48 protein-coding genes, 1 tRNA gene and 1 pseudogene (2 of these 50 running past the window's edge) are annotated in these 57,671 nt (G+C 51.2%); 27 read left to right on the forward strand and 23 right to left on the reverse strand.

What is annotated here, in order from left to right:
• A protein-coding gene (gene rcsC / locus AAIG26_RS08575; protein ID WP_343180462.1) for a two-component system sensor histidine kinase RcsC crosses the window boundary here: on the forward strand, window positions 1-1,702 show its 3' portion. The gene continues 1,145 nt to the left of window position 1, outside the view; only the last 1,702 of its 2,847 coding nucleotides appear in the window; the start codon falls outside the window, past its left edge; it ends in the stop codon at window positions 1,700-1,702.
• A gap of 33 nt (window positions 1,703-1,735) precedes the next feature.
• On the opposite strand, the gene rcsB is transcribed toward rcsC, so the two are convergent.
• Entirely contained in the window at window positions 1,736-2,386 is a 651-nt protein-coding gene (gene rcsB / locus AAIG26_RS08580) for a response regulator transcription factor RcsB (RefSeq protein ID WP_017458563.1), read from the reverse strand.
• A 16-nt stretch (window positions 2,387-2,402) separates the two neighbouring features.
• Window positions 2,403-5,072, reverse strand: a complete 2,670-nt coding sequence (gene rcsD / locus AAIG26_RS08585) for a phosphotransferase RcsD (protein ID WP_313626362.1) — start codon at window positions 5,070-5,072, stop codon at window positions 2,403-2,405.
• Between the two features lie 838 nt (window positions 5,073-5,910).
• On the opposite strand from rcsD, the gene AAIG26_RS08590 reads away from it, so the two are divergent.
• The 6 genes from AAIG26_RS08590 (at window position 5,911) to mgtE (ending at window position 13,288) form a co-directional block, all read left to right on the forward strand.
• Entirely contained in the window at window positions 5,911-7,053 is a 1,143-nt protein-coding gene (locus AAIG26_RS08590; RefSeq protein ID WP_160269392.1) for a porin OmpC, read from the forward strand.
• A 109-nt stretch (window positions 7,054-7,162) separates the two neighbouring features.
• Complete coding sequence (gene apbE, locus AAIG26_RS08595) at window positions 7,163-8,200, forward strand: FAD:protein FMN transferase ApbE (protein ID WP_343180638.1); 1,038 nt, start codon at window positions 7,163-7,165, stop codon at window positions 8,198-8,200.
• A 72-nt stretch (window positions 8,201-8,272) separates the two neighbouring features.
• Window positions 8,273-9,334 (forward strand): bifunctional DNA-binding transcriptional regulator/O6-methylguanine-DNA methyltransferase Ada, encoded by a 1,062-nt coding sequence (ada, locus tag AAIG26_RS08600; RefSeq protein WP_343180464.1) that lies wholly within the window; start codon window positions 8,273-8,275, stop codon window positions 9,332-9,334.
• On the forward strand, window positions 9,334-9,984 hold the full coding sequence (gene alkB / locus AAIG26_RS08605; protein WP_020454493.1) for a DNA oxidative demethylase AlkB: 651 nt from the start codon (window positions 9,334-9,336) through the stop codon (window positions 9,982-9,984). The genes ada and alkB overlap by 1 nt, the downstream gene beginning before the upstream one ends.
• 73 nt (window positions 9,985-10,057) lie before the next feature.
• Window positions 10,058-11,701: a multidrug ABC transporter permease/ATP-binding protein gene (locus AAIG26_RS08610; protein WP_343180466.1), complete on the forward strand. Its 1,644-nt coding sequence runs from the start codon at window positions 10,058-10,060 to the stop codon at window positions 11,699-11,701.
• A gap of 150 nt (window positions 11,702-11,851) precedes the next feature.
• Window positions 11,852-13,288 (forward strand): magnesium transporter, encoded by a 1,437-nt coding sequence (gene mgtE, locus AAIG26_RS08615; RefSeq protein WP_045514168.1) that lies wholly within the window; start codon window positions 11,852-11,854, stop codon window positions 13,286-13,288.
• Here the strand turns inward: mgtE and AAIG26_RS08620 are convergent.
• Window positions 13,251-14,486, reverse strand: a complete 1,236-nt coding sequence (locus AAIG26_RS08620) for a SulP family inorganic anion transporter (protein WP_343180467.1) — start codon at window positions 14,484-14,486, stop codon at window positions 13,251-13,253. The two genes, mgtE and AAIG26_RS08620, sit on opposite strands and share 38 nt — an antisense overlap.
• Before the next feature lie 274 nt (window positions 14,487-14,760).
• On the opposite strand from AAIG26_RS08620, the gene mqo reads away from it, so the two are divergent.
• Window positions 14,761-16,416 carry a malate dehydrogenase (quinone) gene (gene mqo, locus AAIG26_RS08625; protein WP_343180469.1) on the forward strand — a complete coding sequence of 552 codons (1,656 nt, stop codon included), beginning with the start codon at window positions 14,761-14,763 and terminating at the stop codon, window positions 16,414-16,416.
• A gap of 323 nt (window positions 16,417-16,739) precedes the next feature.
• On the opposite strand, the pseudogene AAIG26_RS08630 reads toward mqo, so the two are convergent.
• Window positions 16,740-16,982: pseudogene (locus AAIG26_RS08630) on the reverse strand (IS3 family transposase); the annotation flags it as partial.
• Between the two features lie 89 nt (window positions 16,983-17,071).
• Window positions 17,072-17,317 (reverse strand): hypothetical protein, encoded by a 246-nt coding sequence (locus AAIG26_RS08635; RefSeq protein WP_343180470.1) that lies wholly within the window; start codon window positions 17,315-17,317, stop codon window positions 17,072-17,074.
• A gap of 189 nt (window positions 17,318-17,506) precedes the next feature.
• On the opposite strand from AAIG26_RS08635, the gene AAIG26_RS08640 reads away from it, so the two are divergent.
• From AAIG26_RS08640 to AAIG26_RS08685, 10 genes are read left to right on the forward strand one after another with little or no spacing between them, the layout of a single operon-like run.
• Window positions 17,507-17,677: a hypothetical protein gene (locus tag AAIG26_RS08640; RefSeq protein WP_020454487.1), complete on the forward strand. Its 171-nt coding sequence runs from the start codon at window positions 17,507-17,509 to the stop codon at window positions 17,675-17,677.
• A gap of 58 nt (window positions 17,678-17,735) precedes the next feature.
• Window positions 17,736-18,893, forward strand: a complete 1,158-nt coding sequence (locus AAIG26_RS08645; protein WP_343180471.1) for an efflux RND transporter periplasmic adaptor subunit — start codon at window positions 17,736-17,738, stop codon at window positions 18,891-18,893.
• Window positions 18,894-20,834, forward strand: a complete 1,941-nt coding sequence (locus tag AAIG26_RS08650; protein WP_343180472.1) for an ATP-binding cassette domain-containing protein — start codon at window positions 18,894-18,896, stop codon at window positions 20,832-20,834.
• Complete coding sequence (locus AAIG26_RS08655; protein WP_343180473.1) at window positions 20,831-22,219, forward strand: efflux transporter outer membrane subunit; 1,389 nt, start codon at window positions 20,831-20,833, stop codon at window positions 22,217-22,219. The genes AAIG26_RS08650 and AAIG26_RS08655 overlap by 4 nt, the downstream gene beginning before the upstream one ends.
• 1 nt (window position 22,220) lies before the next feature.
• Window positions 22,221-23,462 (forward strand): beta-ketoacyl-[acyl-carrier-protein] synthase family protein, encoded by a 1,242-nt coding sequence (locus AAIG26_RS08660; protein ID WP_045514500.1) that lies wholly within the window; start codon window positions 22,221-22,223, stop codon window positions 23,460-23,462.
• Window positions 23,459-24,256 carry a MaoC/PaaZ C-terminal domain-containing protein gene (locus AAIG26_RS08665; RefSeq protein WP_343180474.1) on the forward strand — a complete coding sequence of 266 codons (798 nt, stop codon included), beginning with the start codon at window positions 23,459-23,461 and terminating at the stop codon, window positions 24,254-24,256. Before AAIG26_RS08660 ends, AAIG26_RS08665 begins: the two co-directional genes overlap by 4 nt.
• Window positions 24,257-24,258: 2 nt before the next feature.
• Window positions 24,259-24,495 (forward strand): acyl carrier protein, encoded by a 237-nt coding sequence (locus AAIG26_RS08670; RefSeq protein WP_343180475.1) that lies wholly within the window; start codon window positions 24,259-24,261, stop codon window positions 24,493-24,495.
• A gap of 18 nt (window positions 24,496-24,513) precedes the next feature.
• On the forward strand, window positions 24,514-25,239 hold the full coding sequence (locus AAIG26_RS08675) for an SDR family oxidoreductase (protein ID WP_343180476.1): 726 nt from the start codon (window positions 24,514-24,516) through the stop codon (window positions 25,237-25,239).
• A gap of 42 nt (window positions 25,240-25,281) precedes the next feature.
• A complete protein-coding gene (locus tag AAIG26_RS08680) occupies window positions 25,282-26,223 on the forward strand; it encodes a hypothetical protein (protein ID WP_343180477.1) in 942 nt (313 codons plus the stop codon).
• 15 nt (window positions 26,224-26,238) lie between these two features.
• Complete coding sequence (locus tag AAIG26_RS08685; RefSeq protein ID WP_343180478.1) at window positions 26,239-28,284, forward strand: ATP-binding cassette domain-containing protein; 2,046 nt, start codon at window positions 26,239-26,241, stop codon at window positions 28,282-28,284.
• Window positions 28,285-28,762: 478 nt separating this feature from the next.
• Here the strand turns inward: AAIG26_RS08685 and AAIG26_RS08690 are convergent.
• From AAIG26_RS08690 to AAIG26_RS08700, 3 genes are all read right to left on the reverse strand, one after another.
• A tRNA-Pro gene (locus AAIG26_RS08690) sits at window positions 28,763-28,839 on the reverse strand.
• A 76-nt stretch (window positions 28,840-28,915) separates the two neighbouring features.
• The gene (gene yejM, locus AAIG26_RS08695) at window positions 28,916-30,676 is read right to left on the reverse strand and encodes an LPS biosynthesis-modulating metalloenzyme YejM (protein WP_343180481.1); all 1,761 of its coding nucleotides are present in this window, start codon (window positions 30,674-30,676) and stop codon (window positions 28,916-28,918) included.
• Window positions 30,677-30,694: 18 nt separating this feature from the next.
• The gene (locus tag AAIG26_RS08700) at window positions 30,695-30,922 is read right to left on the reverse strand and encodes a YejL family protein (RefSeq protein ID WP_017458551.1); all 228 of its coding nucleotides are present in this window, start codon (window positions 30,920-30,922) and stop codon (window positions 30,695-30,697) included.
• Window positions 30,923-31,055: 133 nt separating this feature from the next.
• On the opposite strand from AAIG26_RS08700, the gene yejK reads away from it, so the two are divergent.
• On the forward strand, window positions 31,056-32,063 hold the full coding sequence (gene yejK / locus AAIG26_RS08705; protein WP_065370492.1) for a nucleoid-associated protein YejK: 1,008 nt from the start codon (window positions 31,056-31,058) through the stop codon (window positions 32,061-32,063).
• A 226-nt stretch (window positions 32,064-32,289) separates the two neighbouring features.
• Here yejK and rplY read toward each other — a convergent pair whose 3' ends face one another.
• Together rplY and AAIG26_RS08715 are read right to left on the reverse strand one after the other, a co-directional pair.
• Window positions 32,290-32,574 (reverse strand): 50S ribosomal protein L25, encoded by a 285-nt coding sequence (gene rplY / locus AAIG26_RS08710; RefSeq protein ID WP_017458549.1) that lies wholly within the window; start codon window positions 32,572-32,574, stop codon window positions 32,290-32,292.
• A 123-nt stretch (window positions 32,575-32,697) separates the two neighbouring features.
• Window positions 32,698-34,458: a DEAD/DEAH box helicase gene (locus AAIG26_RS08715; protein WP_343180482.1), complete on the reverse strand. Its 1,761-nt coding sequence runs from the start codon at window positions 34,456-34,458 to the stop codon at window positions 32,698-32,700.
• A 149-nt stretch (window positions 34,459-34,607) separates the two neighbouring features.
• On the opposite strand from AAIG26_RS08715, the gene rsuA reads away from it, so the two are divergent.
• The 3 genes from rsuA (at window position 34,608) to AAIG26_RS08730 (ending at window position 37,203) form a co-directional block, all read left to right on the forward strand.
• Complete coding sequence (gene rsuA, locus AAIG26_RS08720) at window positions 34,608-35,315, forward strand: 16S rRNA pseudouridine(516) synthase RsuA (protein WP_343180483.1); 708 nt, start codon at window positions 34,608-34,610, stop codon at window positions 35,313-35,315.
• Window positions 35,316-35,329: 14 nt separating this feature from the next.
• Window positions 35,330-36,523, forward strand: a complete 1,194-nt coding sequence (locus AAIG26_RS08725; protein ID WP_020454414.1) for a Bcr/CflA family multidrug efflux MFS transporter — start codon at window positions 35,330-35,332, stop codon at window positions 36,521-36,523.
• A gap of 335 nt (window positions 36,524-36,858) precedes the next feature.
• Window positions 36,859-37,203 (forward strand): YejG family protein, encoded by a 345-nt coding sequence (locus AAIG26_RS08730; RefSeq protein ID WP_020454413.1) that lies wholly within the window; start codon window positions 36,859-36,861, stop codon window positions 37,201-37,203.
• Window position 37,204: 1 nt separating this feature from the next.
• Here the strand turns inward: AAIG26_RS08730 and yejF are convergent, their stop codons facing one another.
• The 9 genes from yejF to AAIG26_RS08775 form a co-directional block, all read right to left on the reverse strand.
• Entirely contained in the window at window positions 37,205-38,794 is a 1,590-nt protein-coding gene (gene yejF / locus AAIG26_RS08735; RefSeq protein ID WP_343180484.1) for a microcin C ABC transporter ATP-binding protein YejF, read from the reverse strand.
• Window position 38,795: 1 nt separating this feature from the next.
• Window positions 38,796-39,821 carry a microcin C ABC transporter permease gene (locus AAIG26_RS08740; protein ID WP_343180485.1) on the reverse strand — a complete coding sequence of 342 codons (1,026 nt, stop codon included), beginning with the start codon at window positions 39,819-39,821 and terminating at the stop codon, window positions 38,796-38,798.
• On the reverse strand, window positions 39,821-40,921 hold the full coding sequence (locus AAIG26_RS08745; RefSeq protein WP_017458542.1) for a microcin C ABC transporter permease YejB: 1,101 nt from the start codon (window positions 40,919-40,921) through the stop codon (window positions 39,821-39,823). The genes AAIG26_RS08740 and AAIG26_RS08745 overlap by 1 nt, the downstream gene beginning before the upstream one ends.
• 9 nt (window positions 40,922-40,930) lie before the next feature.
• Window positions 40,931-42,739 (reverse strand): extracellular solute-binding protein, encoded by a 1,809-nt coding sequence (locus AAIG26_RS08750; RefSeq protein WP_343180487.1) that lies wholly within the window; start codon window positions 42,737-42,739, stop codon window positions 40,931-40,933.
• A 94-nt stretch (window positions 42,740-42,833) separates the two neighbouring features.
• On the reverse strand, window positions 42,834-44,390 hold the full coding sequence (locus AAIG26_RS08755; protein ID WP_097407143.1) for a cyclic di-GMP phosphodiesterase: 1,557 nt from the start codon (window positions 44,388-44,390) through the stop codon (window positions 42,834-42,836).
• Window positions 44,391-44,548: 158 nt separating this feature from the next.
• Entirely contained in the window at window positions 44,549-45,112 is a 564-nt protein-coding gene (mepS, locus tag AAIG26_RS08760; RefSeq protein WP_017458539.1) for a bifunctional murein DD-endopeptidase/murein LD-carboxypeptidase, read from the reverse strand.
• Window positions 45,113-45,535: 423 nt separating this feature from the next.
• On the reverse strand, window positions 45,536-46,237 hold the full coding sequence (locus AAIG26_RS08765; RefSeq protein WP_343180489.1) for a phosphatase PAP2 family protein: 702 nt from the start codon (window positions 46,235-46,237) through the stop codon (window positions 45,536-45,538).
• Window positions 46,238-46,277: 40 nt separating this feature from the next.
• The gene (locus tag AAIG26_RS08770) at window positions 46,278-47,258 is read right to left on the reverse strand and encodes a GTP-binding protein (protein ID WP_020454405.1); all 981 of its coding nucleotides are present in this window, start codon (window positions 47,256-47,258) and stop codon (window positions 46,278-46,280) included.
• 120 nt (window positions 47,259-47,378) lie between these two features.
• Window positions 47,379-48,845 (reverse strand): fructuronate reductase, encoded by a 1,467-nt coding sequence (locus AAIG26_RS08775; protein ID WP_343180492.1) that lies wholly within the window; start codon window positions 48,843-48,845, stop codon window positions 47,379-47,381.
• A gap of 206 nt (window positions 48,846-49,051) precedes the next feature.
• Between AAIG26_RS08775 and uxuA the strand changes: the two genes are divergently transcribed.
• Window positions 49,052-50,242: a mannonate dehydratase gene (uxuA, locus tag AAIG26_RS08780; RefSeq protein ID WP_020454403.1), complete on the forward strand. Its 1,191-nt coding sequence runs from the start codon at window positions 49,052-49,054 to the stop codon at window positions 50,240-50,242.
• A 66-nt stretch (window positions 50,243-50,308) separates the two neighbouring features.
• On the opposite strand, the gene yeiP is transcribed toward uxuA, so the two are convergent.
• Window positions 50,309-50,881 (reverse strand): elongation factor P-like protein YeiP, encoded by a 573-nt coding sequence (yeiP, locus tag AAIG26_RS08785; protein ID WP_017458534.1) that lies wholly within the window; start codon window positions 50,879-50,881, stop codon window positions 50,309-50,311.
• Window positions 50,882-51,044: 163 nt separating this feature from the next.
• Here yeiP and AAIG26_RS08790 point away from each other — a divergent pair, with 163 nt between their 5' ends.
• The gene (locus AAIG26_RS08790) at window positions 51,045-51,299 is read left to right on the forward strand and encodes a YkgJ family cysteine cluster protein (protein ID WP_017458533.1); all 255 of its coding nucleotides are present in this window, start codon (window positions 51,045-51,047) and stop codon (window positions 51,297-51,299) included.
• Here AAIG26_RS08790 and setB read toward each other — a convergent pair.
• Window positions 51,296-52,477, reverse strand: coding sequence for a sugar efflux transporter SetB (gene setB / locus AAIG26_RS08795; protein WP_343180494.1), 1,182 nt, complete (start codon window positions 52,475-52,477; stop codon window positions 51,296-51,298). The two genes, AAIG26_RS08790 and setB, sit on opposite strands and share 4 nt — an antisense overlap.
• Window positions 52,478-52,841: 364 nt before the next feature.
• Between setB and fruB the strand changes: the two genes are divergently transcribed.
• The 3 genes from fruB to fruA are packed head-to-tail and all read left to right on the forward strand — an operon-like array spanning window position 52,842 to window position 56,619.
• Window positions 52,842-53,972 (forward strand): fused PTS fructose transporter subunit IIA/HPr protein, encoded by a 1,131-nt coding sequence (gene fruB, locus AAIG26_RS08800; protein ID WP_045514121.1) that lies wholly within the window; start codon window positions 52,842-52,844, stop codon window positions 53,970-53,972.
• Entirely contained in the window at window positions 53,973-54,911 is a 939-nt protein-coding gene (gene fruK / locus AAIG26_RS08805) for a 1-phosphofructokinase (protein ID WP_045514123.1), read from the forward strand.
• A 16-nt stretch (window positions 54,912-54,927) separates the two neighbouring features.
• On the forward strand, window positions 54,928-56,619 hold the full coding sequence (gene fruA, locus AAIG26_RS08810; RefSeq protein ID WP_343180496.1) for a PTS fructose transporter subunit IIBC: 1,692 nt from the start codon (window positions 54,928-54,930) through the stop codon (window positions 56,617-56,619).
• A gap of 50 nt (window positions 56,620-56,669) precedes the next feature.
• Here fruA and nfo read toward each other — a convergent pair whose 3' ends face one another.
• Both nfo and AAIG26_RS08820 read right to left on the reverse strand, forming a co-directional pair.
• Window positions 56,670-57,527: a deoxyribonuclease IV gene (gene nfo, locus AAIG26_RS08815; RefSeq protein WP_160269452.1), complete on the reverse strand. Its 858-nt coding sequence runs from the start codon at window positions 57,525-57,527 to the stop codon at window positions 56,670-56,672.
• A gap of 71 nt (window positions 57,528-57,598) precedes the next feature.
• Window positions 57,599-57,671, reverse strand: the 3' portion of a protein-coding gene (locus AAIG26_RS08820; RefSeq protein ID WP_020454396.1) for a YeiH family putative sulfate export transporter. 977 nt of this gene lie beyond the right edge of the window; the window shows 73 of its 1,050 coding nt (coding positions 978-1,050); its start codon lies beyond the right edge, outside the window — the gene reads right to left on this strand; the stop codon is at window positions 57,599-57,601.

Raw genomic sequence — 57,671 nt, forward strand, 5'->3', positions numbered from 1 at the left:
GAGTAACGAGCTGGCGCACAACTATCTGAACATGCTGACGCATGAAGACAGGCAGCGGCTTACGCAAATTATCTGTGGTCAGCAGGTCAATTTCGTTGATGTGCTGACCAGCAATAATACCAATCTGCAAATTAGCTTTGTTCATTCACGTTATCGCAATGAAAACGTGGCGATTTGCGTGCTGGTGGATGTTTCCGCCCGCGTGAAAATGGAAGAGTCGTTGCAGGAGATGGCGCAAGCGGCGGAGCAGGCGAGCCAGTCGAAATCGATGTTCCTTGCGACAGTCAGCCATGAGTTGCGCACGCCGCTGTACGGTATTATCGGTAACCTCGATCTGCTGCAAACGAAAGAGCTGCCGAAAGGGGTCGACAGGCTGGTCACCGCGATGAACAACTCATCGAGTCTGTTGCTGAAAATTATCAGCGATATTCTCGATTTCTCGAAAATTGAATCGGAACAGTTGAAAATCGAGCCGCGCGAGTTTTCCCCGCGCGAAGTGATGAGCCATATCACCGCCAACTATTTACCGCTGGTAGTGCGCAAACAGCTGGGGCTGTACTGCTTTATTGAACCGGATGTGCCGATGGTGCTGAATGGCGATCCGATGCGTTTACAGCAGGTGATTTCCAACCTGCTCAGCAACGCGATTAAGTTTACTGATATCGGTTGTATCGTGTTGCATGTGCATCGCGATGCGGATTATCTCAGCATTCGCGTACGTGATACCGGCGTGGGAATTCCGGGTAAAGAAGTGGTGCGTCTGTTCGATCCCTTCTTCCAGGTGGGAACCGGCGTACAGCGTAACTTCCAGGGCACCGGGCTGGGGCTGGCGATTTGTGAAAAATTGATCAGCATGATGGATGGCGATATTTCCGTTGATACCGAGCCAGGCATGGGGAGTCAGTTCACCATCCGTATCCCGCTTTACAGTGCGGTGGCACCGGTTCGCGCCGATGTCGATGGCCTGGCGGATACGTGCTGCTGGCTGGCGGTGCGTAATGCCTGGCTGTCGGGTTATCTGCAGACATTACTGCAATGGAACGGTATTCAGGTTAAGCAGTACGACGGACGCGCGCTGGGCAACCAGGATACGTTAATCACCGATGATGAACTCTCCTCGTCGTGGACCGGACGCGCGGCCATTATTTTCTGCCGTCGCCATATCGGTATTCCCGTTGAGCGAGCCCCGGGCGAATGGTTGCACAGCGTGGCGTCGCCACACGACCTGCTGACGCTGCTTGGGCGCATTTACCGCGTTCAGGTTATCGAGCCGCAGGCGAGCAACGCGCTTCCTGCCGAGACCCGGGAAGCGGTGCGTAACGATGACATGATGATCCTGGTAGTAGATGATCATCCGATTAACCGACGCCTGCTGGCCGATCAGCTGGGATCGCTGGGATATCAGTGTAAAACGGCCAATGATGGCGTGGATGCGCTGAATGTTCTGAGCAAAAACCCTATCGATATTGTGCTCAGCGACGTCAACATGCCGAATATGGACGGTTACCGCCTGACACAGCGTATTCGTCAGTTAGGGCTGACGCTGCCGGTGATTGGTGTGACGGCTAACGCGCTGGCAGAAGAGAAGCAACGCTGTCTGGAATCGGGTATGGACAGCTGTCTGTCGAAGCCGGTAACGCTGGATATTCTCAAGCAAACGCTGGCGGCGTATGCCGCGCGGGTACGCAACAGCCGGGTATAAAAAAGAACCCCGGCGGGTGCCGGGGTTGCAGGATTACTCTTTTTCTGTCTGCGTCAGGGTGACGGAGGAGAGATAGTTCAGCAGTGCGATATCGTTATCGACACCCAGTTTCATCATTGCTGATTTTTTCTGGCTACTGATGGTTTTGATACTGCGGTTCAGCTTCTTGGCGATTTCCGTTACCAGGAAACCTTCGGCAAACAGGCGCAGCACTTCGCTCTCTTTCGGTGACAGGCGTTTGTCGCCGTAACCGCCAGCGCTGATTTTTTCCAGCAGGCGCGAAACGCTTTCCGGCGTGAATTTCTTCCCTTTTTGCAGTGCCGCCAGCGCTTTTGGCAGGTCTGTCGGCGCGCCTTGTTTCAGCACGATACCTTCAATATCCAGATCCAGCACTGCGCTCAGGATGGCCGGGTTATTGTTCATGGTAAGCACAATAATCGACAGCGTCGGGAAGTGACGTTTAATGTATTTGATAAGCGTGATGCCATCGCCGTATTTATCGCCCGGCATTGACAGGTCGGTTATCAATACGTTTGCCTCAAGTTTCGGCAGGTTGTTAATCAGCGCTGTAGAGTCTTCAAATTCACCGACAACGTTTACCCATTCGATTTGTTCGAGTGACTTGCGAATACCGAACAGTACAATCGGATGGTCATCGGCAATAATTACGTTCATATTGTTCATGTATTAGGCTACCTTGCTACAGCAAGCTCTTGACGTAAGCGTCAATGTCGCTGATGTAATTTTCTATGCCTGGAACATCGCTCTCGCGAATTAATTGCTCCAGCGTTTCGCACAACTGCTTACCAGGTACCAGATTAAGCATGGCAAACACGCCTTTCAGGCGGTGTGCCGTCTGCGCCAGCGCCGCGAAATCGCGCAACGCCGACTCAGTATACAACCTCTTAACATCATCGGGTACTGTGTCAACAAACAGCGCGTAATAGCCGCTGGCGTGGAGCTCGGCGTTTTCGTCACCCCCCAAAGGCGACTCCGGTACATCCTCCTGCGCCAGTTGCTCTTCAATGAGTTGCAATATTGCTCCCTGCATTGCATTGCTCATATTAAAGTTCACGCGCAATTGGCCTGGGCCAATTTTCCGCACGCCTGCCTCATCATCGCTTAAAAGCAAGCCTGAGGCAGTAAGATTAGACGGATTATCTGTCAAAAAGAGATCATATTCTTGACTTGATAACCGCTCATCCGGGGAAATACAGCTTGCCCCCCAGTTTTCCAGCTGGCGAACCACAATATTACGGATTTCGTTAGAGGTAATATCAATCATCGCCACCACGTCATCGAGTAATTTTTCTTCGCTCTCAGCCTGTTGCGGACGAGCCGCCATCTTCACATGCAGCGAGTAGCGGGTGCCCAGATCCTCACGCGCTTTAATATTCAGATGCCCGCCAAGCTTACGCGCCAGCTGATCGCACAGCCAGAAGGTGAGGGCGTTCGCTTTTCCGTACTGGTCACCCTGCGTATCGTTAAGGAACGGGAAATGCAGATTATCGATTTCACTGGCGTTCACACCCACGCCGGTATCGAGAATCCGGAAGGTCAGGCGGTCTTCCGCCGATTCGTCCACATTCACTTCAAGCGTGATTTTGCCCATCTGCGTGGTCGTGACCGCGTACTGGATGAGCAGCAACAGGATCCGACGCAGTGCGTCGCGGTCGCCGTGACGCTCTTCATTGGCCGGAAGCGGGTTATTAATTAAGAGTTGCAGACCCTTACGTTTGATAACCGGCAGGACTTCCGGCACCACTTCATCAATCAAATCCTGAATCGAGAACAGTGTAGACGAGCCTTTCCAGCTGTCGCTCTCCAGCATATGTGCCAGCTGGATTTCATCGACCAGTTGTACCAGTCTGTCGGCGTGATCCGCGACAAGATTGCCCTCCTGGCTCTGCAATGCTGCGGCTTCGCTGGCCAGCGATTTCACCGGCTGTTTCAGCGACTCGGCAAGATTACTCATAAAGCTGGCGCGGCCCTGCTGGTTTTTCTCATACAGCCGTTGCGCCTGCTTGAGCTTTTTATTAACCAGCACTTCTCTGTCCTGGTCGCGAATAATAAAGATCTGCGTACGCGAAGCGACCTGGCTGCGGAACTGACGAATTTCGTACAGTTCGTTATTAATGGTGGCCTGAATCACGCCCTGATGCTGATCGGCCATCGCCGTAATATTTTGCAGATTCAGGTGCGGTAATAAGTGATCGGCGATTTTATTGCTCAGGACGGTGCGGTTCGCTTCCTGATCGTGAACCAACAGCCCCAGCGGCAACAGTGAAACGATCTCTTCATTAAAAGCACGCAGCACACGCAGTTCGTTACTTGCACCAGGCGTTGCCAGACCGTCGGCTTTACGCCCTGGCATCTGGCGAAAAGTGGTGTAACCGAACAATGCCAGCGCCAGCAGGCCGATATTCAGCAGTAACGGCAGAAGAATATTTTGCAGCGTATCCAGCAGCAGTGTCCCGAATGGCACCTGCCAGACCAGACGCAGCCCGGTGCCGTTCAACGCTGAGGAGATCTCAATGCGAGAGCTGTTAAAATTGACGGCAACGCTGTCGGTTGTTTCTTTATCCTGGCCGCGAGTGTTGGTCTGCGTGGTATCCGGATCGAGACGGAAGCTATCCAGCGTCATGCCGGGTGGGATCAGATCATTAATCGGCAAATCGAATGCGACTACCGTGGCCAGATGACCCGGCTGGTTGAATGTCGTACGCAGCGTGAAGTAATGGCCGTTTTGCCAGGCCAGATGGCGCAGAGATGAAAAGCTTTCGCGTTCATCAAGGGCATTCGCCTGCTGCAGCATTTCTGCGCGGCGGGAATCGACAATGTTACTGATCGTGGTGTCTTTGAAACCGGAAGAAAGATCCTTTAGCGGCAACGTCGACACCAGGATCATGCTGTTATCCTGGCCGTTGAGGTAGTACATCGACCATGGCACGGTTTCCGCGCCCCAGAGCGTATCGAGGTACGTTGAGATCCGCTGCGTCATCTCCAGCGTAGAACTGTCATGGGAACCAAAAATCAACGCTTCTGTTTTACGCCGTGGTTTTTCCAGGTAGTAAACATCTTGCTTTAAGCGCGTTTCTTGCAGACCTTCACCAGACGTAGCGGCAGGCGCCGCAGCAATGTTGTCGTAGATTTGCCAGGTAGCGTAGCGCCAGGTATCGATACGCTTGTGAATAGCGTGGGTGATATCGACAATCTGATAGCTTTTATCTTTTAACCAGGCGTTGACCGCACTTTGGATCATCACCCCCATTGTCACCAACAGGACGATAATCAACAAAAGAAAGTAACGGGTGATGTTGCCCGGTATCAGGGAAAATTTGCCAGGGATCATTGTGTCCGATCGACTCATTCTTGTGTGGAACCCGTTATGACAACACTGCTGTAAATACTCAGCGCTCGCTGAGACAATGTTGCTGCCATGCCGTAATAACCGCCTGTAACATGCGGCGAACGTGTAGATGTTGTGTTGCAGAGCAGTGTACAGCAGGCAGTATATCGGTTAATGAGTGAATTTCCAGACTCTCTTTCCCGTTTCAGTCTCGAAAACATGGGGATAGGCATATTGACTAAACGCAGTGGCAAATATGTACAGCCAGGAAAAATTGTACATATATTTACCGTTTGGTTGCAAAAAGAACGCGATAAATAACAAACCATTAATTTCGTGAATGCGTCAATGAGAAATATCTGGCATGGTAATTGATTAATTAATAGTCGTTACAAATCGTTATTATATCTAAATAATTATTCAAGTTGCGTAAGGAAAGGTAAAAAAAAACCGAATGCGACGCATCCGGTTATAAGAGGGGTAAACAGACATTCAGATTCGAATGACGGTAATAAATAAAGTTAATGATGATAGCGTCAGTTATTTTAGTTGCGATTGAAGATTATGGTTTTGCATTCAGTGCTATGATTTGTGTTTTGTTTATTATTTTGTTTTTAAATGATTTTTTATTAGTTTTTGATTATTTGTGCGCATTTGTTTAGCTATTTGTGCGAAAAAAAGTTCCCTCAAATTTACAAAATGAAACATCTATCATTACGTATGAAACATCTTCAAAGTTTTCGTATCATATTCTCGTTGGATTATTTTTCTATTTTAAGCACAATGATTTTGCCAGCTGATTAGAGGGTTAATCGGCAAGCAGTGGCAATAAAAATGCATATAACAGAGGGTTAATAAAATGAAAGTTAAAGTTCTGTCCCTCCTGGTACCGGCTCTGCTGGTAGCAGGCGCAGCAAATGCGGCTGAAGTTTACAACAAAGATGGCAACAAATTAGATCTGTACGGCAAAGTAGATGGTCTGCACTATTTCTCTGACGACAACGGTTCTGATGGTGATAAGAGCTATGTCCGTTTTGGCTTCAAAGGCGAAACGCAGGTTAACGATCAGGTAACCGGCTACGGCCAGTGGGAATACAACGTTCAGGCGAACAGCGAAGAAGGTGCAAGCGATCAGGCATGGACTCGTCTGGCCTTCGCCGGTATCCGCGTTGCTGATGCAGGTTCTTTCGACTACGGTCGTAACTACGGCGTTATTTACGATGTTACCTCCTGGACCGACGTTTTGCCTGAATTCGGTGGCGATACCTACGGTGCCGATAACTTCATGCAGTCCCGTGCTAACGGCGTAGCAACCTACCGTAACACCGACTTCTTCGGTCTGGTTGATGGTCTGAATTTTGCTCTGCAATACCAGGGTAAAAACGGTAGCGTGAGCGGTGAGAACACCAACGGCCGCAGCTTGCTGAACCAGAACGGCGACGGCTATGGTGCGTCTCTGACTTACGATCTGGGCGCAGGCTTCAGCGTGGGTGGTGCGATGTCCTCATCCAAACGTACTGCTGATCAGAACGCGCTCGGCAATGACGCACTGTATGGTCAGGGCGATCACGCGGAAGTGTACAGCGGCGGCCTGAAATACGACGCTAACAACATCTACCTGGCGGCACAGTACTCTCAGACCTATAACGCAACCCGCTTTGGTGATTCCAATGGTAATCCTCGCTCCGCTGCATACGGTTTTGCCAACAAAGCGCAGAACTTCGAAGTGGTTGCCCAGTACCAGTTTGACTTCGGTCTGCGTCCGTCCATCGCTTACCTGCAATCTAAAGGTAAGGACGTCAGCAACAACACCGGTACGGTTAACTTCGGTGACCAGGATATCCTGAAATACATCGATGTTGGCGCGACTTACTACTTCAACAAAAACATGTCCACCTATGTTGATTACAAAATCAACCTGCTGGACGACAACGACTTCACCAAAGCCGCTGGCATTTCCACCGACAACGTTGTTGCTCTGGGCCTGGTTTACCAGTTCTAAGTTAACAACCGTGATTATTAAGGGGCCGAAAGGCCCCTTTTTTATGTCCCGCATCGGCCAAAGCTTGCGTTTTAGTGTAGGCTTGCCGCGGGTTAACAAATAACGAGAGATAGAGATGATTTTTCTTCGTGCCGGGGTTGTCGCGGCGTTGTTGTTACTGTCCGGTTGCGACACCGGTAGCAAGGCACAGCCCACCGTGCTGGAAGGCAAAACCATGGGCACTTTCTGGCGCGTGAGCGTGGTGGATATTAGCCCGCAACAGGCGCAAAGCCTGCAACAAAAAATTCAGACACAGCTGGATGCTGACGATCATCTGATGTCGACCTGGAAGGACGACTCCGCGCTGATGCGCTTTAACCATTCGACCAGCACGGCACCGTGGCCGGTCAGCGCCGCGATGGCGGATATCGTTACTACCTCGCTGCGTGTCGGTGAGAAAACCGAAGGCGCGATGGATATCACCGTCGGGCCGCTGGTTAATTTATGGGGATTTGGCCCGGATAAACAGCCGGTAAAAACACCGGGTCAGGCACAAATTGATGCGGCGAAAGCGCGTACCGGTTTAGCGCATTTAACCGTGATCAACCGCGCCGGAGAGCAATTCCTGCAAAAAGATCTGCCGGATCTGTTTGTTGACCTTTCGACGGTAGGCGAGGGATACGCGGCGGATCACCTGGCAAGGTTAATGGAGCAGGAAGGGATCGCGCGTTATCTGGTTTCTGTTGGTGGCGCATTAGCCAGCCGGGGCATGAACGCGCAAGGCCAGCCGTGGCGCGTGGCGATCCAGAAACCGACCGATCGTGAGAATGTTGCCCAGGCGGTTGTCGATATTAACGGTCATGGCATCAGCACTTCCGGCAGCTACCGTAATTATTACGAGCTGGACGGCAAACGCATTTCACACATCATCGATCCGCGGAGCGGGCGGCCAATCCAGCATGCGCTGGTGTCGGTCACGGTTATCGCGCCCACCGCGCTGGAAGCGGATGCCTGGGACACCGGTTTAATGGTGCTCGGCACCGAACAGGCAAAAGAGGTGGTGACGCGGGAAGGGCTGGCGGTATTTATGATTATCAAAGACGGCGACGGTTTCCGCACCTGGATGTCACCGCAGTTTTCCGCATTTCTGCTCAGCGAAAAAAATTAAACCGCAAGATTGCGGGTGTCTGGAGCGGCGCATACGGGCACAGTAAGGCTAAGCTTACATAAGGAGCCTGACATGAACGACACCACATTATTAGATGAACAGCGCTGGCAAGCGGTGCTGGCCCGTAATGCGCAGGCCGATGGTCAGTTTGTTTTTGCCGTGCTGACCACCGGCATTTTTTGCCGTCCCTCTTGTACGGCGCGCCACGCCTTGCGTCAGAATGTCCGTTTTTATCCCGATGCGCCGAGCGCGCAGGACGCTGGTTTTCGCCCCTGTAAGCGCTGCCAGCCGGATAAAACCCACCCGCAGCAACAGCGGCTGGATAAAGTGACCAAAGCCTGCCGCTTACTGGAGCAGGATACGCCCATCACGCTGGAGCAGCTGGCCGCTGAAGTGGCGCTTAGCCCTTATCATTTTCACCGTTTATTTAAATCCGTTACCGGCATGACGCCAAAAGCCTGGCAACAGGCTTTTCGCGCTCGCCGCTTACGCAATACTCTTGCGGTGAGCGAAACCGTTACCGACGCTGTGCTGGCAGCGGGCTTTCCGGATAGCAGCAGTTATTACCGCCAGGCCGATGCATTGCTGGGGATGACGGCACAGCAGTTCCGTCGCGGCGGCGATGCTGCCGGCGTCTGGTATACCTTCAGCGATTGCGCACTGGGCCGCTGCCTGGTGGCGGAGAGCGAACGTGGAATTTGCGCCATTTTACTGGACGACAGTGACGAGCAGCTTCTTGCCCAGTTGCAGGCGATCTTCCCCCGCGCTCAACGTGCGCAGGCGAATGCCGCGTTCAGCTCGCGGGTGGCGCAGGTTATCAAGCGGCTCGACAACGCCGATGCCCCCTTTACGCTGCCGCTGGATCTTCGCGGCACCGCGTTCCAGTTACAAGTATGGCAAGCACTGCGCGAGATCCCCACCGGTGAGACGGTAAGTTACCGGGAACTGGCGAAAAAGCTGGGTAAACCAAACGCGGTACGAGCAGTTGCCAGCGCCTGCGGTGCGAACAAACTGGCGATTGTCATCCCTTGCCATCGCGTGGTGCGCAGCGATGGGGCGCTGTCCGGTTATCGTTGGGGGATGGCGCGCAAAGCTCAGTTGCTCCAGCGAGAACGTAACAAAGAGGAGACGTAATGCTCGATTTGTTTTCCGGAGAACAACCCTGGCAGGAGCCGCTGGCATCGGGCGCTGTCGTGCTGCGGCGCCTTGCATTAGCACCAGCCGACCAACTGTTACGCGGTATCGCACAAGTGGTCAGTCAGTCGCCGCTGCGTCATATGGTCACCCCTGGCGGTTATACCATGTCAGTGGCGATGACCAACTGTGGCAAACTCGGCTGGACCACCGATCATCGTGGTTACCTCTACGCGCCAGTCGATCCGCTAACTCAACAGCCGTGGCCGCCGATGCCTGCGGCTTTTTCTGCGCTGTGCCAGCAGGCGAGCGAGGCGGCTGGTTACCCGGATTTTCATCCGGATGCCTGTCTTATCAACCGTTATGTGCCGGGGGCGAAATTGTCGCTACATCAGGATAAGGACGAACCCGACCTGCGTGCGCCGATTGTATCTGTGTCGCTCGGTTTACCGGCCATTTTCCAGTTTGGCGGCCTCAAACGTAGCGATCCGCTGCAACGGCTGATGCTTGAACACGGCGATGTTGTCGTATGGGGCGGCGAGTCGCGGCTCTTTTACCACGGCATTGCACCGCTGAAAGGCGGCTATCATCCGGCGACCGGTGAGTGCCGCTACAACCTGACGTTTCGCCAGGCAGGCAATGGCGAATAAAAATAAGAATTATTCTTGATGTAACCCGGTAGCCGTTTAAACTGCTGGCTGATTTTGTTGACCGGGTTTTGTTATGGAACTTCTCCTTCTTGTCTGGCGTCAGTATCGCTGGCCTTTTGTCGGTGTGCTCGCGCTTACCCTCGTGAGTGCCGCGTTTGGTATCGGCCTGATTGCTTTTATTAACCAGCGGCTGATTGAAACCGTGGATATGTCGCTGACTGTTTTACCGGAATTCCTCGGCCTGTTGCTGCTACTGATGGCGGTAACGCTGGGGTCGCAACTGGCGCTGACTACGCTCGGTCACCATTTTGTCTACCGCCTGCGTAGTGAATTTATTAAGCGCATCCTCGACACGCCTGTGGAACGTATCGAACAACTGGGTAGCGCCTCTTTGCTGGCCGGGCTAACCAGTGACGTGCGTAATATCACCATCGCCTTTGTGCGCCTGCCGGAACTGGTGCAGGGCATTATCCTGACTGTTGGTTCCTGTATCTATCTGGCGATGCTCTCCGGCAAGATGCTGCTGATCACTGTGCTGTGGATGGCGCTGACCATCTGGGGCGGGTTCGTGCTGGTTTCCCGTGTGTACAAACATATGGCGAGGCTGCGTGAAACAGAAGACAAGCTGTACAACGATTTCCAGACCGTGCTGGAAGGGCGCAAAGAGCTGAACCTCAACCGCGAACGCGCGGAACACATTTTCGAACAGATGTACCTGCCGGATGCACGTGAATATCGCCATCACATTATTCGCGCCGACACGTTCCATTTAAGCGCGGTGAACTGGTCGAACATTATGATGCTGGGGGCAATCGGCCTGGTGTTCTGGATGGCAAACAGCCTCGGCTGGGCGGATACCAATGTCGCCGCAACGTATTCCCTGACCCTGCTGTTTTTGCGCACGCCGCTGCTGTCAGCAGTGGGTGCCTTGCCCACGCTGCTCAGTGCGCAGGTGGCTTTCAAAAAGCTAAAACAGTTTGCGCTGGCCCCCTATAAAGCCGGGTTTCCCCGCCCGCAGGCTTTCCCGAACTGGCAAATGCTGGAGCTGCGCAATGTCACCTTTAAATATCAGGACAACGACTTCGCGATTGGTCCCGTCAATATGACGCTCAAGCGCGGCGAGCTGGTGTTTTTGATTGGGGGGAACGGCAGCGGCAAGTCGACGCTGGCGATGCTGTTAACCGGGCTGTATCAGCCGGTTTCCGGTGAGATCCTGCTGGATGGCAAACCGATGGCGCAGGATAAACCGGAAGATTACCGCAAACTATTCTCGGCGGTCTTTACCGACGTCTGGCTGTTTGACGACCTGCTGGGGCCGGAAGGCAGGCAGGCGGATCCGGCGCTGGTGGAAAAGTGGCTTGAGCAACTGAAAATGTCGCACAAGCTGGAGCTGAACAACGGCAAGATCCTCAATCTCAAGCTGTCGAAAGGGCAGAAAAAACGTGTCGCCTTGCTGCTGGCGCTGGCGGAAGAGCGCGATATTCTGCTGCTGGATGAATGGGCGGCGGATCAGGACCCGCATTTCCGCCGCGATTTCTACCAGGTCTTACTCCCGTTAATGCAGCAGATGGGCAAAACCATTTTTGCCATCAGCCATGACGATCACTACTTCGTGCATGCCGATCGTCTGCTGGAGATGCGCAACGGCCAGCTTACCGAGTTGGTGGGTGAAGAACGTGCGCACGCTTCCCGCGACGCAGTGGCACGCACCGCCTGACAGAGCCGCCCCTTCTGGCGAGGGGGCGTTCGCTGGTTTTTTATCCAAACGCCTGCGCTGTTTATTATTTTTTACAAAACCTGCCGCTATGCTTAAGGCTACTCTGCTCTGGCTTCGGAGCGCTTTGCCACACTCAGGGACCACCGGCCAATGTCAGTTATCAAAAAAAACAGCGTCAAACTGCGCGATGAAGAGCGTGCGCGGCTGATTTGGCTGCTCACCACCCATAAACCGCTCACCGCCGCGCTGCTTGGCGAAATCACGCTGGTCGAGCAGGTCGATAGTGCCGAGCTTGAGCACGATCTCGCCGAAGTGAAAGTGCTGGTTTCGCACCTGCCGCCACCGGATTTGGCTGACACCCTCGAAGCGCTGCCGGTGGTTGAACGTCACGCGTTATGGCGGCTCATCGATGATGATAAGCGCGGCAAAGTGCTGCTTGAAGCGTCCGAAAACGTCTGGGATGACCTGATCGATGAGATGAGCGACCGTGCGCTGCTGGATGCGCTCGAGACGCTGGATATTGATGAGCAAATCTGGCTGGTGCAGCATCTGCCGCGTAACCTCACCGGACGGCTGATGGCGACGTTGCCGCCGACAGAGCGCGCCCGCATGCGGCAGGTCATGCGTTATGGCAAAAATTGCGTCGGCGCAATTATGGCGTTTGAAGTTATCACCGTACGCTCAGAAGTCACGCTGGCGGCCGTCCAGCGCTATTTGCGACGTCTCGGTAAAATGCCGGAGAACACCGATAAACTGTTTGTTATCGGGCGTGATAACCGGCTGATGGGCGAACTTGGGCTGCAGACTATCCTGCTTAACGCCGCCGGACGGCGGGTGAGCGAGGTGATGGATGCCGATCCGGTGACCTTCTCCCCTGAAGACGAAGCGGAAAAAGTGGCGCGCACTTTTGAGCGTGATAACTTGCTCAGCGCGGCGGTAGTCGATGAAAACGGCATGCTGATGGGCCGTTTGACCATCGATGAGATCGTTGATGTGGTGTACGAAGAGACCGACAACGATATGCGCCAGATGGGGGGCTTAAGTACCGAGGAAGATGTTTTCGCGCCGGTAAGTAAAGCGGTGAAAAACCGCTGGGTATGGCTGGCAACCAACCTGTGTACCGCCTTTATCGCATCACGCGTCATTGATGGTTTTGAACACACTATCTCACAACTGGTGGCGCTGGCGTCGCTGATGCCGATTGTCGCGGGTATCGGCGGCAATACCGGTAATCAAACCATTACCATGATTGTTCGCGCGTTAGCATTGCAGAACATACAGCCGGGCAACTTTACCTTTCTTATACTGCGTGAAATGGGCGTGGCGCTGATTAACGGTCTGGTGTGGGGCGGGATTATGGGCGGTGTCACCTGGTGGCTGTATGACGATGCGGCGCTGGGCGGCGTGATGACGCTGGCAATGGTGCTGAACCTGCTGATGGCGGCGCTAATGGGGGTATTAATCCCGATGGTGATGACCCGGCTGGGGCGCGACCCGGCGGTCGGCTCCAGCGTGATGATCACCGCGATTACCGATACCGGCGGTTTCTTTATTTTTCTTGGGCTGGCGACGATTTTTTTGCTGTAGACAGGCTCCTTTCCCGCAGCGCGGCTGGCGTAATCGCCAGCGTAACCAGCCCGGCAACAACGCCGATAGCCAGATTACCGGTGCTGACGGTGGCAACCACGGTGACCAGCATTACCAGCGTTTCGATAACTGGCGCTTGCGTCAGCGCCGCGGGTTGCACACTGCTCCAGTTAAAGGTTTTGAACGCGACAATCGCCATAATTCCGGCCAGTACCACCATCGGGATTTTCGCCATCACGTCGCTTAATGCCGTTACCAGCAGTAACAGCACCAGCGCAGCAGCAAGGGTCGAGATACGCGTGCGGCCTTTGCCCATTTCCACATTGACAATGGTCTGGCCGATCATGGCGCACCCGGCAATCCCGCCGTAGAAGCCAGCCAGAATGTTCGCGATCCCAAGCCCGGTGCTTTCCCGGCTTTTATTCGATGGCGAATGTGTCAGATCGTCGACCAATTTTGCGGTCAGCAGCGACTCCATCAAGCCGACAAACGCGATGCTCAGCGCACACGGCCAGACAATGCTCAACGTATGCAGGTTCAATGGTACCAGCCATTGCGTCAGGCCAGGCAAACCGCCCTGCATTGAACCTTCATCCCCCACGGTGGGCAGCAACTGACCGCTAAAAGCGGTGAACGCGGTGAGCACCACAATCGCCACCAGCGGCGCAGGAATGCTTTTTACCCAGCGCGGGAGCCACAGCACAATCAGTATGGTCAGGGTGAACAGCGCCAGAATCAGGGGATCTTTATACCAGAAATGCGGCACCTGAGCGCAGAAAATCAATATCCCCAGCGCATTAACAAAGCCGGTCATTACAGCGTGTGGGATAAAGCGCATCAGCCGCGACATTCCGCTCAGACCGAAAATAATCTGCATCACACCCGCGAGTAAAACTGCCGGCAGGATGTATTCCACACCGTTTTGATGAACCATCGGACCGATAACCAACGCGACTGATCCCGCCGCCGCCGTGACCATTGCCGGACGCCCGCCGAGCAAAGACATGCTAAAACAAAGCACTACTGAGGCTATCAGGCTTACTTTCGGGTCAACACCTGCGATAACCGAAAATGAGATAACTTCCGGGATGAGTGCCAGCGCGGTGATTACGCCTGCCAGAACTTCACGGGTAAAACGCTGTGGTGAGCGCAGAAGATGGTTTACGCGCAGTACAGAATGGGTTGATTTTTCAGTCATAAAGATTCGCTGGTGGGATGCCAGAAAAGCAGTGACAAACGGTATCACTGCGTTCGGCAAAGCGGGGGATGATAGCAGATTTCCGGGCAGAGTGACCAGCAATAAGTGTTAAATATAATGCAAAAAATCAACTTATTAGTAACATTAATACAATGAATATTTAATGTTTAAACATTATTTAAATCTCACTTTTTAAGTGCTACGTTAGGGGTGCTAACTACTTTACCCTCAATAAATGCGAATAAAGCAGCACTAAAAGTAAGGCAATATCATCATGAAAAAAATGACTGCCAGGCTGTTTTCGATGGCTGTCGGGCTTAATGCTGTCTCAAAAGCAGCAAAAACGTCCGCATCGAAAGAGCAGGAAACAGATGTGCTTTTAATCGGTGGTGGGATCATGAGCGCCACGTTGGGAACCTGGTTGCAGGATCTCGAACCCACCTGGTCGATTACCATGGTGGAACGGCTGGATGCCCTGGCGGAAGAGAGCTCGAACGGCTGGAACAATGCCGGTACCGGGCATGCCGCCTTAATGGAACTGAATTACACCCCACGCAGCGCGGACGGCTCTGTCAGTATTAAAAAAGCGATTGAAATCAATGAAGCATTTCGTATTTCTCGCCAGTTCTGGGCGCATCAGGTGAAAACCGGCGTATTGCGCGAACCGCGTTCATTTATCAATACCGTGCCGCATATGAGCCTCGTCTGGGGCGACGACAACGTGAACTTCCTGCGCGCGCGCTACAAAGCGCTGCAGCAATGTTCCCTGTTCCGCGGTATGCGCTATTCCGAAGATGCCGAACAGATCAAACAGTGGGCGCCGCTGGTGATGGAAGGGCGTGATGCCGGGCAAAAAATTGCCGCCACGCGTACCGAAATCGGCACCGATGTGAACTTTGGCGAACTGACGCGCCAGATGATTGGTTCGTTGCAGAAAAAAGAGAACTTCGCTTTGCAACTGGGCACTGAAGTGCGCGGCCTCAAACGCAATGCCGACAATAGCTGGAATGTGACGTTGCATAACCTGCAAACTGGCGCGGAGCAGATCATCAAGGCGAAGTTTATTTTTATTGGCGCCGGTGGTGCAGCGCTGAAGCTGTTGCAGGCATCCGGTATTCCGGAAGCGGCAGACTATGCGGGCTTTCCGGTTGGCGGGCAGTTCCTCGTGGCGGAAAACCCGGCAGTGGTCAATCACCATCTGGCGAAAGTCTACGGCCAGGCCACCGTGGGCGCGCCGCCCATGTCGGTACCGCATATTGATACGCGCATTATCGATGGCAAACGCGTGCTGCTGTTTGGACCATTCGCTACGTTTTCGACGCGTTTTCTGAAAAATGGTTCTCTGTGGGATCTGCTGCGTTCGACTAACTCGTCGAACATTCTGCCGATGCTGACCGTGGGGATGACCAACTTCAGCCTGGTGAAATATCTGGTTAACCAGGTGCTGCAAAATGAGGACGACCGCTTCGATGCGCTGCGCGAGTACTATCCGCTGGCGCAGAAAGAGGACTGGCGTTTGTGGCAGGCGGGTCAGCGCGTGCAGATTATTAAGCGCGAGCCGGGCAAGGGCGGCGTGTTGCGCCTCGGAACCGAAGTCGTGAGCGATAAAGAGGGTACCATTGCCGCGCTGCTTGGCGCGTCACCGGGCGCCTCGACCGCAGCGCCAATCATGCTGGAGTTGATGGAGAAAGTGTTCGCTGAGCGTTTCGCTTCTGATGCCTGGCAGGCAAAACTGAAAGAGATCATTCCTTCTTTCGGTACCGAGCTGAATGGCAATATTGAAGCCGCAGACCAGGAATTGCGCTACACCAGCGAGATCCTCGGCCTGAAATGCGACGAGTCGCTGGTAGCAGATATCACGCCACCGGTGCAAAAACCGACAACACAGCCGCACAACGACGGCGAGCAGATTGCGGATATCGCGCTGTAATCGTTTTTTACTGCAACATAAAAACCGTGACGAATGCGTTACGGTTTTTATTACACTCCCCCGCTGCTGGATTAGTGAATTTTGGTTGGCCGCAGTATCGCCAACGATGGGGGAGGGCATTTATCTCGGGCTGTTTGTTCTCTTGCGCATAGCGCAAACATGACAAAATCAACCGCAATGGATTGGTTTTTTATGGGGTTTTGGGGCGGCACGAGAGGATTAAATATATTAATACAACATTATGATTTATATAATTTCATCAAAGCTGTGAGCCTCTCCATTGACAGACTTTTTACTGGAAATCCATTTCATATAACAGCTTTCATCACGTATACCGCATCCGGTAAGTCATTTACGTAGACGTGATCTCGTTTGAATGTCACACGAACGGTTCTGCGACCCCGTTACTTTGCGGGCTGCGTCCTGGCGTTGCTCACACTAAAAACCCCCAGGGAACTGGCGAACGTGCGTGTTGCATCGGCCTGGTGGCAACCGCCCTTATCGGGCAGTTATTCAACATGATGCGGAGCCTTCAGCACGTTACCTAACCTCTTTTCCAGACTTTCTGTATTGATGAAGTGCGCGATTTAAACGGCGGCTACGGCAAAACCTTTATAATTATCGTCTGCACAATAGCACCTCATTATCAGCTGCTTCACATAATTGCTACATTTACAATGACGTGCAAAGAAATGTTTAAAAAAACAGCACTTATACTTTTCACGAATGCTTTATAATTTTCAAAAAGCACTTTAAAACCTTCAAATAAACGTACTAAAACTTCAAAAAGCGTTTTAAAACCTTCAAATAAACACACTGAAACTTCAAAAAGCGCTTTAAAACCTTCAAGTAAACGCATTAAAACTTCAAAAAGTGCTTTAAAAACTTCAAATAAGTGCATTAAAGCTTCAAAAAGGGTTTTAAAAACTTCAAAAAAAATTTAAAAGTTTCAAAAAAGCGCTTTAAATTTTTAAAGATGCTTTTGATTTTTTATTGATTAAAAGATCCTGGGGTAATGCGATATATTTCATCCTGTTCAGAAATGAACGATTTGCAAATAATTGAAGCACTATTACACAAGGGAATTAAAATGTTTAAAGCAACAGTATTAGAATCCAAAGAAAGTAAAGCAGTTGTGGGCGGAATGGTTGGCCCATACGGTGAGTGTTATTTTGTTGATAACCGTCCTAACGGCGTGTATGGCTGGTTCCGTCGTGAATCAGGTAAAAATGGTTTGGAAAAACGTTGTGACGAGAAGTAATTCACAATATTAATTAAGCAGTAAAATTAAAACAAAGGCCAGTTTCTGGCCTTTTATAATGGTCATCAGTGTGAAGATAAAACCTTTTTTTCTGACTTTATTAGTAGCTATAGTTCCTGCTGTATATGCGGTTAATAGCGTATTTCTTTCGGAAAGTGACGTTACTGAAAATACGAAGAAAGAAAGTTCTCACGTCACCTACTCTGATATCGACCGACTGATTACCACGACCGGCGTTCTAAAACCTAACGAGCAAGTTAGTGTCGGGGCGCAGGTTAATGGACGGCTCAATAAGCTGCATGTGAAGGAAGGTGATGCAGTTAAAAAAGGCCAGTTGCTGGCTGAGATCGATCCGACGCTTGCACAAAATGATGTCGATAGTTCTAAATCTGAGCTGGATAATGCATTAGCGCAAAAAAAGATCACGTTACTGTCGCTTAAACAGTCTAAGAGCGATTATAACCGACAAAAGAAAATGTCACTGGATGACGCCACAACGCTGAGCGACCTCGAGACGGCGAAAACAAAATATGAAAGTGATAAAGAACAGCTAGATATAAATGAAATTCAAATAGCTCAGGCCAGAGTTAAGTTAAACACTGCTCAGGCAAACTTAGCGTACACGCGTATTACGTCGCCCATTGATGGCGTCGTCCTGGGTATATTAACCCAGGAAGGGCAGACTATTGTTTCATCACAGAGTGCGCCGACAATTCTGGTGGTGGCTAATCTGGATATCATGACTGTAAATATCAAAATATCAGAAATGGATATTTTGAAAACCAGGGTTGGTATGCCTTTATGGTTTACTGTCACGGCTTCTCCTGACACCCGTTATAAAGGGATGCTAAACAGGATACAGCAAATACCAGAAGAAATGCTTTACGATATGAAGAGCAGTTCAGGTGATTCTGCCGGGAGTAAGAAAACAGCTACCTATTACAATGGAAGTTTTGATGTAGTAAATGATAAGCATGTTTTAAAGCCAGCTATGTCGGTACAGGTTTATTTAGTTGTTGAAGAGAAAAAAAACGTTAAAGCCGTTCCGACAAACTACCTGGGTGAAATGGTTAGCAAAGACCATTATATCGTCAATGTACTTCACGACAATAAAATAGAAAAAAGACGCGTGCAAACCGGGATTAAGAACGCAAAAATTACTGAGATCGTTAAAGGATTAGAAATAGGCGATATTATAATAAAGGGTGGCGACTAAATGAGCCGCACCGATGAATATATTATTTTATCAGACGTTTATAAACGATATGATAGTGGCGGCGAAATCGTTTCTGCACTGAAAGGCGTATCGCTAACCATTAAAAAAGGCGAGTTTATCGCTATCGTCGGGCCATCAGGCTCGGGTAAAACCACGCTGATGAATACCATTGGCTGCTTAGATGATATTAGCGCTGGGCTGATGTCATTCTACGGCATTGACGTATCGGTGTTAACTGCCGACTCAGTTGCTGAGTTACGAAATAAATATATTGGTTTCGTATTCCAGAAATACAATCTTTTGCCTTACTTAACCGCGAAAGAGAATGTCGCTTTACCCGCACAATACACCTCAAAAAACTATAAAAATAGAAATGAACGTGCGGAAAAAATACTTGAGTCGGTCGGCTTAAGCGATCGCGTTGATTTTAACCCAAACCAACTTTCTGGTGGACAGCAGCAGCGCGTCAGCATTGCCAGAGCGCTAATGAATGATGCCGACATTATTCTGGCAGATGAGCCGACGGGTGCTCTGGATAGTGTGACGGGTTGCCAGGTTATGGACATATTCAAGACGCTTAACCGAAAGGGCAAAACGATTATCCTTGTTACGCATGATAGCAATATTGCGTCACAGGCCGACCGAATCATACACATGAATGATGGCCGGATCGTGAAAGACGAAAGCAGCGTATCAACCTGTGACCTCCAGGCAGCATGCACCAGGGGACTTGAAAAGGATCCGCTTGGCATGATGTTTGGGATAGTTGAAGCATTCAGAACTGCGTTTAGAGCACTGAACGGCCACCGGATACGAGCGTTTCTGTCAATGCTGGGTGTCATTATTGGGGTTTTTGCAGTGCTTATGTCTATTGCCATAAGCGAAGGCGCACACCATCGTGTTATGAAAGAAATGAATTTATTAGCCACCAACACCATTGAAATCAGGCCCGGCACCAGCTGGAAGTCAATGCCAGATCCCGGCAATAAGCTTCTTGAAAAAGATGATGTTGATATGCTTACCGAGCTATTACCGGAAAGTAAAATTTCACCGGTGATAACATCAACAGCGACGATAAATAGCGGTGATAGTGATATTGACGCTGCGCTTACCGGTATCAGTAAGGAATACTTCGATGCCGATAAAGTGTTAGCTGGCCATTTGTTTGAAACTGACAATATAACCGCCAGTGATGCTGTTGCCGTTATTGACTCAAGGCTTGCAGAAACCGCATTCGGTTCCTCGAATGAAGCAGTAGGAAAATATTTGCAGATTTCCGGCTACCCATTTGAGGTGGTCGGGGTGATCAAAGATATCTCGACGGCATCGGAAAAGACGACATTAAAAGCCTGGATACCCTGGACCTCGTACATAAACCGGATTACGGGTCTTATACCTTTTGAAGCCATCCAGGTTCGGGCCAAAGATCCGGCTCAGGTTGAGCTTATAAGAGAGAAAATAGAGCAAGCGCTCACGTTTTCACATGGTAAAAAGGACTTCTTTACCGTCACGAATGAGTCCGTGGCAGAAATGATCGAGAATGTTTCTACCTCAATGAAACTGCTCACGGTAGCTATTTCAACCATCTCGCTGTTGGTTGGTGGAGTGGGCGTTATGAACATTATGTTTGTTTCAGTGACAGAGCGCATTCATGAAATTGGCATTCGTCTTTCTGTCGGCGCGAGTCCTGCTGATATTAAGAGGCAATTTTTAATCGAGTCTGTATTTATCTGTTTTTTAGGGGGAGCCGTCGGCGTGGCTTTAACGAGTTTAGCCAGAATTATATTCCCTCTAGTGACGAACCAATTTGACATGGTTTTGACAATAACACCGGTTGTTATTGCCTGTGCGTTTTCATGTTTCATCGGCATCGTATTCGGTTACGTTCCGGCGAAGAAAGCATCATCTTATACGCCTGCTAAAGCATTAGGTTACAAATGAAGTTCAGACAAACATCATTATTTTTGCTTTGCTTATTATGCACAGGTTGCGGCAGCATGTTGAAAACTGAATATCATACGCCAGAGATAAAATTTCCAACCGCGGGGCAAAGCGAGAAAACAGGTTATAAAAATGCTGTCACCAATGAAGCATGGTGGAGTGTATTCAATGACCCCCTGTTATCATCGATCATTAATGATACGCTGAGAAATAACAACGATTTGCATGCGGCTGCGTTGAATCTGTTAAAAAGCAAGCTGGATTCTGGCGAAATAAATACGAATCTTTTTCCTGATTTTAATATGTCCGCGAGTGCAAGTAATAACCGCACTTTATTGCAGGGTACTCCTTCAACAGAGAGTTACAGCTCTTCTTTGTCAATGAGCTATGAGCTTGATTTATGGGGTAAGTTAGCGAGGACGAGAGAGCAGGGTAAATGGAACATTGATGCCAGTGAACAAGATTTGCAAAACACTGTGTTGGTTATCATTGATTCAATTGCCAAAAGTTACTGGAATATTGCTAAATTCAATGAACAAATTGAGTTTTACAAACAACGGCTTGAGATCGCCAGGTCTACATATCTGGTCGTTAATGCTAAATATAAAAGCGGAGCAGGCGCGAGATCTGATGTCTTATTAGCAAAGCAAGCTATTTATTCAAGCGAGTTACAACTGCGGAATGTTATTAGCCAAAGGGAAAATGAGCGTAACGCCATGGCCATTGTCTATAACAAAAACAGTATTGATCGTCCGAAAGAAAAAAAAGGACTTGGTGAATACCAGGATATCAAACTGCCGTTGTTTAAACCGGTGGACATAATATCGCTGCGCCCGGATATACGCGCCGCAGAATCCAGAATAAAAATAGCAATTACCGGTTATGATCTGGCTAAGATTAACTTCTTTCCCTCTATCTCACTGGGCGCGACGATCGGGGCGGGGAGCACCATTTTCACACAATGGTTTAGCGAGCAAACCTTATTACAATCTATCTCGGCCGCTTTCCCACCGCTTCAGTGGAGAAAGTTGAGTTTTGAATTAGAAAAAGAAAAGATTGCTGTCGCGTTATCAGTTAATGACTTCAGAAAAGTCGTGCTCAATGCATTATCTGAAGTAGAGAACGCTTTAGAAGCCAGAAAAAAAGCTGAATATGGTCTTGAGATGCAAAAAAAGACACTCTCAATTTCTCAGAATCTGATGCGAATAAATACAGTTAAGTACAGGTCTGGTTATATATCGCTTCAGACCTTACTGGACTCTCAGGATAATGTTCTTAACCAGAAAATTTCATACGCCGATTGTCAGTATGATTATCTAACTTCTACGATGAAGTTTTTATTATCAATCGGTGGTGGTGAATTTAACAGCAAGGTAAAAAGTTAAAATGGAACATAGACGCGTTGTTATCACCGGCTACGGTGCGATTACGCCGTTGGGAAGCTCAGCGGAAGAAAGCTGGAAATCTATTATGGATTACCAAACAGGCTATCAGTACGTTGATAAAACGGATGCGAGTATTAACTCGAAATTTTATGGCTTGATTGCGCATGAACCTAAGTTAACGGGGGTTCCTGCTTCTATTCGACGGAAATTACCTCGTTTTGCACGGCTTGGTCTTGCGGCTGCGCAGGAAGCTGTTGCAATGGCATTTAACCAGTCTCTACCTGCCGATATCTACGACCCCCTGAAATGCGGCACGATTGTCGGCACCGGCTGGGGGGGAATTGATGACGCCTACCATAATTATGATGATTATAAACTTGTTGGTGTTGGCTCGCCGTTTAGCTGCTTTCATGCAATGCCAAGCGTCGCAACTGCCGCCTGCAGCATCATGTGGGGATTGAGGGGGTATCAAAATACCCCGATAGCAGCATGCGCCACGGGGAGCATGGCTATTGGCGAGGCTTATGAATTAATTAAAAATGGGCACATGACCATGATGCTTGCCGGTGGAAGTGAATCACTGACATCAAATGCATCGGTGTGGATGATTGATGTGCTTCAGGCGTTAACGCATGAACAACATGATATCCAAAAAGCCTCTTGCCCATTCAGTCTTGACCGCTCGGGGTTCGTTTTATCTGAAGGCGCGGCTATCCTGTGTCTGGAGGAGCGCGAATCAGCGCTGGCAAGAGGGGCGACCATACTCGGTGAAATTAAAGGATACGGGAATTTTTCCGATGGAGTTGATTTTACCGCTCCTGCACAGGATAAGCTTTCACGCGTTTCTACTATCAAGAAAGCGTTAGCTGATTCGGGGCTAAGCGCTAATGAAATTGGTTATATAAATGCGCATGGAACATCAACCATGCTCAACGATCTCAATGAAACACAGTCTATTAAAGATGTCTTCGGGCGGTATGCATATGAGATCCCCGTTTCGAGTACAAAATCATACAGCGGGCATCTGATTGCTGCAGCAGGTAGCTTCGAAAGCATTGTCTGTCTGAAGGTGCTGGAAAACAATATCCTGCCGGCAACACGTAATCTGAACCGCCCCGATCCAGAATGTGATCTTGATTTCATTCCAAACCAGCATCGTCAGACTGTTGTAGATAATGTACTGAATCTCAGTTTTGGGTTCGGGGGGACAAATGCTGCTCTGGTCATAGGTCGCTCGTTATGACAGACATGACATATGATGGCTTTCACGCAAAGCGTTGGGCCCATTTTTCTGGTGATTACAACCCGATACACTTTGATCTACTTGCTGTCGCTAAACTGAATCAAACAGCATTGGTTGCGCATGGCATGCGTGTACTGGCAGATGTACAAAATGAGCTGATTAATCATTCCGGTATTTTTAGCGCAACATATTCTTCTCCGGTAAAGTTTTCAGCAAAATTTGAAAAACCGGTATCGTGTGGCACGATGTACTCTTTACGCCATAATGATGGAGAAACAAAGACAACCTTCAAATTGATTGATTCCTCAACCGGTATCACACATATTCGCGGCACTATTTCTCAGGCAAATTATCCAACCATCAACGATGTTATTGCTGAAAGGGTTTTGTCGAAGGAATATCAGGATGAGGTTGTTGCACTGTGGCCTGCTGACATAGAAAAAAATTATGCCGTTTTTTTGTCCTCAGTAATGTTCAGAGAACTATTCAGGACTAAGGATTTATTTCCTGCCGACTTTTTAAATAAATGTACTCCCGTGCATTCGCTATCAGCGCTGTTGTCGCAGGAACACGTATTACAAACGCATTATGATTTCTATTGCCATTCTTCCTTGTTTTACAGAGGGGGGCAAAAAATAGAAGATTTGTGTCTCTCTATTGCAAGGCCATTGATAACCGGTGATGCAGATTACGGCTGGTTAATTCAAGTTCAGGTGGCGGCAAAAGAAAAACAAAATACACTCATGCAAATGTCGGCAACACTGAAAGTTGCCATTAACTCACAGGGGAAATGAATATGTACACAGAGCTTTATAACGCTATTGCAAGCACTATTGCCGATGCAAAAGATCTTCCTTTAGAAGAGATAAACGAGCAAACGACTATTTCAGAATTAGGTTTAGATAGCCTGGACTATGTAGAACTGATGGTAATGGTTAAAAAGCAATTTAATATAACTATAAATTTCGACGCAGCAATGAAATCAACTGACATTACTCTTAAAGAGTTTTGTACATCCGTTTTATCAGCTTAGCATTTCAGGTGATTAATAATGAGTGACTCATGGATCCTTGTTACAGGTGGAAATCGCGGGATTGGTTCAGCCATTGTCACTGAATTACGTAGTGACAATAATATTGTATTCACTTCACGGTCGACAAAATCCAGCCCGGATGAAAATAATCAGTCCAGTAAGACCTTCATTGAGCATGTGGTTTGCGATAACTGTGATGTTGTGCAGGTGGAAACGGTCGCGAAGGATTTGTTAAATCGATATGGGCCGCCTAAAGCCGTCATACATAATGCCGGGGTCACTCAGGATGAACTGCATATTCGTCAATCGATTGAGCAATGGCGGAATGTGATTGATACAAACCTCAACGCCATTTTTTATTGGAATAAGTATCTCCTGCCTGAAATGATGGCGAATGGCGATGGTGTCATTTTGCTTGTGAGTTCGGTAACGGGAATAAAAGGCAATATTGGTCAAACGGCTTATGGTGCAAGCAAAGCGGCTCATTTTGGGCTGGCCCGGTCACTGGCACTTGAAGTTGCTCGATTTGGTATTCGCGTTAACTGCCTGGCTCCGGGGGTCATAGACAGTGATATGACGCACAACTTATCGCCAGATGCCTTGAAAAAATTACGTTCACAAATCCCGCTGCGCCGGTTTGGCTCTGTGGAAGAGGTGGCAAAGGTTGCACGATTTATGATTAGTGAATCTTGTCAATATATGACAGGCCAAACAATTGTGCTTGATGGCGGAATGACCGCTTAACATTCAGGTATAATTCACAAATACAGACCAGTTGAGAGCGCGATGCCAGGCTTTGAATTTCTTAGTTTGTTATTGTCAGGTTATGTTCGTGTTTATTACAAGAAAATAACCATTTTTAGAACAATAAAAAGTAAGCTGATAGCTTTATTTTTTAAATATATAGATTACCGATTTTTACTCTATATTTCTGAAAAATATTGTTTTCTATTTGGTAAGAGTTATGGCCTGAATAATAGTTTCAGGCAAACGCATTACAACGTTCTTGGTTTGCAAAGCACCACAACACATTTTTTTTGTGTGATGCGACAAAAAATATTAAAGAATGCGCTGGTTAATGAGAATAAACAACTGCTGGAGCAGTTGGAAGCCTGTGCAGGAAAAATAAGGAGCTATATTGATGAAAATAATATATCTTCTCATCTGATATTTGCGCCATTGCACACAGTCTCGGATATTTTACAGACGGTGATTGCCGCGCGGGTTACGGGAAAGCCGGTGGTCGTTGTCTCTGTACACAATTCAATGCAAAGTCTCCATGAAAAGCAAAATAATAACTCGCAGGGTATCTCTATTGAACAATTCAACCCTGAAGCAATGGAGGGTAATGAAGGTAATAGTTTGCAGAATATTATTTTTTCCCTGGTAGAGAATCAAAAGAACCTTGTTATCTTTCCTGATGCACTTCCTGAATGTACAACCAGGCTTACAAAGAAAAAAATGAAAACGTTTCCAGTCAGATTGCTGAAGCGAAGCTGTGAGTTGCACTCAGGTCTTCCTGTTTTTAGCCGCCTGCTAAAACAGTCGACGTTATTTTACTGTATCAAGCTGGATGATAAAAATAATTTAAATATAGATATTTTAGATTGCGTTGACCATCGCAAGATCGAAAAGAAAATGCCTGAGTTAGTTGAGCAGGGTATCTGCAGATATAGCAATGAATGGACTTTGTGGCACTACACGTCCTTCTATAGTTATAATTTTTAGGTTTTATTTAATATTATGAAAGAGAAATATTATTCTTCTCCTGAAATGGTTTATCAAGGAGAAATATCCGAGTGTGGGCTTGCATGTGCTTGCATGATGCTCAATACCTTAGGTGAAAATACTACGTTAACTGACTTACGTGATAAATGGGGTGGCGGTGATGGTACGTCCCTCGATTTATTAGTTACTATACTTAAATCATACGGGTATGAGGCCTTACCGGTTAAATTTGATGTTAGTAGCATTCAGTATTTACCCGTTCCATGTATATTGCATTATGGCGGAAATCATTATGTTTATGTATATAGTCATCACGGTGCCTTCTTTCAGGTTTTAAACCCTGCTACTGGCAGGCTAATGATCTCGGCCGAAGAACTTGAATTATCGGCAACGGGGTTTGGCTTGATCCTTGATGAATCATTATATAAGGATAAAAAAAGCTCGGGTAAAATTAGAAGTGAAAGCGGGTGGCTAGAAAAACTCTCTTTCCCGGGGATTATGAAAAGATGTTTACTGGCAATATTTTTGTCGCTCTTTTCTTTGATTACGCCGATGCTGTTCTCATTTATATCGAAAGATCAACATTTCTTCGTAGATGAACAGATCAATATTATGTTTATGGGAATGATTTTGCTGTTTTGTTTTATATCATTCCTGCAATACATTAGTAACAAATATGGTTTAAATGCAGCGATAAATGCAGCAACCAAATATAAACCTTCATTGTTTAAGCGGTTATTGAAGAAAGATATTTCTTACTATGAACGACGATCTTCTGCTGATATTAATCAGCGGATTAATTCCATTGGAATGGCTATTCTCAACAGGGAAAAAATACTTAATGATAAATATAAGGCACTGATTATAACAGTTATAACTCTATGTATAATGTTATGGCTAAATGTTGTTTTGTCGATCCTTTCAATCGGAACTATGGCAATTTTTGGTTGCGTTAGTTATTACTTTGCAGGTATCAAAAAGTCATTTGCAAAAAGCTTTGAAGAAAGTGTTTCGGATATTGAAACATTTAATCTTGAAACAATAAATGGAATCCAGGCTATTAGGTCTGGTGAGCTAAGCACTGGCATTCTTGGAAGGTATAATCATTTACTTGAAGTGTTGTTTCATCGATACAAAAAGGTTAGCTCAACTGATATTAGACAGAATGCAATATTTTCATTTCTGAGTAACATTGATTCAATGTTGTTTTTGTGGATCTCATTCTATAGCATAAGTGAATTACATATATCTTACGGAAATGTGATTGCCTTTTGGTTTTTCAGACGGATTGCGATGGATAGCATCAATCAATTCTATCAATGTTGCGTTGCACAGAAACTGCAAAAGGTCTCTGATGAGCGATTAAAAGATATGTTATCTTACAAAGAAATCGACATTACTCGTCAGCATTCTACAATTAAAGAATCAGTTTGTGTCCAGAATCTACAATTTGGTTATGGACCCGATAGTGCAATTATTAAAAATTTAACTATTGAAATACCGTTGCATTCCAGGACCGCTGTAATAGGAACTTCCGGTGCCGGGAAAAGCACCTTATTGAAATTATTGGCTGGATTATATAAGCCAGGAAACGGTGATTTCATTATAGATGGTCAAAAAATAAATAAAGATGACCTGCATCTGTTTTATTCCAATGTGTATTATCTTCCACAAGGCTCTATCGTATTTAACGGCACGATTTATGATAATATCGTCTGGTATAGTGGTGGAGAGGCTAATGAACGTGATTGCCGCGAAATGTTGAGGAAATTTGGTTTATTGGAGGTAATTACATCTTTGCCTGCAGGGTTGTACACTAAAATATCGCCAGGTAATCCCGTTCTCTCTTCCGGTCAATTACAACGATTGATGCTTTGCAGGGCATTACTTTCATCTAAATCTATTATTTTGCTCGATGAGCCGACCGCTAATCTCGATGAAAAAAGTGCTATGCTGGCATTAGACTCTTTAATGACCAGTGATAAAACGATTGTATTATCTACCCATGACGTTAAAACGTTATCCCTGTTTGATAATGTTATTGACCTGGATAATCTTTGACCGTTATGCATGCGGTAACTATCTGAAAAGAAGCTGGCTTATGGCCAGCTTCTTTTTAACTTTTAGGTATTTCAAAAACGGTAATGCGTTTCAAGATGTATTATTGGCAAGGAATTAGACCATAGACCAGAGTCAATTGCGGGCATAAAAAACGCAGGGTTTGTGCTATACAGGCTCTTAGTGTAAGTACCCGGCTTAATCGACCCATTCACTTTCAGAGCTCTTCCTGCATATTCATTCTTGCCCATGAAGGCGCTCGCTATGCGTAAAGCCCGTTTTACTGAGCATCAGATCATCACTGTGTCCAGGATGGTTGAAGCCGGATGAACAGTGAAAGATGTCTGCCGTGAGGCCGGTATCTTTGAACTGTAAATGTATCAGACTGAACTGCTATGAATGAAAAAAAACCGCAAACACAGTGTGAATGCGGTTTTTATCGAGGTCTATGGTCTGAAATGAACCACACCATATTGTAATTTGGTCGGCACGAGAGGATTTGAACCTCCGACCCCTGACACCCCATGACAGTGCGCTACCAGGCTGCGCTACGTGCCGACATGTGGCGCTAATACTACCCTTTTCATGGCTGAATGCAAGCTAAGGGCAGACTGAGTGATTCATAATTAATCAATCAGTTAGCGATAAAACGTTTTTCATCCGTCAGAACCTGCAGCAGCAAACTGAGTTGCGGTTTCTGATCGCGAATTTTCTCACCCTGCGCATTCCAGGTCTGGTAATTCCCATTCTGGTTCAGCACCAGCGTTATTTCCGGTGTGGTAATCGCCAGCTCGTCGCTATCCGCAGCGGTTACCCAGTTATGACGACGCGTGGCGGTAAACAGATCCTGACCTTGTGAATACTCGCTTGCCGGCGTGCTGACATGCAGCAGACGCTGCATCAGCGTGGTCATAATGTCTTTATGATCCGTTAACTTGCTAACACGTTGCGCAGGCGTTCCCGGCCAGTGCACGACCAGCGGTACATGCAACCGGCTACGTGACCAGTCAAAATGGTTGCCATCTTTGCTTTCCGGAACGCCGTGTCCGGCGGTAATGATCACCACCGTGTTATCAAGCTTACCGGAGGCGCGCAGGGCATCCAGCACCCGTGCAATCTGATCATCGACACTGGCCGCGGCTTTGCCATATTTACGGGCAAAGCCGGGCTGCGACATATCAACAGACGCGGTGCCGTTTAGCGAAATCCACGAGAACCAGCGGTTATCTTCCTGCGCATAATGCCCCAGCCAGCTAATCCACTGGTCGGCGGTTTGCTCATCGCTCTGCACTTTTGCCGCGGGCAACGAAAAATCAGATAACAGTGCCTGGCGATAGAGCGGGCTGCTAAAACCGTCGGAAGAGAACAACCCCAGTTGGTAACCCTGCTGGTTCAAAGCGGTAATAAGCGCCGCCGGAATACGCGCTGACAGCACGCCATCCTGGTAACTTGGCGATATGCCATAAAACAGACCGAAATAGCCGCCATCAGTGTTATTGCCAGAGCTCATATGCTGCGTAAACGTGACGTTTTGCTGGGCGAAGCTCGCCAGTTGCGGCATCTGTTTCTCATAACGTGAGTAGTTGAGACCGTCGACGGTAATCAGCAATACGTTCTGGCCGGAACCCATATCCTGGTAACGCAAATCACTTAGCGGATACTGTACTGATACCGCTTCCGGGTTGCCTTGCTCCACCAGGCGTCGCTGATAATCCTGCGCATCCAATAACCCGTGTTTTTCCAGAAAACGACGTGCGGTCATTGGGTAGGAGAGTGGCAGATTCGCCCGCTGCATGGTGATGGGGCGATAGAAATTGGCGTCGGCCCAAATGTACATCACGTGAGTGGCAATAAAGGCGACGAAGAAAAAAGCGGCCAACGGTTTGGCAAAGTGGCGACGCCGGGTAAGGCTGCGCAGTTTCTGCCAGCTCCAGGTCGCAAATAACATCTCAATCAGCAGGATCACCGGCACGCTGATAAACATTAATTGCCAGTCACGCGCGGTTTCATTCTGGTCCGGGTTAATGACCAGTTCCCAGACGATCGGGTTGAGATGCAGGTGAAAACGGGTAAAAACTTCGCTGTCTATCAGCAACAGCGTCATGCCGGCGGTCGCCAGCAGCGCTGACAATACGCGCATCAGCCGCTGGGACATCACAATAAATGTCAGTGGAAACAGCACCAGCAGATAAGTGGCGAAAACCAAAAAACTAAAATGCCCGACCACGCTCAGGTAGGAGTAAATACGTCCGGAGAGGGTGGTCGGCCAGTCGGCAACAAACAGATAACGGCTACCGAGCACGATGGACAACAGAATGTTGAACAACGCGAACCAGTGCCCCCAGCTTACCATCTGGGAGACTTTTTCACGGTAGCGCTGACGATTGGTCACCATAAACTGTCGCTATTTCCCTTAATGCGCCTGGTCGTCGCCGATGGACGATTGTAACGCCTGCGCGAAAGACTTCGCGATAGCCTGACGCTGTGCGGGGGCGACGCTGGTGTTAATCAGGTTCGTCACCATATTGCCCAACACCATCAGAGAGAGATCGGTCGGTGCTTTGTGTTTTTCCAGTACGTTAGCCAGCTCACTCAGAAGCTTTTCAACGTGTTCATCACTGTAGCGGGAGATTTGTGGCATAAATCGAAATCAGTCTGTTCATGAAAGGGCAACATATTACCGTAGCAACAGCTTTTTTTCTGCTTTTTTATCAGCAGTTGCACAGTCGCGTTGGTGGTGGTTGAATACCGCCGGTCTAAAAGGAGAGTTTATCATGAGTCTGGACATCAACCAGATTGCCCTGCACCAGCTTATCAAACGTGATGAGCAAACCCTCGAACTGGTGCTGCGCGATTCTTTGCTGGAACCAACCGCGCCTGTCGAAGAGATGGTCGCTGAGCTGCACCGGGTTTACAGTGCGAAAAATAAAGCCTACGGCCTGTTTAACGATGAGAGCGAGCTGGCGCAAGCGCTGCGTCTGCAGCGCCAGGGCGAAGAGGCGTTTCTGGCCTTCAGCCGTGCGGCAACCGGGCGCTTACGTGATGAACTGGCAAAATATCCGTTCGCCGATGGCGGTATTGTGCTTTTCTGCCACTACCGATACCTTGCGGTGGAGTATCTGCTGATCGCCGTGCTGAACAACTTAAGCAGCATGCGCGTTAATGAACATCTGGATATCAGCTCTACACACTATCTGGATATTAATCATGCGGATATCGTTGCACGTATCGATCTCACGGAGTGGGAAACCAATCCAGAGTCGACCCGCTATCTGACATTCCTGAAGGGCCGGGTAGGGCGAAAAGTCGCCGACTTCTTTATGGATTTCCTCGGCGCCAGCGAAGGGCTGAACGCCAAAGCGCAAAACCGCGGGTTGTTGCAAGCGGTGGACGATTTTACCGCTCAGGCGGAGCTGGATAAATCAGAACGCCAGACGGTACGCCAGCAAGTTTACACCTACTGTAATGAGCAGTTGCAGGCGGGCGAAGAGATTGAACTGGCGTCGCTCTCCAAAGAGCTGGCAGGCGTGAGTGAAGTCAGTTTCGAGGAGTTCACCGCAGGTCAGGGCTACGAGCTGGAAGAGAGTTTCCCGGCGGATCGCAGCACGCTGCGTCAGCTGACTAAATATGCCGGTAGCGGCGGTGGCCTGACCATCAATTTCGATGCGTTACTTCTCGGCGAGCGCATTTTCTGGGATCCGGCGACCGATACGCTGACCATTAAAGGTACGCCGCCGAATTTGCGTGACCAACTGCAACGCCGCTTGACCGGCGGGAAGTGATCCTCTGAACCTGCCCGTGTGGGCAGGTTTTCTGCCATGCGCCCCGCGGGAGCCGTTAACCCGGGTATCGATTTCACATGACTGCGCGCGAGCATTGCTCAACCAGCTTAAATGCGAGCTGGCAGTGAAAGAGGATTATTCGCGTATGGGCGGGCCAGCCGCTTATCGATAGTGAGCAGGCATAAAAAAACCCCGCCGGAGCGGGGTTTCTTCAACTTGTCGGCGATTAAGCGCGAACGAAGTCGATGTGAGTCAGTTTGGCTTTGTACGGGTGACGTTGTACAGCCTGAACTTTCACTTTTACTTCTTTGCCATCAACAGCGATGGTCAGAACTTCGCTATAGAACTCAGCTTTCGCCTGCATGTTCCACAGTTTGTCGTGATCCAGTTCGATAGCGATTGGCGCTTCAGTTCCACCGTAAACGATAGCCGGGAACTTGTTCGCTGTGCGCAGGCGGCGGCTCGCACCCTTACCCTGCTCTTTACGTACTTCTGCGTTAATAGTAAACATTTGAATCTCTCTTAAATAATCCTGTTACAGGCGACCCAGCAACAGGCAGATGATCGGCTTTGCGGATGCAAAAGCGGGCGGTATTCTATCCCTGAATGTTCGATACATCAATCAAAAGCGCGTTTATCCCCGTAATTCATGTGCCCGCCGGAAACGGCCTTCATAATCGAACACTTTTTCCCGCACTTGCCAGTACTGGCCTTTCATCCGCGCGACGACGAAATCAGGGTGGCGTAACAACGCCTGCTGCGCCACGATATCCGCCGCGACAATCCAGCGCAGTGGCACGCCTGGCGTGCGAGTGTGGGGGCGAATAAAGAGTTGTTCAAAGGCGGTGCGTTGTGCGGCGGTTTGCAGGCGGAAGCGCTCACTGACATCCGCACCATCTTCATCGTAATAGGTGATTTTCAGCCATTCGCCTTTATCATCCGCGCCCTGTTGCAACGTCATACCACTACAGCGCAGCACCAGCGCATCCTTCAGTTTCAGCGCCGCTTTTAGCATATCGTCCGGGTCGACCAGCACTGTATCGCAGGTGCGACAGCGCCGGGCGGCGATATCATTTTCTGCGTTGCATTGCGGGCAGTTTTTAAAGCGAAAACGGAAATCGCACTGCTCGCGGTGGCCGTCATCATCTTCCAGCCAGCCTTGGCAGCGGCGACCAAAATGTTCAATCAGCGTGCCGTCGGCGGTGGTTTTTCCCCAAAAGGTATTGGCAAAACCGCACGCCGGGCAGAACACTTGCACCGGCACATTATCGCTTTTACCTTTTGGCGCACCGATTTCCGGAGCGTAGAGATCGTGCGGGTTGCCCGCGTAGTCCAGGATCAGGCAGTCGGTTTTTCCTGGCGCGAGGCGCAGGCCGCGACCAACAATTTGCTGATACAGGCTGACGGATTCGGTCGGGCGCAGAATAGCTATCAAATCCACATGCGGTGCATCAAAGCCGGTTGTCAGTACCGCTACGTTTACCAGAAAGCGAAATTGCTGATTTTTGAAGGCTTCGATTAAAGCGTCACGCTGTGGACCGGGGGTGTCACCGGTGATCAGCGCCGCATCATCGGCAGGTAACAAGCCGGTTATCTCGCGCGCGTGTTCGACCGTAGCGGCAAAAATCATCACCCCTTTGCGCGTCTGTGCAAATTCGACAATCTGGCTAACAATGTGCGGCGTAATGCGCTGCTGTTTTTTCAGTTCGCGGTTCAAATCCGCTTCGCTAAAAAGGCCATTACTTTGCGTCTGCAAACGGCTGAAATCGTACTGCACTATCGGCATATCCAGCCGTTCCGGCGGTGTCAGGTAGCCGTGCTTAATCATGTAGCGCAGCGGCAGTTCATAAATGCAGTCGCGAAACAGCGCTTTTTCATCACCGCGCACCATGCCGTGATAATGAAAGCGGTAAATCCAGCCTTTACCGAGGCGAAAAGGTGTCGCCGTCAGGCCCAACAAACGCAGGTGAGGGTTCACTTCGCGCAAATGGCTGAGGATTTGCTGATACTGGCTGTCATCGTCGTCGCCGATGCGGTGGCACTCATCGACCACCAGCAGGGAAAATTCGCCCTGAAACTGTGCCAGATTACGCGCAACGGACTGAACGCTGCCAAACACCACTTTGCCGTGGCTCTGCTTGCTTTTAAGCCCGGCGGCGAAAATATCGGCCTCCAGCCCAAGCGCGACATATTTCGCGTGGTTTTGCGCTACCAGCTCTTTAACGTGCGCCAGCACCAATACACGCCCGCGCGCCAGCCGCGCCAGTTCGGCGATAACCAGGCTCTTTCCTGCACCGGTGGGCAGCACAATGACCGCAGGTTCGGCATGTTGACGGAAGTGGGCGAGGGTGGCGTCCACGGCTTCGCGTTGATAGGGGCGTAAGGTAAAAGTCATTATCTCGCAGGGGTTACACATTCACACTGCACAGTATGCCACGAATCTTTCCTTTGAGCGGTCTGTGATGCTCGTTATACTGTTTGGGTACTCATTTCTGTTTTCGGGCGTATTGCCCGCACCCAGCACCATACAGGCAAAAAAATTTCATGCGACTTGATAAGTTTATCGCTCAGCAACTCGGCGTCAGCCGCGCTATTGCCGGGCGTGAAATCCGCGGCCAGCGCGTTACGGTCAATGGTGAGATCGTCAGAGATACCGCCTTTAAACTGCAACCCGAACACGAGGTTGAATACGACGGCAATTCCCTCGTTCAGCAAAATGGCCCACGCTACTTTATGCTGCACAAGCCGGAAGGTTACGTCTGCTCGACGGACGATCCGGATCACCCGACGGTCCTCTATTTCCTCGATGAGCCGGTGGCGCATAAGCTGCATGCGGCGGGGCGCCTGGATATTGATACCACCGGTCTGGTATTGATGACCGACGATGGTCAATGGTCGCACCGCATTACTTCGCCGCGCCATCACTGCGAAAAAACCTATCTGGTGACGCTTGAATCGCCGGTCGCAGATGACACCGCTGAGCAGTTTGCCCGTGGCGTACAATTGCATAATGAAAAAGATCTCACCAAACCAGCGGTGCTGGAGGTTATCACGCCGACACAAGTGCGTCTGACCATCAGCGAGGGGCGTTACCATCAGGTAAAACGGATGTTCGCTGCCGTTGGCAACCATGTTGTGGGTCTGCATCGTGAACGCATTGGTGAGATTGCGCTTGATGCGGATCTCGAACCGGGCGAATACCGGCCATTAACCGAAGATGAAATTGCCAGCGTTGGCATGCCACCCCGCTAATTCAGGAGATTTACGTGACCCGCAGGCCACACTCATCACTGAGCATTGTGTTTATCCTTGGTCTGTTGGCCATGCTGATGCCGTTATCCATCGATATGTATCTGCCTGCGCTGCCGGTGATTGCCGAACAGTTTGGCGTTCCGGCGGGCAGCGCACAGATGACGCTGAGTACCTATATTCTGGGCTTTGCGGTCGGTCAGTTGTTATACGGGCCGATGGCCGACAGCATCGGGCGTAAGCCGGTTATTCTCGGCGGCACGCTGGTTTTTGCCGCCGCTGCCGTTGCCTGTGCACTGGCGCAGAGCATTGAGCAGTTGATTACCATGCGCTTTTTTCATGGCCTTGCGGCGGCAGCGGCAAGCGTGGTGATTAACGCGCTGATGCGCGATATTTACCCACGCGAAGAGTTCTCCCGCATGATGTCGTTTGTCATGCTGGTGACCACCATTGCGCCACTGCTGGCCCCGATGATTGGCGGCGCGGTATTGGTCTGGTTCAACTGGCACGCCATTTTCTGGATCCTGGCGATTGCCGCATTGCTGGTCTCGGCAATGATTGTCTTTTTTATCCGCGAAACGCTTCCGGTTGAAAAACGGCAAAAATTCCATTTCCGCACCACGCTTGGCAACTTCGCGTCGCTGTTTCGCCATAAACGCGTACTGAGCTATATGCTGGCGAGCGGTTTCAGCTTTGCCGGTATGTTCTCTTTTCTCAGCGCCGGGCCGTTTGTCTATATTGAAATTAACCATATCTCACCGCAGGACTTTGGTTACTACTTTGCGCTGAACATTGTGTTCCTGTTTGTGACGACGATGATTAACGGTCGCATCGTTCGCCGTGTTGGTGCCTTAAACATGTTCCGCAGCGGGCTGTGGGTGCAATTTGCCATGGCGTTGTGGATGGTGGTGACGGCGCTGCTGGATGTCGGTTTCTGGTCGCTGGTGCTGGGCGTTGCGGCGTTTGTCGGCTGCGTTGCGCTGGTGGCTTCAAACGCGATGGCGGTGATCCTGGATGAGTTTCCGCACATGGCGGGCACGGCATCATCACTGGCGGGGACGTTCCGTTTTGGCATTGGCGCCATTGTGGGGGCGCTGCTGTCGATGGCGACCTTTAACACCGCCTGGCCGATGATTTGGTCAATTACCTTCTGCGCTACCTGCTCGATTCTCTTCTATCTCTACGCCAGCCGGGCGAAAAAATCGGCATAACCCGCCTGAACAGGGAGCAAAAACGCTCCCTTTTTTGATACATGTCAACCAGAAACAACTTACCTTTACATGCATTTGTTTATTTTATGTAAAATCTATTCGTGTAAAAAGTCACATCATTGTAGTGAAAAAGGTTGAGTTAGATCGCAGAAACGGGTACATATACCCCGAAACCGGGCCTGTCGCTTACCCATAAAATCCTGATAAATGAGTGACTACCCCACACGCCACGCGGGATGCGTTCATTTCTGTGTGGTCGACAGGATGAATTGTCAATAGTGTGTTAATATAAGTGTGAAATATTTGTGAAGTAAAAGTACTTCCGGGGAAAGAACGTGAATACATTACAGCTCTCCATCATCCACCGTCTGCCCCAGTCCTATCGCTGGTTAGATGGTTTTGCAGGTGCCAAAGTTGAACCGATTCCGCAAAATGGTCAGGCAGCGGACGACACGCTTGTCGCCTTAAAACTGTTGAGTCCGGATGGCGACAACGCATGGCCCGTCATGCACAAGCTCAGCCAGGCGCTGAGCGATATCGAAGTGAATTGCTCCGTGCTTGAGTGCGAAGGGGAACCGTGCCTGTTCGTCAACTGCGAGGATGAGTTCGCCGCGACGTGCCGCCTGAAAAATTTCGGTGTTGCCATCGCGGAACCCTTCTCAGGACAAAATCCTTTCTGATTTAGCTTAATGCCAGAAGCTGGCGTGTATACGCCTGTACAGGCGCATCAAACACACGTCGGCACTCTCCTTGTTCCACTACTTCACCCTCTTTCAGCACAATCACTTGATGGCACAAGGTGCGCACAACCTGCAGGTCGTGGCTGATGAAGATGTACGCCAGCCGGTAGGTTTCCTGTAAGGCTTTCAGCAGTGCGAGGATTTGCGCCTGCACCGTGCGATCCAGCGACGATGTCGGCTCATCGAGAATAATCAGCTCAGGCTTGAGGATCAGCGCACGGGCGATAGCGATACGCTGGCGCTGGCCGCCGGAAAACTCACCCGGGAAGCGGTGCCGCGTTTCGGCATCCAGCCCGACTTCACGCATCACCTCGATCACACGCTGTTCGCGCTGTTCACGCGAGAGCTCCGGGTGATGCACCCGCAGCCCCTCTTCGATAATTTGCTGCACATTGAGCCTTGGGTTCAGGGCCGAGTTCGGATCCTGAAAGACCACCTGAATACGGTGGCGTACCGGCAGCATCTGCTTGCGGTTCCATTGATGCAGCGGTTTATTATCAAACAGGATCGTCCCGCGCGAGGCAACCAGACGCAGCAACGCTAAGCCGGTGGTACTTTTCCCCGAACCGGATTCCCCCACCAGACCGAGCGTTTCACCGGGGCGCAACGTAAAGCTAATGTCCTTCACCACCGTGTTGTTATCCACCACGCGCTTAAAAATCCCTTTGCGGACTGGGAAGCTAACGGCGAGATTTTCAACCCGTAACAAGGGCTGTGCATCGGGATGAAGGGCGACGGGCTCGCCGCTGGGCTCGCTATTGAGCAGCTTTTGCGTATAAGGATGCGCCGGTGCGCTGAACAAGGTCTGTGCACTGTTTTGCTCGACACAGCGGCCGTTTTGCATCACCGCCACATTGTCCGCCAGCTTACGCACAATGCTTAAATCGTGGGTGATAAACAGCAGCCCCATGTTCAGCTCATCGCGCAGCTCGCGCAATAACGTCAGGATTTGCGCCTGCACGGAGACATCAAGTGCGGTCGTCGGCTCATCGGCAATCAGCAGTTCGGGACGCGTGAGCAACGCCATTGCGATCATCACGCGCTGGCGCTCACCGCCGGAAAGCTGATGCGGGAAATCGGTCAATCGTGCGCGGGCGTTGCGGATGCCCACGCGATCCAGGCAATCAAGCATTTCTGCCCGCGCCGCTTCACGCCGCATACCACGATGCAACGAGAGCACTTCATAGAGCTGTTTTTCGAGCGTATGCAGCGGGTTCAGGGAGACCATCGGCTCCTGGAAAATCATGGCGATTTTATTACCGCGCACGCCGCGCAGGGTTCTTTCGCTGGCATGCAACAACGAGTCGCCATGAAACAGGATATCGCCGGAAGGGTAAACCACCGGCGGTGAGGGAAGCAGGCGCAGGATCGATAACGCGCTAACGCTTTTACCGGAACCGGATTCGCCCACCAGCGCCAGCGTTTCGCCCGCCTCAATCCGCAAGGAGAGGTCATTAACGACAGTATGCAGCGTATCACGCTGGCGAAAGGCAATACTCAGCGCATCGACAGAGAGCAGGGGAGTCGCCATTTTACACCGCCTTATTGGGGTCAAACGCGTCGCGTACGGCTTCGCCAATAAAAATCAGCAGCGAAAGCAGCAGCGCGGTAGAAACAAACGCGGCGATACCCAGCCACGGTGCCTGTAAATTATTTTTGCCCTGCAATAGCAATTCGCCGAGCGACGGTGAACCGAGCGGCAGACCAAAGCCGAGGAAATCGAGCGAGGTGAGCGTGCCGATCGAGCCGCAAAGGATAAACGGCAGAAAGGTCAGGGTGGCAACCATTGCATTGGGCAGCATATGACGCAGGATAATACCGCGATCGCCCACACCCATGGCCTGCGCGGCGCGGATATAGTCGAAATTACGCGTACGCAGAAATTCGGCCCGCACGACGCTCACCAGCGTCATCCAGCCGAACACCACCGTGATGCCGAGAAGCCACCAGAAACCTGGCTGGATCACACTTGAAAGCAAGATGATTAAAAACAGCGTCGGTAATCCTGACCAGACTTCAATAAAGCGCTGTCCGAGTAGATCGATTTTACCGCCGTAATAACCCTGTACCGCACCGGCCAGAATACCGATTACGCTGGAAAAGAGAGTCAGCATTAAACCGAACAGTAGCGAGATGCGCGTGCCGTAAAGGAGTCGCGCCAGCACATCTCCGCCGTTCGCATCGGTACCGAGCCAGTTTTGCGCCGAAGGCGGGGAAGGGAAGGGCTGCGTGGTGGCGTAGTTGATGCTGCGCGCCCCAAAACGCACCGGTGCCCACAGCACCCAACCGTGCTCTTCAAGCTGCTTTTGCAGCCACGGATCCTGATAATCAGCAGGCGTTGCCAGGGGGCCGCCAAAATCGCTTTCGCTGTAATCTCTCACCACGGGCGCGAACCACTGTCCCTGATAGCGCACCAGCAGAGGCTTATCGTTAGCCACCAGTTCGGCGCACAGACTCAGAATAAAAATCACCAGGAAAATCCACAGCGACCAGTAGCCGCGGCGGTTATGGCGAAAACGCGTCCAGCGCGCCCGATTGATGTAGCTTAATTGAACCATCAGCGCCCCTCGAAATCGATGCGCGGATCCACCAGCGTATAGGTGATATCACTGAGGATATTCAGCAGCAGGCCGATCAAAGAGAAAATATAGAGTGTGCCAAACATTACCGGGTAATCCCGTGAGACGGTGGCTTCATAACCCAACAATCCCAGCCCGTTCAGGGAAAAAATCACCTCAATCAGCAACGAACTGGTAAAAAACATGCTGATAAATGTCGCCGGAAAACCGGCAATGACCAGCAGCATAGCGTTACGAAACACATGTTTGCGCATAATATTGCGCTCACTGACACCTTTGGCGCGCGCGGTTACCACATACTGCTTACGGATCTCATCAAGGAAGGAGTTTTTGGTCAGCATGGTCAGCGCGGCGAAACCACCAATCACTGTTGCCAGCACCGGTAGCGCGATGTGCCACAAGTAGTCGGTGATTTGCTTATACCACGGCAACGTGTCGAAATTGGTCGACACCAGCCCGCGCAGCGGGAAGAAGTCGTAATAGCTGCCGCCCGCGAAGAAAATAATCAACAAGATGGCAAACAGAAACGGTGGAATCGCGTAGCCGACAATAATCAGCGCACTGCTCCAGCTATCAAAGCGGCTACCGTTATAGACCGCTTTGCGAATGCCAAGGGGAATCGACACCAGATAGATAATTAGCGTGCCCCACAGGCCAATGGTCACCGAAACCGGCAGGCTGTCTTTAATCAGTTGCAACACCGACGCGCTGCGAAACAGGCTGTCGCCAAAGTCGAAACGCGCATAATCCCACAGCATTTTGAAATAGCGCTGGTACATCGGTTTATCAAAACCGTAGCGCTTTTTGATCTCTTCAATGACTTGCGGATCAAGGCCGCGACCACCGCGATAGTGGCTGTTATTGCTCAACGCATCGCCGACGCCTGTGCGTGCATGTGTGGCACCCATTCCGCCACCGCCGCTACCGGGGAGGTTGCTTTGGTCGCCATACTCAATAGCCGCAATAGCCTGATCGACCGGGCCGCCGGGAGCAATCTGCACGATAAAAAAGTTGATGGTGATAATTGCCCAAATCGTAGGGATGATCAGCAATAACCGACGAATGAGATACGCGCCCATCTCTTCTCCTTAACGTCTGGCAGCGGGCAGTTTCGCCGCCTTGTTTACGTCATACCACCAGGTGTCAAACCCAAGGGAGTAGACGGGGCGAATGCCAGGCATGGAAAACTTATCCCAATAGGCGACGCGATCGGCTGCCATGTACCACATTGGCAGCATGTAATAGTTCCAGGTCAGCACGCGATCCAGCGCGCGTCCGAGCGGAAGTAACTTCTCTTTGTTTCCCTGCCAGCGGTTGATCTGCTCGATCAGGTTATCGACCGCCGGGTTTTTGACGCCGGCAGCATTATACGAAGAGTCAATGTATTGCGAGCTCCAGGAGATTTGCAAATCGCCGCTCGGCCACGGTTGCGCGCGCCACAGACTCGGCATCATGTCATAGTCGCGGCGGCGCAGACGATTGGTGGCCTGCGAGTTATCGACTTGGCGCACATCCATATTGATGCCAAGCCGCGCGAGGTTGTGCTGAAACGGCAAAACCCACTGCGTATTGCCGCCGGAGGGCAGCAGCAGTTCAAAGGTTAAAGGCTGGCCGGTTTTGGCATTAACGCGCTGCTGATTTTTCAGTATCCAGCCGGATTCAGTGAGCAATTTATCGGCTTTCAGCAGGTTTTCGCGGTCATAGCCGTCCGCGTTTGATTTTGCGGGCGAATAAATGGAGGTAAACACTTCCGGCGGCACCTGTGCTTTTAGCGGCGCCAGAAGCGTCAGCTCATCAGCGTCAGGATAATTACGCGCAGCATATTCGGTGTTCTGAAAATAGCTGTTGGCGCGGCTGTATGCCCCGTAGAACAGCGCTTTGTTCATCCATTCAAAATCAAAGGCCAGCGACACCGCTTCGCGCACGCGGCGATCGCTAAATACCGGACGCGTGGTGTTAAATGCCAGCCAGCGCGTATCCTGCGCGGAGGTATTTGGCTGCTCATCTTTAACGATATACCCCCGGCTGAAATTGCTGCCGATATAGCGCGTCGCCCAGTTTTTCGCATCGCCTTCGCTGCGCAGGTCGTAAGCGCCAGCTTTGAACGCCTCGAATGCCACATTGTCATCGAGGTAGTAGTCATAACGAATGTTGTCGAAATTCCAGCGCCCCCGATTTACCGGTAAATTTGCCGCCCAGTAATCGCGAACGCGGGTATAGGCAATGTATTGCCCCATGCGCCAGGTGCTGATGCGATAGGGGCCGCTGCCCAGCGGCGGGCGGGCGAGCGGATCGCTCAGCTTATGATCTTTCCAGAATTTCTCCGGCATAATGGGCAGCGTTAACAGGCTGAGCATGTCCTCTTTACCCGGTTTGGCCAGCACAATACGCACGGTAAGCGGCGAGATAGCTTTGACGGTCGTGCCTTTGTAGACCAGGCGGAACTGCGGCACACCTTCGGTCATAAATTTCTGAAAGGTAAAGGCGACGTCGCTGGCGCGGATCGGTGAACCGTCATGAAATATCGCCCGCGGATTGATACTGATCTCCATCCACGAATAATCATCGGCGTAGCGCGCCATTTCCGCGACCAGCGGGTAATAGCTCCCGGGCTCATCGTCCGAGGTGGTAAACAGGGCGTCGTAGAGCGCTTCAGTGCGCACCGCTGGGTTCCCGCGTAATGCGTAGCGGTTGAAGTTATCAAACGTGCCAATGACGGACAGCGTGACGTTACCGCCTTTAGGCGCGGCGGGATTGACGTAATCAAAATGGGAAAAATTAATCGCGTATTTGGGTTCGCCAATAACGGCAAATGAGTAGCTCTCTTTTATGGTTTGCGCCTGACATGTCAGGCCGACAAAAGCCAGCAATAAAGCTGAAATGCGCACAAACTTCATCCGGTGTGTTCCTTTGACCTGCAACGCGACAGGCTCGCTAACTACTTATCATTGAATAATAAGGGAGGCCTGGTCTGATGTGAAATTATTCACGCTAAAGCATGGTGGTGAACTCTGGCGGATGCCACGCGACAAATTGCTCCAGCGTCAGTGGGCGGCTGAAGAAATAGCCCTGCATGTAATGAATGCCGTGTTCGCGCAGCCACCTGGCTTGTTCTGGCGTTTCGACACCTTCGGCAACCGTAAGCATATTTAACCGCTTCGCCAGCGTAAGGACGGCGTCGAGCACCGGCGATGTCACGGTTTCTGTGCCGATGGCGTTAACGAAACCACGGTCGATTTTCAGATAATCAAGCGTAAAGCGTTCCAGATAAATCAGTGCGCTGTGCCCGGTACCGAAATCGTCAATAGCGATTTCATAACCTTCGTCGCGCAGCGAATCAAACAGTTTGGTCACTTCCGTATAGCGCAGCATATCCCGCTCGGTAATTTCCAGCACGATACTGAAATGGTGCGGGGGCAGGGAGTGGGCGAAGTTGCGGATATCGTCAAGGAAATTGGCAGCGTGCAAATGGCCTGGCGCGATATTAACGCCCATTTTTGCGCCCGGCGGAAGCAGCGTTTGTAACACTGGCGCATCACGAGCTATCAGATCAAACAGATGCAATGTCAGCGGCACAATAAGCTGCTGCGCTTCGGCAAAGTGAATAAAAGCGTCAGGCGATATTTCTCCTGCGGTGGGATGCCGCCAGCGCATCAGCACTTCGATACCCGTCACTTTCAGATCTTTGGCGCCGATAACGGGCTGATAAACGACATAAAACTGGTCGCGCTTAATGGCCGTGAGGATTTCTCTGCCGGGGCGCAATTGCGTATTAAGGATGAAAGCGCTCAGCAATGCTGCCAGCATGCCGAAGGTTGCTCCCAGCAGTGCGGCGAATTGTATATCTTCCGGACGCCACTTTTCTGCGTAGAGATAAAGCGTGACTGGCGAATCTTCAATTTGGGTAGTCAGAAAAGGGGACTCTGGCATATTGCTCAGGTTAATAAGCCCGCTGGAAAACGTGGAGACAGCCCGATCGCCAATACCAAGGGCGATGCCGGTTAAATCCGGTTGCTGCGAGGTGTAAAGCCGGTAGGGAGTCAGATTGATGTTCAGCGTAGCGAATATGCCCCGATGATCCAGTAATGGGCTGCGAAACCAGAGCGCAATGGCGGGTTTATCCGGCATCATCGGTGTTCCGGGTAAAAACACCATATCGCTGGTTTTATCGAGATCGATTTCCGGAACCAGATCTTTCATCGCAAGACTCATCTCGCCGGTGGCCGAGGAGCAAAAGGCGTAGCGATCTTTTACCAGTAAAAAAGCACGCACATTCATGCTGAATGCGGCGCGGGAAGTGAGTTCGCCAGCGACGGCGTGGCAATCATTCAGTGTGAGCGGCTGGAGCGATTCGGCCGTGGCGCGGATATCGTTGAGATAGTCCGAAAGCCAGGACTGCATATTCGTAAGCAGCATATCGTATCTGGCTTCCCGCCGTTGTTGTTCGAACCAAAACTGACAGCCACTCGCGATTAATGCTGAGAACAGACCGATAAGCAGGCTGGTCAGCAAAATTTTTCGATTAACTGAAAAATGGCGGGTGAACATGGCGTTGGGCCCATTGTAGGTGCTCGGGGCGGCGTGGTGATAGCGTCGGACTATAACCTGAAAAGATTTGTATAGCATAATGCAGACATAAAAAAACACTGCCGGAGCAGTGTTTTTTTATACTTAACGCCAGCCAAGGGAAAACCGGCATTAAGCGATTAGCTGCGTGTCAGGATGCGTCGCGCTTCGTTATAGCGCTTCTTCCAGTACGGCTCATCCATGCTTGAAATCATGACGCCGTTGCTGGTGGAGGCATGAACAAACTGGTTATTACCAATATAAATGCCAACGTGTCGGCCGGTAGAACCCGCGCGGAACAGAACTAAGTCGCCTGTGCGCAAACTGGTGCGCGAGATGGACTTGCCTGTTTCCTGCTGTTCCCAGGTGGAACGCGGCAGTTCTAAACCAAACTGTTCACGGAAAGTGCGCTGCACAAAGCCGGAACAATCGATGCCTTTTTTGGTGTCGCCGCCCAAACGGTAGCGAACGCCTTTCCAGTCAGCATACTGATCCATAATGCGGCCTTTTACGTCCAGATTACGAACCATATTTTCAAATTCATCCTGAGAGGCTTGCAGTGAAGAATTGTCTTCGCCCACAGCAAGCGTCTCAGAATGCACGTTCTTTGCGGTATTTGTAGAACAAGCTGAAAGCAGAACCGCTACTGCAATCGCGGGTATCGCCCGCACGATATATCTCAAAATCGGCTGAGATTTGACCATGTTGCTTATTTTCCCTTGAAGTCCTTAACGATAAATATCGTTATAAAAAATGCCAACGCAGCGAGATTAATTATCTGAATGCATCGAGACAAATGCTCTGACGTAATTTTGTGGAAGAACGCACAAATTTACGCGCAATGAGAATAAGAGCACTCTTTGCGACAAGACGAACCGAGGTTACCTGAACATCTTCGGCATGGCGAGCGGTTTTCTTTAATTTTTTATAAGAAATTATGATACAGAAAGTGAATTCTCAGGATTGAATAAAAAATAACCAATTTGGCTTAAATAACGTGCAAATTGCTCTTTTATAGGCAGATTGCCGTGACGAAAAAATGACAAAATTAGGAAAAAGCCGGGATTACGCATCAGGGATCGAAAACGATCCCTGATGAATGCGCGTTATTGATAATCGGAAGTTGTTTAAATTTTGTTATTTCCGGGCAGGAAATGATCAAAGGCAGAAATAATTTTATCGCTAAGGGGTGTTAGCAAACACCACGGCAGACCGATAAAAACAGCCGAGAGAGAACCGACTGCAATATCAGTAAACCAGTGTGCGCCAATCATCACGCGCGGGAAGGCGAAAACCACAAAAATAATAAGGGCAACACCAAGCGCTTTTCGGCCAAAATATCGCCACATTACGCCAGCGAAAATAAGTAGCATCATGCCGTGATCGCCAGGGAAACTGTCTTTCGAGGCATCTTTGGTGGGGAAGTCGAGCAAATCGCTAACCCGGTGAATATCGGTAAAGAACAGCGACGGGCTGGCGCGTTTGACGGGCATCAGATGTTGCGCCAGTTGATTGATCACCACGGCTATCAGCAGCATCGTCAGACCAATTATCAGGATACGGCGTCGTCCACTTGCATCCTCTTTTACCCAGAACGAGAGCATTAAACAGCCCATCGCCACCAGCGAGCAGGCGTCAAAAGCGCGGTTATTGGTTAGCGCCACCAGCCACAAATAAGCGCGGTTTTCCACCAGACCCTGGTTGAAAAAATGGAACATCGCGGCGTCCAGCGGAAACCAAAAACCGTGGTTAGCGGGTAAGTACCAGGAAATAAATAGCGCCAGTCCTGCGGCGTTCAACAGTAAAATTAACGGTAAACGAGTTTTCATAACGAGTCTGTCTTCAATTAACACGGCGGCAACGTTAGTGTTACTCACTTAAACGAAGCTTCAACAAGGCGGACTGCAGTGTGTTCCAGTCTGCCTCCGAGGCGGTAATCAGCTCGATACGGCTGTCCGGCGGCGCGACGTTTTGCGTTTCGATATGCAGATCCTGCCCCTGGCGATTAACGCGCAGCAATCCTTCCGGAATGCGCATCACCCCTTTCACCCGCTCGACCGGCGCAAGCCGCGCCCACTCCAGCAAACCGATAGTGTCAAATACCGTCTCTTCATCAAAAATCCAGCCGCAGGCGTGATGGCCCTGGCCGCTGTTAAGGCTGCGACGCCAGCGCTGGTGTGCCGGCAAACTTAATGCCGCGAGACCTTTCTTCTCATCGTGAGCATGGTTATGCGCGGCACTTGAAGGCAGCTCACGCAGGTTACGGCGAGGAAGATCAAGCAGTGCGCCGTCAATAGCTCCCCGGGTCGCGCTTACCTGTAAGCGATCGCCACCAAACTCGGCCCACCATGTCTCCAGCGCCTGCTGGCTCTGCGGTGTGGCGCGATCCTGTTTATTGGCGACAACGACATCCGCCGCCGCTAACTGGTCGCGAAAGTTTTCGTTGGTGAGTGCTTTTTCATCCAGTAACTGGCGGGGATCAAGCAAGCAGAGCGTTGCGCGCAGGTCTATCCATGGCTCATACACCGGTGCGGTGAGCATATCGAGGATCTGTTTTGGGTGGCCCAGGCCTGTCGGTTCAATCAACAAGCGGTCAGGTTTCCCCTGGCGCAGCAATGTATTGAGACCCACCTGCATCGGCAGGCCATTCACGCAGCACATACAGCCGCCCGGGATCTCTTTAAGCAGCGCACCGCTGTCAGCCAGCAGCGCGCCATCAATGCCGACTTCACCAAATTCATTCACCAGTACGGCCCATTTTTCCTGCGGGTCTTTATTGGCCAGCAAATGCAAAATCGACGTGGTTTTACCGCTTCCGAGAAAGCCGGTGATGAGGTTGGTTTTGGTCACAAGTGCTCCAGGCGTCAACGAAATGTAAGGGTGACTGACGATCCTGGCGAAAAAAGTGCGAAAAGAGAAGGGCGCGGACGGCGTAAAAGCACTAACCGTCCGCTTAAGTAGCAGAAATTGTTAATTATCGAGTGCGCGCTTCACCGCTGCATGCGCACCTTCGGTGCTGAGCGTCTGCCATGCGCGATTAATGGCATTAACAAACGTCGGGTTGTGCGGCAGGTCGCTACCGAAAATCTCTTTCAGTGTCAGCAGGGCCGTTACGCGTTCATCGACACTGCTGGTTTCCACAATCGCGTGAATTTTATCCGCCAGCGGATCGCGAATATCAATGCTGTTACCGGCGTCATCCACGCCGCTGACATAGCGCATCCAGCCCGCAATGCCCAGCGCTAACAGTGGCCACGGCGTTTCGCGTTGCAAATGCACCCGAACACCATCCAGCATACGCTGCGGCAGCTTCTGGCTGCCATCCATGGCGATTTGCCAGGTACGGTGCTTCAGCGCCGGGTTTGAAAAACGGTCGATCAGGCTATCTGCATAGGCGGTGAGATCAACGCCGGTAATGCGCAGCGTCGGGGCTTGTTCCTGGAGCATCAGGCGGCGCACCGCCGTGCGGAAGACGTCATCCTGCATGCAATCATTAATATGCGCGAAGCCTGCCAGGTAGCCGAGATAGGCCAGAAAAGAGTGGCTGCCATTGAGCATGCGTAACTTCATCTGCTCCCACGGCTGTACATCCTGAACCAGTTGTACGCCGGCCACTTCCCATTCGGGACGTCCGGCGACGAAATTATCCTCAATTACCCACTGAATGAACGGCTCACAACTGATGGCGCACGGATCAAATACGCCCAGCGCTTCGCCAATTTCCGCCAGTGATTCATCTGTTGCCGCCGGAACAATGCGATCCACCATGGTGGCCGGAAAGCTCACATTCTCCTCTATCCACTGCGCCAGTTCCGGTGAGCGGGTTTGCGCCATTCCGAGTACGGCATTTTTAACAATATGACCATTATCGGGAATATTATCGCAGGAGAGCACGGTAAAGGGCGGCAGCCCGCGTTCACGGCGACGGGAGAGTGCTTCAACCAGAATCCCTGGCGCTGAATGCGGTTCGCCCGGATGCTGGAGATCGTGTGCGATGCGCGGCTGCTGCAGATCCAGTTTGCCGCTGGCAGGATCGATGCAATAGCCTTTTTCGGTAATCGTCAGGGAAACAATCGCCACTTGCGGTTCGCAAAATTTTTCAATAATGGCGGGCAGAGAATCAAGTTTCGCGTTCAGACATTCGTTCACCGCACCAATGATTATCGGCTGGTTCCCCTCCGCCCCTTTTTCCAGCACGGTGTATAAATGATCCTGCTCGCGTAACTGAGACATGAGCACATCGCCGCTGAACAGGCTGATTTCACAGATCCCCCAATCGCCACCTTGCGCGTTCAGCACCCGGTTGGTCAGCAGCGCCTGATGCGCGCGATGAAATGCGCCAAAACCAAAGTGCACAATTCGCGAGCGCAGTTGTGTGCGGTCATACTGGGGTTGCTGCACGCTGGCGGGCAGCGTTACGGAGGCGATTGTCTTCATCTATATACACCTGATTAACCAATAATTAACAATGTGCAGTGTAAAGTTATATGACAGCAAAAAGAATTGGTATGCCGTAATTATCCGGGGAATGTGAGCTGGATCAATCATTGCTGTGGGAAGATTTGACCGCTGCAATTAAGCATGTATGGTAGTCGTCATATGTTTGTGTGTATTGGTATAACAACTTTGTAGAGGGTAAGGCAATGGAACAAACCTGGCGTTGGTATGGACCGAACGATCCGGTGTCGCTTGATGATGTGCGTCAGGCAGGCGCGACGGGCGTCGTGACCGCACTGCACCATATCCCGAACGGCCAGGTCTGGCCGGTAGACGAGATAAAAGCGCGTCAGGCGCTGCTGGCGGAAAAAGGACTGGTCTGGTCGGTGGTCGAAAGTATTCCGGTGCATGAGGATATTAAAACTCACACCGGGCAGTACGATACCTGGATTGCCAACTATCAGCAGAGTATCCGCAACCTCGCAGCCTGCGGTATTGATACCGTGTGCTACAACTTTATGCCAATCCTCGACTGGACGCGTACCGATCTGGAATATGAACTGCCGGATGGCTCCAAAGCGCTGCGTTTTGACCAGATTGCTTTTGCCGCGTTCGAGCTGCATATCCTGAAGCGCAAAGGCGCCGAAGCTGATTACAGCGAAGAAGAGCAGCGTCAGGCGCAGGCTTACTTCAACGCCATGACTGAAGCGGAAGTGGAAAAGCTGACGCGAAATATCATTGCTGGTCTACCGGGCGCTGAAGAGGGATATACCCTGGAACAGTTCCATGCACGCCTTGCCGAATATGACGGCATCGACAAAGCACAGTTGCGTGAAAATATGGCCTATTTCCTGCGGGCTATCGTGCCGGTTGCGCAGGAAGTGGGCGTACGTATGGCGGTTCACCCGGACGATCCGCCGCGCCCGATCCTCGGTCTGCCGCGTATCGTTTCTACTATTGAAGATATGCAGTGGCTGAAAGAAGCGGTAGACAGTATCAATAACGGTTTCACGATGTGCACAGGTTCATACGGCGTGCGTGCGGATAACGACTTAGTGCGGATGATCGAGACGTTTGGCGATCGCATTCATTTTACGCACCTGCGTTCAACCTGCCGCGAAGATAACCCGAAAACGTTCCATGAAGCCGCGCATTTGCAGGGTGATGTGGATATGGTGTCGGTGGTTGCCGCCATTCTCACCGAAGAGCAGCGCCGCAAGAAAGCCGGTGATTTGCGCCCGATCCCGTTCCGCCCGGATCATGGTCATCAGATGCTTGACGATCTGCGTAAGAAAACCAACCCAGGTTACTCGGCGATTGGTCGACTGAAAGGGATGGCGGAAGTGCGCGGCGTTGAGCTGGCGCTGAAGAAAACGCTGTTCCGCGATCTGCTGTAAGCCGGTTTACTGTCGGAAAATAAAAAGCCACTTCAATGAAGTGGCTTTTTTCATGCATCACGCTTATCAGTCGGCGCGGCCCATATAGCGGCGCTCTTCGATATGAATACGGATTTTCTCGCCGGTGGTCAGGTATTCCGGTACCTGGACAACCAGACCGGTGGTCAGGGTGGCCGGTTTAGTGCGTGAGCTGGCGGAAGCACCTTTGATACCTGGTGCGGTTTCCACAATTTCCAGATCCACCGTCTGCGGCAGTTCGAGCGCCAGCAACTGGCCATCCCACAGCAGAACCTGCATATCCGGCATACCGCCTTCCGGAATAAACAGCAGCTCTTCTTCAATCTGCTCTTTATTGAAGGTGTACGGCGTGTAATCTTCTTTATCCATAAACACGTATTCATTGCCGTCAACATAAGAGAAGTCGACAAAACGACGGTTCAGAGTCACGGTATCAAGGATATCATCGCCTTTAAAACGCTCTTCCACTTTCAGCCCGGTACGGACATCGGAAAAACGCATTTTGTAGAGCGTTGCTGCGCCACGGGCGCTCGGTGACTGAATGTCAATATCTTTCACAATCAGCAGTTTGCCGTTGTAATTCAGCACCATACCTTTTTTAATTTCGTTCGCTCTTGGCATTGCAAGGGTCCTGTAAATTGAAAATAACGAAAATATCGCGACAAACTACTCGCGAGGGACTTTTCAGGCAAGTGGAATCGGAGAGTTTTGCGTTCAGAGGGCAAAAGATGGTAGCTTGCGCCCTGCACGCGCAGCCCCGCGCGCCTGATAATAGAGAACGTTTATGGAATGCCGCCCGGACTGTGGAGCCTGCTGTACCGCCCCGTCCATCAGTAGCCCGATACCCGGCATGCCTGACGGGAAGCCCGCTAATACGCCCTGCGTTCAGCTCGACGCGCAAAAGCGCTGCAAAATCTTCGGCTCGCCGCTGCGCCCAAAAGTGTGTGCCGGTCTGCAACCGAGCCGTGACATGTGCGGCGCAAACCGCGAACAGGCGATGGTTTATCTGCTCGATCTTGAGCAACAAACCGCGCCTTAAATATCTTTTATCCGGCTCAGGCAAACCTGCGTAACCAGCGTCATCGCCAGTGCAATCCAGAACACCGCGTGATAACTCCATATCTCTGCCACCACGCCAGCCAGCGAACCGGCGATAATCCAGCCGACACGCGTGGTATTAGTATAAAGGGTGATGGCTGAACCCGCCTGGCCAGGCATCAAGTCCTGAAAATAGAGCATGCCAATCCCGGCGAGAATGCCAATATAAATCGCGTTCAGCAGTTGCAAAGCAAGCAGTACCACGGGCGTGTGCACCGTCAGCATTCCGGCATAAAAGAAGATGCCCGCCACGGCGCTGACGCGCATCAGAAAGCGTTTGCCGAAGCGCTTTGCGAAATACCCGGCAATCAGCATGGTGGGGATTTCCAGCCCGGCCGCAGTGCCCATCATCACGCCCGCCAGTTTTTCCGGCAGATGCAGCTCATCAATAATAAACAGCGGCATATTAATAATATAAAGGCTGTTGGTGCCCCACATCAGCGTACAAATTACGAACAACAGCAGTGCATCGCGGCGGTGCGTGCGTGGTGCTTCCATCACCGCTGATTTCAGCTTGGGCTCTTTACGCATGGTTGGCAGGAACAGCCACACCATTGCGCCGCAGACAATAAAGGCTGTTGCCGCACACAAATACATGGTGGAAAAACCAAAGCCCATCGCCAGCGCGTAGGCCAGCGGTGGGCCAATCACCCACGCCAGGGATACTTGCGCACGGAGTATCGAGCTGAACATCACGGCTTCACGCCCGGTGCGATCCGCATGTTCACGCGCAAGGGCAAACATTTGCGGGTTCGCTGTTGAACCGAAACTGCTGAGGAACACGCCGACAAACAGCAAAATAAAGTAGTTACGGTTCCAGGCGAACAGCACACAGGCCAGCACGCCGAGCAGGCAACAAAAGACAATCAGCGTCTTGCGATCGCCTTTGCGGTCAGAGCGTCCGGCAAGAAACTGGCTCACCAGAATGCCAATCACCGCGCTGCCGGTGAAAAAGAAGCCCACCATTGCCGGGCGAACGTGCACTTCATTGGTTAAAAACAGGCTCAGCGTCGGTGTTTGTAACGCACCGGCAATCCCCGTTAAAAAGGCGACGATCAGGAATGCCGTTGAGGTGAAATCAAACGCGCCGGGACGGGCAGCGGCGGGAGAATTTTGCATGTTAAATGAGATCCAATAGCGAGACGCGGAGTGTACGCCGCTGCATGAAAAAAACACAGCCTGCTAAGCAAAATTTGCGACAAAAAATCCAAACCTTTTCGCTGGGTTTTAATTAAGGCTGACGAAAGCTGAAAGTGGATTGCTGAACAGAAAGTCTGCTTCAGCAAATTTGCCTTACGCGTGGCCGAAATGTGCTGAACCTCAAAATTCTGCAACGCCAAATAAGAGAATTCTTGCTTACAGAACAAAAAAAGTGAATGCTCCTTGAAACGTTTCAGCGTCATCGCGTTATGTCTGAACAACGGCGGTGACGCACTATTTCTCAACCTAGCTGAAACGATTCAAGTCAGCGAGAGAGGGTCACATGTTCCAGTTATCCGTTCAGGACATCCATCCAGGCCAGCAGGCCAGCAATAAAGAAGACGCTATCCGCCAGATTGCGGCGGCACTGGCAGCAGCAGGCAACGTCGCCGACGGTTATGTCGATGGCATGCTGGCGCGCGAAGGGCAAACGTCCACCTACCTTGGCAATGGTATTGCTATTCCACACGGCACCACCGACACGCGCGATCAGGTGCTGAAAACCGGTGTGAAAGTCTTCCAGTTCCCGGAGGGCATCCTCTGGAGCGAAGGGCAGGTGGCGTATGTCGCCATCGGTATTGCCGCCAGCTCCGATGAACATCTTGGCCTGCTGCGTCAGCTGACACATGTGCTGAGCGATGATTCTGTCGCCGCACAGTTGCAGTCCGCCACCTCTGCTGAAGAGCTGCGCGCACTGCTGATGGGCGAAAAACTGAGCGCATCACTCAAGCTGGATAATGAAACCTTAACGCTCGATGTTGCCGCCAGCGATCTGACGACGCTGCAAGCGCTGAACGCCGCGCGCCTGAAAGAGGCCGGTGCGGTTGACGCCGCGTATGTTACCCGCGCCATTAACGAGAAACCGCTGAACCTGGGTCAGGGCATCTGGCTGAACGACAGTGCTGAAGGCAACGTGCTGAGTGCGGTTGCGGTGAGCCGTGCAGCCACCCCGTTTGAGGTGGAAGGTGAGCGTGCGGCGCTGCTGGTCAGTGTTGCGATGGCTGACGAACAGCCTGTTGCGGTGCTCAAGCGTCTTAGCGATCTGCTGCTTAACAATAAAGCCAACCTGTTGCTGAATGCCGACGCCGCCACGCTGCTGGCGTTGCTGAGCAGTGACGATGCGGTGGCTGAAGATCTGCTGAGCGAGGAGTTTGTCGTGCGTAACGAACACGGTTTGCACGCACGTCCAGGCACCATGCTGGTCAACACTATCAAACAATTTAACAGTGAAATTACCGTCGCCAACCTTGACGGTACTGGCAAACCCGCAAATGGACGTAGTCTGATGAAAGTTGTTGCACTTGGCGTGAAAAAAGGACACCGCCTGCGTTTCACCGCGCAGGGTGATGATGCTGAACAGGCGCTGAAAGCGATTGGCGAAGCCATCGCTGCTGGTCTGGGAGAGGGCGCATAAATGAGCAGACGTGTCGCTACGATCACCCTGAATCCGGCCTATGATCTGGTGGGTTTCACGCCGGAAATTGAACGCGGTGAAGTCAACCTTGTGCGCACCACTGGCCTGCATGCCGCGGGTAAAGGGATCAACGTCGCAAAAGTGCTGAAAGACCTTGGCATTGATGTCACCGTGGGTGGCTTCCTCGGTAAAGATAACCAGGACGGTTTTCAGCAACTGTTCAGCGAGCTGGGCATTGCTAACCGTTTCCAGGTGGTGCAGGGGCGTACCCGCATCAATGTGAAGCTGACGGAAAAAGATGGCGAAGTGACCGACTTTAACTTCTCCGGTTTTGAAGTCACCCCGGCTGACTGGGAACGCTTTGTTAACGATTCGCTGACCTGGCTTGGTCAGTTCGACATGGTTTGCGTGAGCGGCAGCCTGCCGTCGGGCGTCAGCCCGGAAGCCTTTACGGACTGGATGACGCGCCTGCGAAGCCAGTGCCCGTGCATTATCTTCGACAGCAGCCGCGACGCGCTGGTAGCCGGTCTGAAAGCCGCGCCGTGGCTGGTGAAACCGAACCGCCGTGAGCTGGAAATCTGGGCGGGCCGTAAATTACCAGAATTGAAGGACGTTATTGAAGCTGCTCATGCGCTTCGCGAACAGGGGATCGCCCATGTGGTGATTTCACTGGGCGCAGAAGGCGCGCTGTGGGTTAACGCTTCGGGCGAATGGATCGCCAAACCGCCGTCAATGGAAGTGGTAAGCACCGTTGGCGCAGGGGATTCAATGGTCGGTGGGCTGATTTATGGTCTGCTGATGCGTGAATCCAGTGAACATACATTACGCCTGGCCACCGCTGTTGCTGCACTGGCGGTAAGTCAGAGTAACGTAGGTATTACCGATCGTACCCAGTTAGCCGCGATGATGGCGCGAGTTGACTTAAAACCCTTCAACTAACAGCAGGAGAGGCATAATGAAAACGCTGCTGATAATCGACTCCGAACTCGGGCAGGCCCGCGCCTATATGGCGAAGACCTTGCTGGGCGCGGCGGCGCAGAAAGCAAATCTGCAATTTATTGATAACCCAGGCGAAGCGGAACTGGCTATCGTGCTGGGTAGCAAGCTGCCAGGCGACAGTGCGCTGGACGGGAAAAAGGTCTGGCTGGGCGATATCAATCGCGCAGTCGCCCACCCGGAACTGTTCCTGAGCGAAGCGAAAAACCACGCGTCGGTGTATGTCGCGCCTGCTGCAGCGGCGACAGCCGTGAACAGTAGTGGCCCGAAACGCATTGTTGCGGTCACTGCCTGCCCGACAGGTGTGGCACACACCTTTATGGCGGCGGAAGCTATCGAAACCGAAGCGAAAAAACGCGGCTGGTGGGTGAAAGTGGAAACCCGTGGCTCCGTGGGTGCGGGTAATGCCATCACTCCGGAAGAGGTTGCCCAGGCGGATCTGGTGGTGGTTGCCGCTGACATCGAAGTCGACCTGGCGAAATTTGCCGGTAAGCCGATGTACCGCACGACAACAGGCCTGGCGCTGAAGAAAACGGCACAGGAACTGGATAAAGCCGTCGCGGAAGCGAAGCCTTATCAGCCGTCGGGTAAACCCTCTGCTGATGCTGCTGAAGGTAAGACTGAGAGTGCGGGCGCATACCGTCACCTGCTGACGGGCGTTTCCTACATGCTGCCGATGGTAGTAGCGGGTGGTCTGTTAATTGCGCTCTCGTTCGCCTTCGGTATTACCGCGTTTAAAGAAGAAGGCACACTGGCGGCCGCGCTGATGAAAATCGGTGGTGGTTCAGCCTTTGCCCTGATGGTGCCAGTGCTGGCGGGCTTTATCGCGTTCTCCATCGCCGACCGTCCGGGTCTGACCCCGGGTCTTATCGGCGGTATGCTGGCGGTAAGCACTGGTTCGGGTTTTATCGGCGGTATCATTGCCGGTTTCCTGGCGGGTTACCTGGCGAAAGGCATCAGTAAAGGCCTGAAGCTGCCGCCGAGTATGGAAGCGCTGAAACCGATTCTGATCATTCCGCTGGTTTCCAGCCTGATTGTCGGTCTGGCGATGATTTATCTGATCGGTACGCCGGTGGCGAAAATCCTCGCTAGCCTGACTTCCTGGCTGCAGACCATGGGCACGGCTAACGCTGTCCTGCTGGGTGCAATCCTCGGTGGCATGATGTGTACCGACATGGGTGGCCCGGTCAACAAAGCGGCATACGCCTTTGGTGTGGGTCTGCTGAGTACGCAAACTTACGCACCGATGGCGGCGATTATGGCTGCCGGTATGGTGCCGCCGCTGGCGATGGGTCTGGCGACCATTGTTGCCCGCAACAAGTTCGACAAAGGTCAACGTGAAGGTGGTAAAGCGGCGCTGGTACTGGGTCTGTGCTTTATCTCCGAAGGGGCTATCCCGTTCGCCGCCCGCGACCCGATGCGTGTTCTGCCGTGCTGTATCGCCGGCGGTGCGCTGACCGGTGCTATCTCCATGGCGATTGGCGCGAAACTGATGGCACCGCACGGTGGTCTGTTTGTGCTGCTGATCCCAGGCGCTATCACGCCGGTACTGGGCTATCTGCTCTCTATCGTCGCGGGTACGCTGCTGGCGGGTCTGGTGTATGCCTTCCTGAAACGGCCAGAAACAGAAGCCGTAGCGAAAGTAGCATAAGAAATTGCCGACATCCGGGAAATGAGAAGGGCCGCTTAGCGGCCCTTTTTTTATGCGGTGGCTTCAGCGGTTTGCTGCGCCTTCAGCCAGGCAATCTCTTCGGCCCAGATATCCGGATTAATGGTTTCCAGAATCATAGGAATGCCATCGAAACGTGCGTCGCGCATGATCCAGCGAAACGCGTCATGCCCGATATTACCTTCGCCGAGGCTGTGGTGGCGGTCGACACGGCTACCAAAAGCACTTTTGGCGTCGTTCAGATGCATACCGCGCAGGTACTGGAAACCAACCACACGATCGAATTCCGCAAAGGTGTCTGCCGTGGCTTGTTCAGTGCGTAGATCATAGCCTGCGGCAAACGCATGGCAGGTATCAATGCAGACACCAACGCGGGATTTGTCTTCCACACCGTCAATAATCGCCGCCAGATGCTCGAACTTAAACCCCAGATTGCTGCCCTGACCGGCGGTGTTTTCAATCACGGCGGTGACGCCTTCGGTTTGCGCCAGCGCAATGTTGATGGACTCGGCAATACGCGCCAGACATTCATCCTCGGGGATCTGCATTAAATGGCTGCCGGGGTGGAAGTTCAGCAGGCTCAGTCCCAGTTGCTGACAACGGCTCAGCTCATCAATAAACGCGTCGCGGGATTTTTCCAGCGCCTCGGCCACCGGGTGACCAAGGTTAATCAGGTAACTGTCGTGCGGCAGGATCTGATTGGGTGTGAAGTGATATTTTTCGCAGGCGGCTTTGAATTCGTCGATAGTTTCCGGACTCAGCGGCGCGGCCCGCCACTGGCGCTGGTTTTTGGTAAACAGCGCAAAGGCGGTCGCGCCAATTTCAGCCGCGCGAATGGCGGCATTTGCCACGCCGCCGGAGGCGCTCACATGCGCACCAATATATTTCATAAAAACTCCTGTTAAACCCGCCAGGGGAAAACGCTCATCATAGCGGGTCAACAGGGAGGAGATGTAGTGGTTTATGCCATCAGGTGATGAACTGCCAGGTTAATGGCGCCCCCGCCGACAATCAGCCAGACAAACAGAATCAGC

Source organism: Kosakonia sp. PSU_27 (genome assembly GCF_039409795.1).
In the GTDB taxonomy this organism is placed as follows: domain Bacteria; phylum Pseudomonadota; class Gammaproteobacteria; order Enterobacterales; family Enterobacteriaceae; genus Kosakonia.

What these genes read in the sequence shown, in the direction of transcription:
- ada (WP_343180464.1), top strand. Translation starts at nt 8,273, where the DNA reads ATGAACGACACCACATTATTAGATGAACAGCGCTGGCAAGCGGTGCTG.
- rcsD (WP_313626362.1), bottom strand. Translation starts at nt 5,072, where the DNA reads ATGAGTCGATCGGACACAATGATCCCTGGCAAATTTTCCCTGATACCG.
- yejF (WP_343180484.1), bottom strand. Translation starts at nt 38,794, where the DNA reads ATGGCGACTCCCCTGCTCTCTGTCGATGCGCTGAGTATTGCCTTTCGC.
- rplY (WP_017458549.1), bottom strand. Translation starts at nt 32,574, where the DNA reads ATGTTTACTATTAACGCAGAAGTACGTAAAGAGCAGGGTAAGGGTGCG.
- AAIG26_RS08680 (WP_343180477.1), top strand. Translation starts at nt 25,282, where the DNA reads ATGCCAGGCTTTGAATTTCTTAGTTTGTTATTGTCAGGTTATGTTCGT.
- AAIG26_RS08645 (WP_343180471.1), top strand. Translation starts at nt 17,736, where the DNA reads ATGGTCATCAGTGTGAAGATAAAACCTTTTTTTCTGACTTTATTAGTA.
- setB (WP_343180494.1), bottom strand. Translation starts at nt 52,477, where the DNA reads ATGCAAAATTCTCCCGCCGCTGCCCGTCCCGGCGCGTTTGATTTCACC.
- yejM (WP_343180481.1), bottom strand. Translation starts at nt 30,676, where the DNA reads ATGGTGACCAATCGTCAGCGCTACCGTGAAAAAGTCTCCCAGATGGTA.
- mepS (WP_017458539.1), bottom strand. Translation starts at nt 45,112, where the DNA reads ATGGTCAAATCTCAGCCGATTTTGAGATATATCGTGCGGGCGATACCC.
- AAIG26_RS08775 (WP_343180492.1), bottom strand. Translation starts at nt 48,845, where the DNA reads ATGAAGACAATCGCCTCCGTAACGCTGCCCGCCAGCGTGCAGCAACCC.
- fruB (WP_045514121.1), top strand. Translation starts at nt 52,842, where the DNA reads ATGTTCCAGTTATCCGTTCAGGACATCCATCCAGGCCAGCAGGCCAGC.
- yejK (WP_065370492.1), top strand. Translation starts at nt 31,056, where the DNA reads ATGAGTCTGGACATCAACCAGATTGCCCTGCACCAGCTTATCAAACGT.
- rcsB (WP_017458563.1), bottom strand. Translation starts at nt 2,386, where the DNA reads ATGAACAATATGAACGTAATTATTGCCGATGACCATCCGATTGTACTG.
- uxuA (WP_020454403.1), top strand. Translation starts at nt 49,052, where the DNA reads ATGGAACAAACCTGGCGTTGGTATGGACCGAACGATCCGGTGTCGCTT.
- fruA (WP_343180496.1), top strand. Translation starts at nt 54,928, where the DNA reads ATGAAAACGCTGCTGATAATCGACTCCGAACTCGGGCAGGCCCGCGCC.
- AAIG26_RS08590 (WP_160269392.1), top strand. Translation starts at nt 5,911, where the DNA reads ATGAAAGTTAAAGTTCTGTCCCTCCTGGTACCGGCTCTGCTGGTAGCA.
- AAIG26_RS08635 (WP_343180470.1), bottom strand. Translation starts at nt 17,317, where the DNA reads ATGCACTTATTTGAAGTTTTTAAAGCACTTTTTGAAGTTTTAATGCGT.
- yeiP (WP_017458534.1), bottom strand. Translation starts at nt 50,881, where the DNA reads ATGCCAAGAGCGAACGAAATTAAAAAAGGTATGGTGCTGAATTACAAC.
- AAIG26_RS08620 (WP_343180467.1), bottom strand. Translation starts at nt 14,486, where the DNA reads ATGACTGAAAAATCAACCCATTCTGTACTGCGCGTAAACCATCTTCTG.
- AAIG26_RS08755 (WP_097407143.1), bottom strand. Translation starts at nt 44,390, where the DNA reads ATGTTCACCCGCCATTTTTCAGTTAATCGAAAAATTTTGCTGACCAGC.
- AAIG26_RS08715 (WP_343180482.1), bottom strand. Translation starts at nt 34,458, where the DNA reads ATGACTTTTACCTTACGCCCCTATCAACGCGAAGCCGTGGACGCCACC.
- AAIG26_RS08745 (WP_017458542.1), bottom strand. Translation starts at nt 40,921, where the DNA reads ATGGGCGCGTATCTCATTCGTCGGTTATTGCTGATCATCCCTACGATT.
- AAIG26_RS08740 (WP_343180485.1), bottom strand. Translation starts at nt 39,821, where the DNA reads ATGGTTCAATTAAGCTACATCAATCGGGCGCGCTGGACGCGTTTTCGC.
- mqo (WP_343180469.1), top strand. Translation starts at nt 14,761, where the DNA reads ATGAAAAAAATGACTGCCAGGCTGTTTTCGATGGCTGTCGGGCTTAAT.
- AAIG26_RS08610 (WP_343180466.1), top strand. Translation starts at nt 10,058, where the DNA reads ATGGAACTTCTCCTTCTTGTCTGGCGTCAGTATCGCTGGCCTTTTGTC.
- AAIG26_RS08655 (WP_343180473.1), top strand. Translation starts at nt 20,831, where the DNA reads ATGAAGTTCAGACAAACATCATTATTTTTGCTTTGCTTATTATGCACA.
- fruK (WP_045514123.1), top strand. Translation starts at nt 53,973, where the DNA reads ATGAGCAGACGTGTCGCTACGATCACCCTGAATCCGGCCTATGATCTG.
- AAIG26_RS08660 (WP_045514500.1), top strand. Translation starts at nt 22,221, where the DNA reads ATGGAACATAGACGCGTTGTTATCACCGGCTACGGTGCGATTACGCCG.
- AAIG26_RS08650 (WP_343180472.1), top strand. Translation starts at nt 18,894, where the DNA reads ATGAGCCGCACCGATGAATATATTATTTTATCAGACGTTTATAAACGA.
- AAIG26_RS08640 (WP_020454487.1), top strand. Translation starts at nt 17,507, where the DNA reads ATGTTTAAAGCAACAGTATTAGAATCCAAAGAAAGTAAAGCAGTTGTG.
- alkB (WP_020454493.1), top strand. Translation starts at nt 9,334, where the DNA reads ATGCTCGATTTGTTTTCCGGAGAACAACCCTGGCAGGAGCCGCTGGCA.
- AAIG26_RS08765 (WP_343180489.1), bottom strand. Translation starts at nt 46,237, where the DNA reads ATGAAAACTCGTTTACCGTTAATTTTACTGTTGAACGCCGCAGGACTG.
- AAIG26_RS08670 (WP_343180475.1), top strand. Translation starts at nt 24,259, where the DNA reads ATGTACACAGAGCTTTATAACGCTATTGCAAGCACTATTGCCGATGCA.
- nfo (WP_160269452.1), bottom strand. Translation starts at nt 57,527, where the DNA reads ATGAAATATATTGGTGCGCATGTGAGCGCCTCCGGCGGCGTGGCAAAT.
- AAIG26_RS08685 (WP_343180478.1), top strand. Translation starts at nt 26,239, where the DNA reads ATGAAAGAGAAATATTATTCTTCTCCTGAAATGGTTTATCAAGGAGAA.
- mgtE (WP_045514168.1), top strand. Translation starts at nt 11,852, where the DNA reads ATGTCAGTTATCAAAAAAAACAGCGTCAAACTGCGCGATGAAGAGCGT.
- rsuA (WP_343180483.1), top strand. Translation starts at nt 34,608, where the DNA reads ATGCGACTTGATAAGTTTATCGCTCAGCAACTCGGCGTCAGCCGCGCT.
- AAIG26_RS08700 (WP_017458551.1), bottom strand. Translation starts at nt 30,922, where the DNA reads ATGCCACAAATCTCCCGCTACAGTGATGAACACGTTGAAAAGCTTCTG.
- AAIG26_RS08790 (WP_017458533.1), top strand. Translation starts at nt 51,045, where the DNA reads ATGGAATGCCGCCCGGACTGTGGAGCCTGCTGTACCGCCCCGTCCATC.
- AAIG26_RS08750 (WP_343180487.1), bottom strand. Translation starts at nt 42,739, where the DNA reads ATGAAGTTTGTGCGCATTTCAGCTTTATTGCTGGCTTTTGTCGGCCTG.
- AAIG26_RS08665 (WP_343180474.1), top strand. Translation starts at nt 23,459, where the DNA reads ATGACAGACATGACATATGATGGCTTTCACGCAAAGCGTTGGGCCCAT.
- AAIG26_RS08675 (WP_343180476.1), top strand. Translation starts at nt 24,514, where the DNA reads ATGAGTGACTCATGGATCCTTGTTACAGGTGGAAATCGCGGGATTGGT.